Here is a 57671-nt window from a genome sequence, read left to right as displayed (position 1 = left end):
ATATTGTTTCGTATGCGTAACATTCTGCTCCAGATGTCACGCATTCAGAACATCGCTATCCACTCAATCAAAAAAAGGCACCTGCGATATTTTCGTCAGGTGCCTTTTGGTGTGGGGAGCAGAAACGTCTTCCTATGCGGGGTTCGTTATAACGCCGAAACCTGCATCTGCAACCTTCGCCCAACCACATCCAACAAATCGCAGCCATCGCGCAACGAAGTCACCAACACCCGCGCCAGCTCACTGTGAACGCCTTCGCTAACGGCGAAGCTCTCCAGCAATTGAGTCGCGGTGCGGATGCGGTAGGCCGCCGTTTCATGCAGCACGTCCAGCGGCGCTTCGGTGTCGATCAGCAGCGACGCGATGGTGCAGTCGATGCCGGTGACCGGCATGTATCGATCCATGACAAAACCTCCTTTCGATCAGCGAGTACGATCACTCAGTGGCAGACAGGCTCGAGCGCCGGCATGGGCGAATCGAGGTTATCGAGCGCTCGGTTGATCAACAGTTCGGCCAGCACGGCCAGTTGCTGCATCGCCAATGCCACATTGCGATGCGAGCCTTCGAGCTGGTCGGCCAGGTCGGTGGTCATGACGTTCATGGAGGCCAGGGTTTCGCTGGCGTGAGCGAGCAGGGTGGGTGTGTCGACATCGGGGAGGATGGTGAACACATGGCTCACGGGATCGGGCTGTTTCGGGTTGCGCAAGCGGGCGCTGACGGCGCGTTTGGTGGCTTTGGAGAGTTGGGTCAGGTCGAGGGTTTCGGGTTCTGAAGGGGTATCGGTTTCTGAAGGGGTATCGGTTTCTGGAGGGTTGGGGGTGATCTTCTTCATGTTGATGCTCCTACACTAGTTATGGAGGCGACCACCCCTCTGCTGTCAAACAGAATTGGGTGGCAACTGTGCGCGGGTTGACAGACCGGTAGTGTAGGAACCCGGTGCATCCGAAGATGCCCCACGCACAGCCGCCATAAACGAGACTGCATGCGCGTGAGCATGCTGCCTGATCAGGAGGAGTGAAAGGTTACACTTTTCGGCCTGTCAAAGCCCAATCGCTGATTTGCAGCGACACCTGAAGGCTATCCTTGATGTGCAGCGCCCGCTAGTTCATGGAAGGCGATACGTTTTGAGGGAAATTTCCTAGGACGGAGCGGGGTGCCAGCCAGAATTGTTTCTGGAAGAGGTTCTGGATTTGATTCTCATTAAGTCTGCGCGTACTGATGCGCACGCTGAATCCCATTCCCAGCAGCTTGTCATGCAAGAGTTCCGGGCATTTCGAGGGCGATTGTGGCGACGGTTGCATCTTTGGCCGCAGGTGATCTGTGCTGGTCTGGTTGGCCTCTTCGCGGGCAAGCCTCGCTCCTACAAGCGATGTTGGGTTAATGGAATCCAGGACTCGGTTGCCCATAAGCGTTATCGCATCAGTTGCTCCACCAATTCAGGAGTCACGTAGTGCGGCCCGTCAAACAGGTAGAGTGGATAACCGTCATAGGCCGCGAGTTGCGGTTTGAGCTCGGCAGCGGTCGCGGAGCGAAATCCGCCGCCGAAGTTGGGGCGGAAGGCTTCGACGATGATCCGCACACGGTCTTTGCCCAGGCGCTGGCTTAGGGCGTCGGCGTAGGTTCGGGCGACAGGTGCGGTGCGGGCGTAGACGCCGACGCCGTCCTGGAAGAACACGCCGATGTCATCTGGTAGCCATTGCTTGAGCCATTCGGCGGTGGCGACGGGGCCGATATTGGCACCGTCATAAACGCTGATCCACAACGGTCGCGGCAGTTTGGCCAGCAGCGCGGGCAGTTCTTTGGCACGGGTCCAGCTGGGGTCGACTTCAGCCGGGAAATACCAGCCGGTGACGTGTAACGGCGTAGGCAATTTGGCGATGCGTTCAGAGACAGCGGCCAGTTGTTCGATGTTGTCCCGTGAGCGGTTCTCGCTGAAATAACCCGCCAGCCCAAGGATCACATCCTGCGCCCAGGGGGCCTTGGCGATGCGCGCCCAATCGGGCAGCACCGGAACGGCGGGCAGGCCGGTACCGGGAACGAAGGCCTGATCGTCGACGACGGTCCACTGCACCAGTAACTCTCGCGCTCCCAATTTTTCCCAGTGTCCGCTGATACCGACGGTCTTGTTGTCCGGCTGCCAGACGATGCCGACAATCCCCGGGTCCAGAGCCTTGGTCTTCGCCACGTAGAGCATGCTGGTCCCTGCGCCGACGGTGACGGCAAACAACAGGGCCGCGACGGTCACGCGAGTGGCGGTGTAGCCGAAGATGTTCACGGAAGTGCCTTTTTGATGCGTTGATGCCATTGGCTCAGTGAGGTGACGCCTTTGGCGTTCCAGTTGGCTGTCGCATCAGGGCCAAGGTGGAACTGGCCCTCATTGAATTGCCAGACAATTACTTGCGGCTTGTGTTCGGCAAAATCCGCCGACTCCAGGTATTGCAACAGCGTAGCCCACGGACCGACGTCGCCGGGGTTCCAGGTCAGTGCGACGGGACGGTCCAGGGCATTTGAGAGCTTCTGCGTAAAGCCCAGGTAAGGCTGGACAAAGCTGTTGCCGATCACTTGGACCGGTGCCGGTGCATCGTCGATCAGCAAGTCGTTTTCGGCTTGATGGCGAACGGTGTAGATGTCGCGACCAATCGCCTTGCGCTTGATCGCTGGCAGGAAATTACTGGCCAGGTCGCCGAACGCGCGTCTGTCGAACCATTGGCCGAGCACCGCGCCAGCACCGGGATCTCCTCGCAGGCGGTAGCGCTCGGTAATCAGTTGCGCTGTGGCGTCCGCGGTGTTTTCGGCGCTCCAGGCTGTCCAGTGGTAGTCGGCGCGGTAAAACGCGGTCTGTTTGCCTTGCTCGGTCCGTTGCAGAATCGGCTTGATGTTCAGCGTGGTCAGACCTGCTTGGGCCAAGTCGTTTTGCAGGTGGTCATAACGCTGCATCACGGCCACACTCAAGGGGTGATCAGCGGGCAGGCGCTGAGCATAAAACGGCGCTTTCATCGGCACCACCAGCACGACCAGTCCAATGTGTTCGCGTTGAAGTTGCTGTTGGAGTTCCCTGACCAGTGCAATGTTGCGAGCAGTGCCCGTGTTGTCGACCTTGCTCAGACTTTCCCAGGCAGGGAATAACCAGCCGCCGTTGCCGGTGATCACCGCCGAGGCCGCTTGAACGCCGGTGCCTGACAGGCTCGACAGCAGGCCAGCGATCATGGCGGGCATCGACAATCGACGGATAAGACGTTCGGGTTTGGATTGAAGGTTCATGGGGCGGTCTGGTCGACAAGGCCAATCAGCCGTGGAGCCTGGCGGGAGCCGATCAGGAACAGGCTATAACGATCGCCGGCCTTGAAGGGCGCCAGCTTTAACGGCAGGCTCGCGTTCTCATTGCAGCTGGCAACCAACGTCGCCTGCACCGGGTTGATCGTGCGCTGGGCTTGTCCGTTGAACGGCAGCTGATTGAACACAGGAGCACCGTTGGCGAGTTTGACCTCGGCCTTTTCGCAACCGTTGGCCAGGTTGTAGACATTGAGTTCGGCGCGCAGGTCTTTACCGCGCAGCGGCGGGTCGATGACCAGGCGTGGCGCCCGTGCCGGGTCGCTGTCGAGAATCAGCGTGACCCACGCACTTTTTGGTGCGCTGAGGCCTTTTATCTCGCGACCATTGACGGTCACGTGCAACGCTTGTCGCGAGTCCACGACCTGAAAGGGGCTGGCCACTGCGGTCTGGGCAGCAAGGGCAAAACCCGGGCCTTGGCCCACCTGGACTTGCATGGCGGTATCACTGGGATTGACCACCCGCACCCAGGCGGAATCCTCCGGCAGTTCTGGCGCATACAGCTGGGCGATTTCAGGGGCGGCGTGCGCCCACGTCGGGACCAGGCCAAGACCCAGCCACAAACACATTCGAACGTTCATGCAAGTCCTCAATAGGAATAAGTCAGGCGAGCGAACACGCCTTCAGCGCGGTCATCGCCCAGCACCTTCACGCGATACTGCAGAGAAAAATCCACATACGAGCGGGGGGCGTTGTACACATCTTCGCGGAACCAGTACCGGACGTTGTTACCGATACCAACGCCGCCGGCCTTGCCTGATGATGAGTCCGTGCTGCCGTCGGTGTCCGTCTTGCTGTTCATCTTGGAGTCGTAGTCGAACGCGGCCACGACATGGGGGAAACTCACCCAGCGCGAGCCTGTGCCGCCGATGGCGTAGCTGCGACCCACCTGCCATTCGCTGTTGAAGTAGTCGCGCGAGTCGTTGACGTAATGACCGGCTTCAGCGAACAACTGCGAGGTCCACCAGCTGGAGGCATCCACCCGCAGATCGGTCCCGATGCTTGAGCCGTAGCCCAGACGCACCAGCCAGTCACCGTCGACGTCCGACGATCCCAAGGGGAATGTACGCTCGACGGCGGCCATCACGTTCAGCGATGTGAAGGGTTTGACCCGTACACCCACCGCGCCTTGCAGCGCATCGAAACCGGTATCCGAATCGCCGTTCTTGCTCCACAGCGTGTCGGTGACGCGTCCGTAGAGTTCGACAAAACGTGCGTTGCGATAGCCCAAGGGACGCCAGGAAAGCTCGGTGCTGTTTTGCAGGCTGTCATTGCTGTTGCTGCCGCTACTCGGCGCTGAGCTCAGACCGCTGCTCGAACTGTTGCCGCGATAACTGGTGGTGCTGATCAATCCCCAGGTGCGCGACACATCGGCCACCGCGCGACGGGTGTCGAACAACTGCTGCGGGGACATATCGAGTTCACCGGCATTTTTTGCGTCGATGACTCGCTTGAAGTAGGTGACGGCTTGCTCGTCGTCATTGACCCGCATGGCGTTGTACGCCGCGTCCTGCGTTGCTGTCGGTGTGAGCCGGGTGTCGGCATCGGCCTTGCGGAACGAAGTGTGAGCACCGTCATCGTCGCCGGCCTGGACCGACAAATAAGCGATCTGCAGGTCGCTCATCGATTCCAGCTCGCCCGTGGCCCGCGCTTGTTGCAGCCGTTCGCGCGCAGTTCGGCGCTGGCCGATGGCGGCATACAGACTGGCTTCTTCGTAAGCGGGAAGGCTGGCCAGCGCCAGAGCCTGGGTAAAATCCTTGCGCGCCCCGGCATCGTCTCCCGATTGTTGACGCAGACGGCCGCGCTGGGCGAGCAGACGAGCGTCATCGCCCGTGAGCTTGAGACCTTCGCTGGCTGCCGCGATGGCTTCGGGCACACGTTTCTGATCGCTCAGGGCGCTGACCAGCAGTCGGCGGTACGCCGGATTTTGCGGTGCTCGGCCAATGGCCTGGTTCGCCAGGACCGCCGCCGTCGCAGGGTCTTTGCGGGCCAGGGCCGCGTAGGCCTGGGCGGCCATGTCGGTTCCCCCGTCGCGCTGGTTGCCCGGCCAGATATCACAGACCAGACCGAAGGCCGTTTCCTGACAGTTCAAGGCCGGAGCAGGGAAGTGGGCAATGACGTTCGCGCCGTTGTTTTTCTGCCGCAACGCCATTCGGGCGGCGGTGCGGCGGCGGGTCACCTCTCCGCCTTCATCGTCGGCCAATGGCTGCAGATGATCGAGCGCTTGCTGAGGCTCGCCATGGGCCAGTGCGGCGTCCGCGGCAAAGAAATGGATGTCACGGGTTTCCGCTTCCAGCAGGCCATCGATGGCCAGGGCGTGCTTCAGGTCAGCCTGTGCTGCTTGGGTTTTGCCCTGACGATCAAGGGCGTAGCTGCGCAGAATCCACGGTGCGATTTCACCGTCGTCCTGAGCCAGTGCGCCTGACGCTGCCTGTTCTGCAGCAGGGTAATCCTTGGCCGCGAGGAGGGCGCTGATCAGCAGTTGCTGATTGGCGCCGATTTCCGGAGCCCAGGCGACGGCTTTTCTGGCCTGGTCCACGGCCAGCGGCACATGGCCTTGCTCCAGAGCGCGATAACCCTCAACCGCCAACGGCACCGCCAGTTGACGACGAATCGCTTCGCGACGCATCAGCAAGGTATCGTCGTCCGGGAACACGGCAAGCGCCTGGGTGGTGGCTTGATCCGCTTCCTGCAAGCGCTGTTGGCGCTGCAACGACTCGATCAGCAGCAATCGATAATCCATGCGTTTAGGTGCTTGGGCGATGGCTTTGCGTGACGCCTGGGCTGCCGTGCCGAAGTCATCGCGATCGTAGGCCTTGAATGCCTGGGCCGCGGCGCCGAAGCCTGGGGCCTGACGCGACTGGGGGTAGCGTTTGGGATGATCACGCAGGTCCTTGTCGCGCTGGGCCAGCACAATCAGCGTGTTCAAACGGGTGATGTCGGCGCGCTGACGCAACGCTTCGCGGGCCTTGGCGATGGCCTGGTCGTAGTCTTTGCGTTCGTAGGCGCTGTAGGCCTCGTTGGCAGTGACATAGGCCGGCCCGGTCAACGGCAGCGGCAGCGTCTCGGCGTGAGCAAGCCCGGGTAAGAGGCTTAGCCCCGTGGCCATGAGGGTCAGGAAGGGGCGGTTCATGCCGGAAGCTCCGCAGGGTAGTGGCTGTGCTGACGCGCCACGGCCTTTTCGATGGTGGAGCGGGGCAGCACGCCGCTGTCGACCAGATAGTCGCCGATGCGTCCGTGACGCTGCGGGCGGTACTGCAACATGGTGCGATTGAATACGTCGCGATCCAGCAGGCCCATTTCGATCAACAAGTCACCCAGCAGTGGCGCGCGGGCATCCGGCACGGACTGGCCTTCGCGCACGTTCAGTTGACGCAACTGCGCGACGATTTCGCTTTCCCGGGCAATCAGCTGCACCGGTTCGCTGCCCAGTACCTCGCTGACCTGTTGCAGACCTTCGGCCGGCAACGGGCTGGCCACGGCAAGTTGTGCTCGGCCGTCGGCATTCAAGCCAACCGGCACCACGCGCCAGCGCAGAGCGAATTCATCGTCCAGGGTAAGGGTCGACGCCTGCGCCTTGTTGGCCACATCGAACACCCGCGGCAGATCGTTCTGGAAGGCGATGGCTTCCGCCAGTGTCTCGTCGTCCAGCCAGCCGTTGCTGAGCAAAATCCGCCCCAAGGGCATGTGTCGGGTTTTCTGTTCGTCGAGGGCGCTTTGCAGGTCGGTTTCGTTGATCGCCTGCCAGGACAGCAATACGCTGCCCAACTTGCGCGGTGCGAAGGCAACCAGGTCGGTGGATGGGAAGTCGTGCATGGTCTTGTCCCACACCAGTTTGCGGTTCATTACCTTGCCGACGATGAACATGCGCCAGGCGCGTGATGCAGCCATGAAGTTGACAAAGTTGCCCACCACCATGCGCGGGATGGACAGCAATCCATGCTGCCAGCCGTACAACACGGTGGTGAAATAGCAGCGGTGCGCGATACGCCAAGCCAGCGCGATACCGTTGGCCAATAGCAGGTATTTGATGACGTCGTTGGTTTCAAACGGCGTCGGGAAGCTCACATCCCACAGGCCACTCTGGCGCAGGATGACCAGGCCCAGCAGTTGCACCAGAATCACGTAGGCGATGATGCTGACGAACGCCGTCACCACGCCCTTGCGGTCACGGAACAGCAGATAACGGTTGGCCAGCGAGCCGCTCCAGCCCATTTGCTCCCAGCCTTGCAGCCCGATGCCCAGCGTCCAGCGGGCTTTCTGGCGGAACGCGGTGCGAAAGGTATCGGGAAAGAATTCGCGCACGCACAACGGCATCTTCAGGGTCGATTCGTAAGGCTTGCGAAACCATGATTTGCGCAACACGCGAAACTGCACCGGGAAGCGCACGAAGATCGCGTTCATGCCGACCTTGGCCAGGCGTGCACCGACGTCGTAGTCCTCGGTGAGGCTGTCCGTGTTGAACGGCTGGTTTTGGGTTTCCCCGGCCAGCACTCGCAGGGCACGGTGGGAGAAACAGGTGCCGACCCCGGCAGACGGCACCGTGTCGGTCATGCTTTCACGCACCACCAAATCCTTGCCATGCCATTCGGCGAATTCGTCCATGTAGGTGCCGGCCACCCATTCGTACCAATTGCGCTCCAGGGAAACCACGGGCAACTGAATCATGTCCTTGCGCGGCAGCAAGTAGTTGAACAGCCGCAACTCCAGCGGGTGCAGAACATCTTCGCTGTCGTGCAATACGACGCCGGCGAAGGTCATGCCGTGGGTTTTCTCGTGCAGGAAAATCGCCTGGATCACCCAGTTCAGGCAGTCGGCCTTGCAGGTCGGCCCGGCATGCGGGACTTCCACGCGATGCAGCTGCTTGTAGCGCCGACGCATGCGTTCCACTTCATCGATGGTGCGCTGGTCATTGATGTAGGTGCCGACGAAGACGACATAGTTCTGGTAATCCAGGGTCGACACCATGTTCTCGATCATCGGTGCGATGACGTCATATTCCAGCCAGGCCGGGACCATGATCGCCAACGGCTGTTCATCCCGGGCCATCAGTTGCTCGGCGGTCAGCGGCCGGTATTTGCGATCCACGGTGAACTTGCGAAACAGGCGGCGAGACCAGTACCACAGGTCAATGAACAGATCGTCCAGGCTGGAGATCAGGATCAGCACCGCGATCACGATGGTCGAGATTTCCAGGAAGCTGTAGTAGTGGGCCAGCCAATAGGGCCAATAAAGCGACGTCATCGAAAGTTTCCGTTACTGGCGATTGCGACGGGCGTTACGGCCGGCCAGCAACAGGATGAGGACCAACAGGATGCCACCCGGAATCAGCCACAACAGCGACGGCTTGCGCCAGGCGTCCAGGCCCTTGGGTTCTTCGTTGTCGATCAATTGGCTGCCACTTGGGTCCTGGGTGTCGAAGGTGGTCAGTGCACCGTTGTCTCCGAGGATGGCCACGTCGCCGCGGGTCAGCAGAATCTGCCTGGCAAAACGTGGTGCGTCATTGCCCAAGGCGCGATAGACCAGACCGTGCTGGCCGCCGGCATCCACCACTTGCAACGAGGCCAGATGGTTGAGGGGATGCACGTCCAGTAACACCTGATCCTTGTGATTGATACGCAGGCGACCCTGCTCATCAACCTGCACCGACTCTTTGCTGTCCTTGATCGGCAGCTCGAAGGCGAGGAAGGCTTTGTCCGGTGTGACCGAGGCTTTCGGGTCGGCACTGACGTTCAATTGCGCCCGCAGCGGCGAAACACCGGCGGCGTCAGCCACCGAAATCACCTGCGGCAAACTGCTCGCCGGGTGCTCGAGGTAGGCCTGTGGCACGAGGATTTGCGCGTCCATGGCAAAACGCGCGGCCATGCCGGAGAAGTCATCCCCCAAGGCAGTTTTATCCAGCACGATATGGCTGGTCGGCAGCACCGAGACCGGGAAAGCCTGTGGCGTTTCCAGGCAACGATCGCTGACCGGCTGACGCTGGAACGACACGCGCAGAACGTTCTTCGAACCCAGGGCGTAACGCGGGATACGTGCTTCGATGCGTTGCTGTTCACCGTTGGCCACGAGCTGCTGCGCGCCAATCAGGTAATCGTTGAGAAACAGCGAGGCCACTGGCGCGGTGTCCGAGGCACCGGGTGCGGCAGACACATCGACTACCGCCTTCACCGGCAGACGACCGTCGTAGGCCACGCTGCCCAGAGGGAAGGAAGTGCTCCAGTCGGATTTGGCCAGCACGTCGATGGCGCCGGGGTTACCGCCCAGTCGCGACAAGGCCACACGGCCGTCGGCGCTCAATGGCATCTGTGCTTCGCTGATCGTCAATTGGCGGCTGCGTGCCAGTGTGTTCCAGGCGGTGCTGAACAGTGCCAGCGCCTTGCCGGTTGCTTGCGGCGCGATCATCAGCACCGGGCGTGTACCCAGCAATGCCAGGCGCACGTTGTCAGTGCCGGTGGCGGCCAGACCTGCATTGATATGCCGCTCACGCCATTGCATGAAGGCGTTGGCTGCCGTTGCGTCGAGGCCTTGAATCTGACTCTGCAGCGCGTCCAGAGACTCATTGACGGCCTTGAGCAGTTGCGGATCGTTGATGGCCAGATCCGACTGGACGTTCGGCGTCTGGCCCAACATCAGCAATGCGCCGATTTGCGCCGGGTTCTCCAGAACGTGTGGGCCTTTGCCGTTGAGGCTGGCGAACGCTGGAATAGTGTGCAGTTCGACCGGGATGCGCAGGCCAGTGAGGTCAACGCTGTCCTGTACGGCAGGGAAAGGCTGGATGCGGCTGTGCTTACCAATCCGCTCCAGTGCCACGCCCAGGCGCCAGGCTGCATCATAGCTTTCGGCGGATAAGGTGCCCGGCGCGACCATGATGCCCGGTTTGCCAGGCAATGCCGTCCAGGCAGCACCGACGTCCTGTAACAGGCTGGCGTCGTAGCTGTAGTTGAGGCGGGTGTCCGGTTCGATACGCAATACGTTGCCGATGGCGCGTTCGTCCTCGCACAACACGCGGGACACGATCGACGACCAGGCAATGCCCAGGCGAACCGAGCCGCTTTCACGCGGTTTCTTGTCCACACCCAGTGTGGCGCTGGCGTCGCCTTGGACTTCGCTGAGACTTTCGGCGCGCACCGGATAACCGTCCAGCGACAGCAGCAACGTGTTACGGCCGCCTTCGCCATTGAGGTAGCTGGCGTCGAAATTCAGTGTGGCATCTGTCAGTGGTACTCCCGCCGGCACTGGCAGATACAATTCGCGTCGGGCATCGGTGGAGCCAAGGATGATAGGGGTGTCGATCCCCAGATCGCTCAAGCGGATCTCACGCTCCTGCCGAGTGTCGGCGTTGAGCCGATTGATCGCTTGGGTGAGCGGGCTGTCCGCGGCCAAGGCAAAGGTCGGCATGAGCGCGAGCAGGCTCACGCCACAGGCAAGGGCGCTGAACGCACCCCTATGGATGGCAACGGAAGGCTTCATTCAGGTAGATCTCGAGCTGATTAGAGGAGCAGCGGTTTGATTTATAGAGAGGTGAAAGCGGAGTAATTATTCTCGGGCACGGGCACCGCCGACGGGTAGTGCAGGAACTTGGGCAATGGCTGCCGAGCCACGACGAAATCTTCGACCGGACGCCCCATCAGGGCATCGACGATGCGCGCACTGGCCTTGCCATCGCCGTAAGGATTGGCCGCCTGGGAGCATCGACGCCATAGCAATTCGTCATCGAACAACGCGTTGACGCCAGCGATGATCGAGTCCGGCGAGGTGCCGACCAGGCGCACAGTGCCCGCCGCGACAGCTTCGGGGCGCTCGGTAACGTCTCGCATGACCAGCACGGGTTTGCCCAGGGACGGCGCTTCTTCCTGCACACCACCGGAGTCGGTGAGGATCACGTGCGCACGTTGCATCAGACGCACGAAGGCCAGGTAGTCCAGCGGCTTGATCAAGTGCACGTTGGGCAGATTGCCCAGGTGCTCGGTGACGGGGCCCATGACGTTGGGGTTCAAATGCACCGGATAGACGATCTGCATATCAGCACGCCGGGCCAGATGGCTCAGGGCCTTGCAGATATCCAGGAAGCCTTCGCCGAAGTTTTCCCGACGATGCCCGGTGACCAGCAACACCTTGCGGCTGGCTTGCAGGAACGAGAATTGCTCATCCAGGCTCGCACGCAGATCAGCGTCCTGCTCAATGCGCCGCGCGGTCATTTGCAAAGCGTCGATCACCGTATTGCCGGTCACGAAAGAGCGACCCTGCAGGCGTTCGTCGAGCAGGTTTTTTTGCGATTCGTGGGTCGGCGCAAACAGCATGTCTGCACCCAGATCGATGCAGCGGCGGTTCATTTCTTCCGGCCAGGGGCTGTAGATATCACCGGTACGCAGGCCGGCTTCCACATGGCCGACCGGGATGCGTCGATGGAATGCAGCCATCGAAGCCACCATGGCCGAGGTGGTGTCACCATGTACCAGCACCCGGTCCGGACGGGTCATTTCCAGCACGGGGTCAATCGCCCCGTAAAGCGCCGCGGTCAACGAGTTGAGCGTCTGGTGCGGCGTCATTACATCGAGGGTGTAATCGGCCTTGAGGTTGAACAGATCCAGCACCTGTTTAAGCATGCTTTGATGTTGGCCAGTGATGCAGATCTGCGAATGAATGCCAGGTTCCGCAGCGAGGGCTTTGACCAAGGGCGCCATCTTGATGGCTTCTGGACGGGTACCAAAGATTGAAAGGATTTTAATCCTTGAATGAGGGCGAATGATGATGCCTTCCTCGCGCAGTTTTAGTGCGCAGCACAACAGCTGGCCAAAGTTTTATTGAACTTAAGCAAACTAGCGGTTTTTGAGTTTGGTGAAGGCCGGGATAATCAGCGTGAGACTGAATATTCACTCCATGTGAGATGGCGCATTGCCTGGATACCCGGAGCCGGGCAGATTATTAGCATCGATGGCGAAGACTTTAAAGCGTTATGTGTACTTATTTATTTGTGCGGTCAATGTTTGAAACTTTTATATTTTTGGTCGGTCTTTCCTAGTTTATTTGTTTTGCGGTGGAAGTTGATGAGTTGTCGTTATCGTTGTTTATTATTGTTTTATAAGCGGTTTTTTATCTTCGGTCCATTCGTCGGTACAGATGAATTATTCTTAAATATTAACTGTCGCGCTTTGATTGGCAAATCTTGTTTGTCTGGGTGAGGGGTATGTTGTCACAAAACTGGCGCCTGTATGTTGTCAGCTTTGATTGAATGCGAAACTGTAGGGCATCTTTCTGGGGATATTTTATTTTGGAAGCTGTTATGTTGATTGCAGCATTAGAGCTCACCCCCTTTCCTTCATCAGGTCAATGAAGCGTGCGCCCAGGACTCCCCGACGCGCGAAACAAGATCTCCCATGTCAGCCTCCTTTGCCATCATTGGATCCAGAACAACCATCGTCTCAATCCTCCAATCCACTCCTGGGAACCTTCACAAGGAAAATTGTGCCGCGTTCTGCATCCGAGATCACGTCGATTGAGCCTGCGTGTGAGGCAACGATTTCAGAGGCAATGAAGAGGCCCAAGCCCAGTCCGTCACTCGGCCCGTGATCGATAACCGACCGCTTGGAAAAGCGCCCCATAGGATTAAAAATGAAGGGCAATACATCCTCTGGGATCGGTTCACCACTGTTGTGGACAGTGAAGACAACACTGTCTTCTGTTGCCTCTAATGCCACCTTTATCGGGAACTGGAGATCACCATGCTGCACCGCATTGCTAATGATGTTGGAAAATACCTGTTCCATTCGAGGGCCATCAAACTCCCCGTGAGCCGGTGTATTCATTTCGAGCAAAACATTGGCGCCCGGATGAAAAGCTCGAATTTCTTCTACGATGCGTTCGCATAAGGGCGTTAGGTCTATGTTCTCCTTTTTGACAGGAATCCCTGGGCCCATTTGACAGCGCGTTAAATCCAGCAGGTCTCCAACAATCTGGCTCGCTCGCCTCACGCTGGTGTAAATCTGAGTAGCAATTCTGGTAGCGCGTGCCCCCATACCGTCCGCACGCCTCAGCATGTCGGCGCCAAGCAAAATGGCGCCAAGTGGGGTACGCAAGTCATGGCCAAGGATACCTAGAAAAACACTGCGCGATGCCTCGACGGCGCGTGAGTAGCTAGCGATAGATTCGGCGAGTGCTTGATCAATGGCTTCATGAAAGCGGGTCATATCGTCTACATCTAACGCCGTACCAGCCTTGATTTGCTTCAGCCATTGACTGAGAACACTCGTTCTCAGAGCGCGATACTCCGATACCATTTGATCTATGGTGAAACCTGCCATTAGCCGTGTCACCGCATGGGTTTCGGCGGGGGTTTCTTTCTCGTCCGGCGGCGCGTTGCCTTGGGCCTTGGCGTTTTGCTCTTGCACGGTCTGCGTTGTCCGCAGGTCAAGCACGATTGCTCGCAGCATTTGTTCGGCATGATCCCGGAGAGCCTCGCTATCCAGTGCCGTGCCAGGCGTCTCAATGGTTCTCGCAAAATCTTCCCAAGCCTGCAGAATCGGTTCGAGGTTCTTAAGGATAAAGTCTGACAGGCGCATGTCGGTAATCCTGGTGATGGGGCCGTAATCGAGGCAGGAACGGAAGCGAATCTGAACCGCTAGGAGTGGAATACGGATTCGTAGCATTGCATGTTCGTCAAGGTCGAACATTTTCTTCACCCAAAGCTTACGCTCAACTTTATCTGAAAAAGCTAGTGTGAGTTGCTGACCTGACGCGCAGCACTCGAGTCGTCGACTACAACGTGCAAACAGCGGTCGATACCACGCAACAATTGATTGTTGTGCATGAGGTCGCCAATGTGGGCTCTGACTGCAATCAACTCAGATTGACAGCCTGCTAGCCTCGCAAGGCCATGGGCTTGGAAACCCTGTCAGTAGTGGCGGGCAAGCCAGTTGGAAGCGTCTGCTCGATGGGAAGGTCAGGTCTGAGTTCCTATTTCGTCGGGATGAGTAACTGCGATTCTGAACGCGAAGCTAGTTGTGTCGACGCAGAAGTCTCTTTGCAAACCACAGATAAAAGTTGGGTGATGATTCTTTTTTCATCGTCTTGCTCTGAGAACGCAGTTGTTTTTTTTGCAAAGAAGAAGCAACGCACTAGAACAAAAAATGGCACTGCTGGGGAGTGTCTTCGTAATCTCCGGCGCATATTGATGGCCTATCGCCGAAAGAATGAATTTTTAGGCCCATGACCTTTCACAATTTTAGGTGATGGGGAGTTCCCACCAGTTCGCTCACGTAGGCAGGAGTTCACATGAGTCCAGTTTCAGCGGGGAGCGAAAGCACTCATTGCGCATTAATTCTTGTCGTAGAGGACGAGCCGGTAATTCTCGAATTCCTATGTGAGATATTGCAACAAGAAGGGTTCGCGACTGAAGCAAAGAATAGCGCAGACGAGGCGCTGGAATTTCTCGATCGCTATGCAGAGAAAGTGTGTCTTCTACTGACAGATATCACCATGCCGGGGAGCTTGAACGGTGCAGCCTTGGCCAACCTGTCAGGCAGCCGATGGCCGAGCATTCCTATATTGATAATGTCGGGTTTGGAAACGCCCGAAAGCTCTGGTGTGACGCACCCGGTCTCGTTCATACGTAAACCTTGGGCGATAGGACAAATGCTTGACTGTGTAAACAATGCTATGAAATTGCCATCCTGCGGAGTCGAATAGTCAACGCCACGCGACTTGGATGCAAAATGGACGACCCAGTATCATCGCGCAAAACCCACGACCTATAAACCTAAGGTCATGGTGAGGAGGGGAGTCACGGAGGCGTTATGTCCGAAACGGCTGGAACTCAAAAACATCTGCGGAGTCCAGCAGCGCTTAAACCCTTGAATTCACCGGATTTCAGGCACAAAAAAAGACGTCCGTGGACGTCTTTAGATGATGAAGTGGTGGAGCCGGGGGGATTTGAACCCCCGTCCGCCAGTACTCCGCTGTCGGTACTACATGCGTAGCCGTGTCTATTAAGTTAACCCTCAGCGACCCGACGGGCAGGGTGCTTTGGGCGAGTTGTGTAAGTTTTAGCCGCTTCGTCCACAACGTACTGCACGGCGATTCTGTTCTATATGACAATCACTTTGGGTTTACAGACATCCCCTGATGATTGCTGGACCCGAAGGTACCAGGAGGGAAGGGCTAAGGCTGCTTACGCAGCGAGAGCGTATTCCCCGTAGGTTTCGTCATTGGCAACTATAGAAAGTTGCAACAGTGGATTTACGAGTTCTGTTACCAACTCGGCATGCACCTAAAGTTTCGCAACCGGCGTCGAATCCTAAACGGCCCCGAGCCTGGTGCTCTGTGAATCAAAGTGAGCAACAAGCACGTGCAGTGTACGCCAACACGGCTCAGAAGGCCAACCCGAAGGTTGTCCATCGCAGGTTATGGGTTGGCCTGGTTAGCGAGTGACAATCCCTGTGTGGCCTCGGTGACGCATTTTTTGTCGTCCCCAGAGGCTTGTGAAGCTTCGGCGCTGGATAGCAGCCTTTTGATCTCCATTGCGGTGTTTGTGGAGGTCGCCGGCAGTGAAGTCACTTTGTTTTTGAGCTCTTGCAGCTTGCTCGTACACAGGTTGTTGTCCGCAGCAAATACGGGAGAGGCCAACATTGCAGCAGAAATGAACAGACCAGCGAGTGCGGTGCTTTTCATGGATATCTCCTTGAACTGATGATCTCGGTGCGGCTCGGCCGAGGTCGGAAAATAAGCCACGATTGATGGGGCCTACTTAAAAGACTACGGCGCGGCGCAGTAATTCGGTTTTGGCAGAAAGGCTATGAAAAAACTGTTTGATAGAAGCAAAGGAACACACTGCCTCTTTTCACTGGTGGCCTCTTGCAAGGCCTCGCTCCTATGGACTTCGCGCCTCCCACGGATTTGGGCAGGGTGTCGAGTTTTTTCACCGCGACGCGGGCGATGCACGCATGACCAAACTCCAGATGCAACAAAACCCGCATTTGGCGGGTTTTGGTTTGCTTCTTATCGGGTGGTACCGGGGGGCCACAAGGCCAACCCGAAGGTTGGCCTTGTGCTGAATTACTTCCCGCCTTTGTTCGCGTTCTTGAGTTGCTGGATAGTTTGTTCAGTCTCGGCTATGCAATCAGCAGTTCCTTCCTTGGTGCCTTTTGCCTGATCGGCTTTGGCTTTCGCGACGCTTTCCATTACCTGATCAGCCATCTCTGGAGGAGTCTGTGCCTTGGCATTTTCGATGGTTTTCAAGTTGACCGCACAGAGGTCTTCGGCGGCAAACGAGGGGGAGGCCAGCATTGAGGCAGTAACGAACAGACCTAGCAGTACAGAGCGTTTCATGGGTATCTCCTTGAACTGAGGGTCCAGGCATCGCTGGCCATCAGGACGGGCTGCCAATTTTGGGAAAAGTCCCGCGTTTGCGGGACTTGATCAGTGGACTGCGACGGTGCGACAGGGTTCTATTTTTCTTCAGGTCGCCCTGGCTTGCGTCACTCGATCCACCAGATAAACCAGCCCGTGGTAGTCAATTCCACCATGTTGTGACAGACCAATCTCACAGGTGCGGCTGGTGGAAATCCCCTCGCTGCATTGCTGTACCGCGTCCTTGAGCGTGCGTAACGAATGGGCGTTCAATTCCGGGGTGGTGAAGCCCTTGTCACCGGCAAAACCGCAGCAGTGAATGCCTTCCGGAATGACCACGTTTTTACTGCATTTGCGCGCAAGATCGATCAGCGCCTGGCTCTCACCGAGATGCTGAGTGCTGCACGTGACGTGTACCGCGATCGGCGCTTCCTGGGGGGTGAAATCGAGACGATCCATCAAGTGAGTGCGGATGAAACGCACCGGGTCGTACAGGTCCAGTCGCACATCGCCCAAGTCCTGAACCAGCCGCAAGGTGCAGGGGCTGGTGTCGCAATAGATCGGGTCGAGCCCGCCGCGGCTGGCGTGCAGCAGTGCGCCGATCAGTTCCTGGCGCTTGTGTTCGGCCTGTTCGGCGTAGCCTTTGGAGGCGAATGGCTGGCCGCAGCAGAGATTGTCCTGATTGTCCGGAAAAACTACTTGGTAGCCGGCCTTTTCCAACAGGCCACGGGTTTTGTCGTACAGCGACATTTGCTCTTTATCCCCGGCTGCCGGGCCCATCACCCGCGACACGCAGGCCGCCAGGTACACCACCCGAGGCCGCTCGTCCGACACCGTCGGGCTGAAGCGAATGGCTCTTTCCGGCTGCGGCATGGCGTTGGTCCATTGCGGAACCTGACCCTTGGACAAGCGCGTCAGCGATGCCGAAAGCTTCGCCAGACGCGGCGCTCCCAACAGCATCCGCGCACCGTTGGCCACATGCAGGGTGAAGCGCGCGCCTTGCAATGCGGTGGCGAAATTTCCTTCAATCCAGTTGGCGGTTTTCGTATGTGTTGCCTTATGGCCTCGGAGCTTTTTCACCAGCTCGCCGGTGTTGATTCCTACAGGGCAACGTTGTGCACACAGGCCTGTGGCGGCGCACGTTTCGATGCCTTGGTATTCGTAGGCCTGTTCCAGTTCGGCGGTGTCTATGCCAGCGCGTTTCTTCGCCTGGATATCACGCCAGATCACGATGCGCTGGCGTGGGCTCAACGTCAGGCCTTTCGATGGGCACACCGGTTCGCAGAAACCGCATTCGATGCACTTATCCACAATCTCGTCGGCGGCGGGCAGCGGCTTCAGATGTTTGAGGTGGATCTGTGGGTCGTCGCTGAGTACGACGTCCGGGTTGAGAATGCCGTTAGGGTCAAGCAGACGTTTGAGCTGCCACATCAACTGATAAGCATCGCTGCCCCATTCCAGTTCGACGAAGGGCGCCATGTTGCGACCGGTGCCGTGTTCAGCCTTCAGCGAGCCGCCGAATTCAACGGCCACCAACTGCGCCACGTCGTCCATGAACGCCTGGTAGCGTGCGACTTCTTCCGCGCTGTTGAAGCCTTGGGTGAAGACAAAGTGCAGATTGCCTTCCAGGGCGTGTCCGAAAAGGATCGCTTCGTCGTAGTGATGTTTGTCGAACAGCTCGATCAGGCGATTCACACCGATGGCCAGTTGTTCCACCGGGAAGGTCACGTCTTCGATGATCACCGTGGTGCCGGTTTTTCGAACCGCGCCGACGGCGGGGAAGGTGTCTTTGCGGATCGCCCAGAGCCGGGCGTTTTCCACCGGGTCTTCGGTGAAGTCGACTTGTTTCTCTACCGGGAACCCAGTCAGTGACGCCATGATTTGCGCCAGTTGTTCCTGCAGCAAAGTGATCGATGCGGCGCGGGATTCGATCAGCAGGGCGCAGGCATTGGCCGACAGTTGTTGTACGAAAGCCGGCATGCCGGGCTTGTCCTGCACCGAGCGCAGGCTGCGACGGTCCAGCAGTTCGACGGCCGACACCGGTTGGCTTTTCAGCACGGTGACGGCGTTGCAGCAGGTTTCCACATCCGGGAACACGATCAGCGCCGACGCCTTGTTCGGATGATCAATCACTGTGTCGTAGGTCACCGCGCTGATGAACCCGAGCGTGCCTTCGGAACCCACCAGCAAGTGGCTCAAGATATCCACAGGCTCGTCGAAATCCACCAGCGCATTGAGTGACAGCCCGGTGGTATTTTTCAGACGGTATTTGTGGCGAATTTTCGCAGCCAATTCGGCATTGGCGCGGGTCTCGCGGCCCAATGTCGCCAGACGTTCCAGCAGCTCGGCATGGCTCTCACGGAAGGCCGCGACACTGGTGGCGTCTTCGGTATCGAGACGGCTGCCATCGGCCAGTACCAGACGAATTCCGGCCAGTGTGTGATAGGTGTTCTGCGCCGTGCCGCAGCACATGCCGCTGGCATTGTTGGCGACGATGCCGCCGATTTTGCAGGCGTTGATTGATGCCGGATCCGGGCCGATCTTGCGGCCGAACGGTGTCAGCCAGGCGTTGGCCTGGGCGCCGATCACGCCTGGTTGCAGGCGGATTTGCATCCCCCGACCACGGATCTCGTGACCGTTCCAGTTATCTCCCAGCACGATCAGCACCGAATCGCTGATGGCCTGGCCAGACAGGCTGGTGCCGGCGGCGCGGAAGGTCACTGGGACTTTATCCCGTTGCGCCAGTTTGAGCAGCGCCACCACTTCATCTTCGGACTCGACGCGAATCACCAACTTCGGAATCAGCCGGTAGAAACTGGCATCGGTGCCGAACGCCAAGGTCGACAACGGATCGTCGAAGCGTCGCGCCTGAGGAATCAGTTGCTGCGCATCGCGCAGGAAAGCCGCCGGTAGATTCATTGGTCCTCCAGGATCAGAACGACCAAGTCTTTCGGGCCGTGAGCGCCGTAAGCCAGTACCTGCTCGATGTCGGCAGTCTTCGACGGACCGGACACCAGCAAGGCGTTGGTTGGCATGCCTTGGGCCCATTCGAACTCCTGCTGCACCTGATAAAAGTTGTCGCGGATTTCACTGGCCTTGAGCAGGGCGAAATGCACTGGCGGCACCAGACTCATCAACCGCGGTTCTTCCCGCGTCGGCCAGAGAATCAGGCTACCTGTCGCGGCGATCGCACCGAGGGTGTTGGTCAGGCTGGCCGGGGTGTCGTTGAACAATTCGGCTTTCCATTCCTCGACCGGACGGTCGTAGGCTTTGAGCGCTGGCAGGCCAGGATTTTTCGCCCAATGCTGAGTGATGCGTTGACCGTGGGGTGTCGTCGGCGCAATCAACAGGCTCGGCAACTGGCGATCTTGCAGCAGTTGCGCCAGCAATTCGGGCCATCCTTCGCCGGACGTCAGATGAATTTCGGTGTGCACCGCTTCCATCAGTTTGCGCAGTTGCGGGATGCGTTGCTCAGGCGTGTAGGTGTAGGGCTCAGTCACCAGTTCGACATCGAAGTTGTCAGCCACCGGCGTGGTGCCCGTCAGACTGTTGCGCAATTTGGCGAGGATATTTTGCTTGGCGCTCATCAGCGGTCTCCCTGTTTGGCCAAATGCTCGCGGGCCATGTCATGCAGTGAGCGGGCGGCGGGTTTCGGTGCGCTGTGGTTCTGGGTCCACGGGCCGACATTGTTCGGCGTCAGCGCGCGCAGGCGGGTGGCGAAGAAGCCGAACAGGCGATAGAGCGTTGGCGAGCTGTTGAGCTTCGCCCAGGCATTCCAGATAAACCGCTCTTTGCGCGAGTACTTGCTGCCTTGGCCGCGCATGACTTGATGCGGGCTGTCCGGGGCTTTGACGTTCTCTTCCCGTAGGCGACGCAGCAATGCGGGGATCGGAATTTTTACCGGGCAGACTTCACCGCAAGCGCCGCATAAAGAAGACGCACTTGGGTGGTCGGGGACTTTTGCCAGGCCGACCATGTGCGGGGTGATGATTTTTCCGATAGGCCCAGGGTAAACCTCCCCATAGGCATGGCCGCCGATTCGGGTGTAGACCGGGCAATGATTCATACAGGCGCCGCAGCGGATGCAGTTCAGGGTCTGGCGCAATTCGCTGTCGGCAAATGCCTGGCTGCGACCGTTGTCGAGCAATACCAGGTGCACTTCCTGCGGGCCGTCGAGTTCATGTTCCTTGCGCGGGCCGGAGATCATGTTGACGTAGGTGGTGATCGGTTGGCCGAGGGCCGAACGGGTCAGCAGCGACAACAGCGGTACAACGTCCCGCAGGTTTTCGACGACTTTCTCGATGCCCGTTACGGCAATGTGTACGGGCGGCACGGTGGTCGACATGCGCCCGTTGCCTTCGTTTTCCACCAACAGCAAGGTGCCGGTTTCGGCCACGGCGAAGTTGACGCCGGAGACGCCGATGTCTGCTTCAAAGAATTTCTGTCGCAAGACTTTGCGACCGATCTGAATGAGTTGGTCTACGTCCTTGGTGTACTCCACGCCAAGTTTGTCGTGGAACAAGGACGCGACCTGACCGGCATTCTTGTGGATCGCCGGCATAATGATGTGTGAAGGCTTCTCGTGATCGAGCTGGACGATGAATTCGCCCATGTCCGACTCCAGGCATTCAATGCCTTGAGCCGCGAGGACATGGTTCATCTCCATCTCTTCGCTGACCATCGATTTGCCCTTGATCACTTGCCGCGCCTCGTGAGCGCGGATGATCGACAAGACGATGCCATTGGCCTCGTCCACCGTTTCCGCCCAGTGCACTGTCACACCGTTGCGGGTCAGGTTCTGTTCAAGCTGCTCGAGCAGGTCGGGCAACTTGGATAAAGCGCGGGCGCGGACAGCATTGCCCAGCACCCGCAGATGTTCTCTTTCATGGGCATCGCTGAAGGACGCTGCCCGTTTGCTCATCAGTGAATCCATCGCACTGCGAAAGTTGTTTCGCAGTTGCGTGTCAGCCAAAGCCTCGTGAGCCCGGGCGCGAAAATCCTCTTCTACGGCAACCGTAGGAATAATCGTGGAAGTGCTCATCGGGCACCTCCGGTACGCTGCCACAGGAAACTGGCCAGATGCTGACCGCGCAACGCTTCCTGCTGTTTCTCCAGCGAGCCGTTGATGTTCATCAGGCAACCGCAGTCGGCACTGAGTACCTTGTGCGCGCCGGATTCCTTCAACGCACGGGTCTTGTCAGCCACCATCGCGCCGGAAATATCCGGCATACGGACGCTGAAAGTCCCACCAAAGCCACAGCATTCACTTTCGTGGCTGTGGTCGACTCGCTCCACGTTGCTCAGCTGCGCCAACAACTCACGGCCGTGCAGGTGGGTGTTCATTTCTCGGCGTGCCGAGCATGACGTGTGCAACGCCACTTTCACCGGTTCGCCGCTGTCCTTGAGCTGCACCTTGCAGACAAACAGCAGGAACTCGGCGAGTTCGTAAGTCCGTGCCGCGAGGGCCTGGACCTGTTGCAGCGTTTGCGGCTCGTCCTTGAACAGGTCGGCATAGTGTTCGCGCAACATGCCCGCGCAGGACCCCGACGGCACCACCACCGGATAATCCCCGGCAAACAGCGCCAGTTGCGAGCGCGCCACGGTCCGGGCCTGTTCGGTGTAACCCGAGGTGTAGGCCGGTTGCCCGCAGCAACTTTGCCCTTGCGGGTATTCGACACGAATGCCTTCGCGTTCCAGCAGATGAATCGCGTCCATCCCGGCTTCGGGGTAGAACAAATCCACCACGCAGGTCCCGAACAGATAGACCCGTGACGGTTTCTCGCTGGGGTATTGCCGAGGCTCGGGCAGTGGCGGGGCGACACGGGTCGCGTTCGGCACTGCGTTGTAAAAAAGCTCGCTCATCAGGCGTGTCTCCGGGTGGTCCCGGTTATCCGTCCGCTGAGGCTGCTGAATATAGAGAGGGAAGCTTTCAGCAGCCTTGCAGACCCGGTTATGAATAGCTGACGCCGAGGGCGTCACCCGGCGTCGGTTTTTTCCGTGTGGCGTGTAGTTCTTAGTGCACCAGCATGCCGGTGAACCAGTAGGCTTGAGCCAAAGTGATCAGGCCGACGATTGTTGCAAAGAATAGGCTGTGCTTGAGGGTGAAGCGGAACAGATCCGATTCCTTGCCCACCAACCCGGTCGCGGCACAGGCCACGGCGATCGATTGCGGCGAAATCATCTTGCCGGTCACGCCGCCGCTGGTGTTCGCCGCCACCAGCAAGGTGTCGTTGACGCCGATCTGGTGTGCGGTGGTTGCTTGCAGCGAACTGAACAGTGCGTTGGACGAAGTATCGGAACCGGTCAGGAACACACCGAGCCAGCCGAGGAACGGCGAGAAGAACGGGAATGCCGCACCCGTACCTGCCAGTACCAGAGCCATGGTCGACGACATGCCCGAGTAGTTGGTGACGAAGGCGAAGGCCAGCACCATGCCGATGGACAGAATCGGCCAGCGCAGTTCGTAGACGGTCTCTTTAAAAGTGGTAAGACCAGTTTTAAGATTGATCTTCAGCACCAGCATCGAGATCAGCGCGGAGAAGAAAATCGCCGTGCCGGTCGCGGAAACCGGATCGAGTTTGAACACCGCCGGAATCGCCGTCGGGGCAGTCACGATCGGCGCGACCTTGATCACCATTTGATCCAGATGCGGAATCGCGAAGTTGAACACCCAGCCATACATCGAGCCGCCAGCGGCAAACATCGCCTTGAACGGCTTCAGCGTCCAAATGGTGACCAATACGGTGAGGATCAGGAACGGCGACCAGGCTTTGAAAATTTCCCCCAGGCTGTAGGGCGAAGCCACGGTGGTGCGCGGTTGGCCGAAACCACCGGCGCTGGCCACCACGGAAGCCGAGACCGCGCCGACGATGTGTGCACCAGCGGCGCGTTTCGGCTGCCAGATTTTCAGGAATAGCGTCAGGGAAACCAGGCTGGCCAGCGCCGAGGTGATGTCCGGCAGTTCCGGGCCGATGAAGTTCGAGGTGAAGTATTGGGTGACGGCAAAGCTCAAACCGGCCACCAGTGCTGCCGGCCAGGTTTCCCGAACACCGCGCAGGCCGTCCATCATGAACACCAGCCAGAACGGCACGAACAGCGACAGCAATGGCAGTTGGCGACCGGTCATGGCGCCGATCTTGAACGCGTCGATGCCGGTGACTTGCCCGGCGACGATGATCGGAATCCCCAAGGCACCGAAGGCTACCGGCGCGGTGTTGGCGATCAGGCACAGGCCGGCGGCGTACAACGGGTTGAAGCCCAGTCCCACCAGCAGTGCAGCGGTAATCGCTACCGGTGCGCCGAAACCGGCTGCACCTTCCAGGAACGCGCCGAAGCAGAAGCCAATCAGCAGCACTTGCAGGCGTTGATCATCGGTGATCGACAGCACTGAGCTGCGGATCACTTCGAACTGGCCACTTTTAACCGTCAGTTTGTAGAGGAACACCGCTGCCACGATGATCCAGGCAATCGGCCACAAGCCGTAGGCGAAGCCATATCCGGCTGCCGCGAAGGCCATATCTACCGGCATCTGGAACGCGAAGATTGCGACGGCAATCGACAGCGCGAGGGTAATGCTGCCGGCCACGTGGCCTTTGAGGCGGAATACGGCCAAAGCCAGGAAGAAAAATACGATGGGGATGACGGCCGCGAGTGCGGACACGCCGAGACTGCTGAGCGGGCTGTAGAGCTGTTGCCAGGTTTGCATATGGGGTGGCCCCTAATTGTTGTTGGTCAGGCACTGGTCAGCGTTCTTGGATAATTGGTAATACCAATTTACAATCGCTGTTGGCTAGGGTAAAAGCCTTGTATGCGGTGTGTCAATTTGCCGCCCTAAAACTTTTGTCGAATGAGCGGTGCAGAACGCATCTGATCTGTTCGATCAAACGTCGCCTGGTAGGTGCTGGCGCAGCGCCGATAGGCCAGAATAGAGAGCCCGGCGAGCCGCCGGGATCGTGGAGAATTGAGTGATGGGGTTTGATCAGATTCGGCAGCGCCGTTTGTCTGACGATATTGTCGAGCAACTCGAAGGGATGATTCTCGAGGGCACATTGAAGGCCGGCGAGCGCCTGCCGGCGGAGCGTGCGCTGGCCGAGCAGTTCGGCGTGTCACGCCCTTCGTTGCGCGAAGCGATCCAAAAACTGGCGGCCAAAGGTCTGCTGGTCAGCCGTCAGGGCGGTGGTAACTATGTAGTGGAATCTCTGGGTTCGACATTCAGTGATCCACTGTTGCATCTACTGGAAAGCAACCCCGAAGCCCAGCGCGATTTGCTGGAGTTTCGCCATACGCTGGAAGCATCTTGTGCTTACTACGCGGCAGTGCGCGCCACCGACGTGGACCGCGAGCGGCTGACTGCAGCTTTCGATGAATTGCAGGACTGCTACTCGCGCCATGATGAAGTGAGTCGGGCAGAAGAAGGCGCGGCGGATGCGAAATTTCATTTGGCGATCGCCGAGGCCAGTCATAACGCAGTGTTGCTGCACACCATTCGCGGTTTGTTCGACCTGCTCAAACGCAACGTTGTGACCAACATCGGCGGCATGTACAAACAGCGCTCCGAAACCCGCGACATGCTGATCGCGCAGCACAGAGAATTGTATCTGGCGATTATCGAAGGCAGGGCAGAGCAGGCACGGGAAGTTTCCAGTCGGCACATTTTGTATGTGCAGGAAGTGCTGGAAGAGGTGCGTCAGGAAGTGCAGCGCGTGGCTCGGGCGGAGCGGCGCAAGGGGATGTAGTTCTGTAAACGATCGTTCCCACGCTCTGCGTGGGAATGCATCCCGTGACGCTCCGCGTCACAACGCGGACGCAGAGCGTCCGCATTCCCACGCAGAGCGTGGGAATGATCAGGGTGGAAAATTAATCTTCCTTACCCTTGTTTCGCACCGCACGTTGCAATTCACGACCGGCGTCGCGCTCGCGTTCGGTATCGCGCTTGTCGTATTCCTTCTTGCCCTTGCCCAGAGCGATCTCGCACTTGACCATGTGCTTGCTCCAGTACCAGGACAGGCACACGCAGGCGTAACCTTTTTGCTGCACCGCGGCGGCCAGCTTTTCCAGCTCGCGCCGGTTGAGCAGCAATTTCCGGGTGCGGGTCGGATCAGCGATGACGTGGGTGCTGGCGGTCATCAGCGGCGTAATGTGGCTGCCGAGCAGCCAGGCTTCGCCATCTTTGAGCAGTACGTAACTGTCAACCAGTTGTAGCTTGCTTGCCCGCAAACTTTTTACTTCCCAGCCGGCCAGGACCAGACCAGCCTCGAACTTATGCTCGATGAAGTAATCGTGTCGCGCCTTTTTGTTCTGCGCGATGGTCCCTGTTGGGTGTTTCTTCTGTTTAGCCATAGGGGCGGCATTATAGGGAGTTGCAAGCGAGTCGGCTACGGTATCGCTACGTGCTTGAGCAGGTTGATTGAATCCCGGACAATGCGGCCTCTTTTTGAACGCTTGGGCGTGATAACGATGTCGACAGACAAGGTTTCTGTCCACGGCAGTTGGGCTAGCCGCTGGGTCTTCATACTCGCCGCGACCGGTTCGGCCGTGGGGCTGGGTAGTATCTGGAAATTCCCTTACATGGTCGGCGTCTACGGTGGCGGAGCCTTCGTGCTGATGTTCCTGGCCTGTATCGCGCTGATCGGTATGCCCGTCATGCTGGCCGAAACACTGATCGGCCGCCGCGCACGGCAGAGCCCGGCCAATGCCTTGAAGGTCCTGGCGCTGGAAGCGGGGCATTCGGCGAAATGGTCCTGGGGCGCATTTGCCGGGATGATCACGGCGTTGCTGATTCTGTCTTTCTATAGTGTGGTCGGCGGCTGGTCGCTGGATTACATCATCGACATGGGCCGTGGCGACTTCCAGGGTGTGACGCCTGATCAGGTCGGGGCTTATTTCGGCAATGTGATCGCCGACCCGTGGCGCCTGACACTTTGGCATACGATTTTCATGCTGCTGTCTGCAGTGGTGATCGCCAAGGGCGTGGTCGCCGGGCTGGAGCGCAGCCTGCGGATCATGATGCCACTGCTGTTCGTGATGGTGATTGTCCTGTTGGGCTACAGCATGACCACCGGCCACTTCATGGAAGGCGTGCATTTCATGTTCGACTTCCACCCGGAAAAAGCCCTCGACGGATTGCTGCCCGCCATGGGCCACGCGTTCTTCTCGCTGAGCGTGGGTGTCGGTTCGATCATGATCTACGGTGCCTACATGCCGAAAAACTCATCGATTTCTGGCACCGTCGTGGGCGTGGCACTGCTCGATACGTTCGTTTCGCTGGTGGCCGGTCTGGCATTGTTTCCGATTGTGTTCGCTGCCGGCCTGAACCCGAGCGAAGGCCCTGGCCTGATGTTCGTCAGCCTGCCATTTGCCTTTGGCAACGTAGTGTTCGGTCAGTTGATGGGCGTAGTGTTCTTCGTGCTGGTCGCAATTGCAGCCTGGAGTTCGGCGATTTCCCTGCTCGAGCCGATGGTGGCTTACCTGGTTGAGCGCACGAAGATCAGCCGCGCCTGGGTCACCTTCTGGTTGGCATTCATTTGCTGGTTCGTCGGTTTGGGCACCGTGTTTTCCTTCAATATCTGGAAGCAAGCCAAGTTTTTCGTGAACGAAGGCGGGATGTTCCACCTCTATCAATGGGGAGCCGCCGGTGGTCTGGACTTCTTTGGTGTGATCGATTTCTTCACCTCGCGGATCATGTTGCCACTCGGTGGTTTGTGTTTCGTGGTGTTTGCGGGCTGGGTGATGGGGCGTGAAGCGGTGCGCGACGAATTGTCGATCCGCCGTCCGGTGCTGTTCGCCCTGTCCCTGTTCTTGATGCGCTATGTGGCGCCCATCGGCATTCTTGTAGTGTTTGCCGCCCAGCTGTGGAAGTAACGCTGACATGACGACACACATTCAACGTTCAGCCCTGCTGCCGTATCCGGCACAAGCGCTTTATGACCTGGTCAACGACGTGGCCCGCTATCCGGAATTTCTGCCGTGGTGCTCGTCGGCAGAAGTCCTGGAAAGCACTCCTGAGCTTATGCGTGCCAGCGTCGGTGTGGCCAAGGGGGGGCTGAGTCAGCATTTCGTGACGCGTAACACCTTGGTGCCCGGGCATTCGATCGAAATGAACCTCGAGGAAGGTCCGTTCAGCCAGTTGCACGGCATCTGGGTGTTCAAGCCATTGGGCGAGAAGGCCTGCAAGATCAGTCTGGACTTGTCGTTCGACTACTCGGGACCGCTGGTGCGTGCGACGTTGGGGCCATTGTTCAATCAGGCGGCGAATACGCTGATGGACGCGTTTTGCCAGCGCGCGAAACAGAAGCATGGTTGAGGCTGTGATCGAGGTCGAGGTGGTGTATGCCGCCGTTGATCGTCAGGTGTTGTTGACCGTAATCGTGCCGATGGGTGCAACGGTACGGGATGCGTTGTTCAAATCCGGCTTGAGCAGCGAATTCCCTGAGCTGGATCTGGCCAGTTGTCCGGTTGGAGTTTTTGGCAAAGTGGTTGCTGAGCCGGCCATTCGTTTGGTTCAGGCGGGGGATCGCATCGAGGTTTACCGGCCGTTGCTTGCCGATCCGAAAGAGGTTCGCCGGTTGCGTGCAGCCAAAGCGGCCGAAGCCAAAGCCCGGAATCAGTGATCCGGTTAAACGCCAGACGATAAAAAACCCGGACATGCCGGGTTTTTTATTGCGTCGCAAATTACTGCGGCGAGGTTTCCAGCGGTTCTGGCGTCGGGACTGGAATGGTTTCCACGTTGTCCACGTCCTTCTGGATCTGGTCCAGCAGCGACCCTGGCTTGACCGGTTTTTCCGGCTTCGGCTTCTCGGCGTTTTCGGCAGGCGTGGTCACGGTAGTGTCACTGTCCTTGCCGAGAATGGCTTCGTCGCGACTCACGCCTGGCATGAAATCGCCAGAGAGGCTGACAAGTTGATCATTTGGGTTGAAGATAACGCTAATGCGTTCCTGTTGGCGTTCACCGCCACCCGGTTGCAGGCTGTACAGATAATCCCAGCGATCGGCATGGAACGTGTCGGTCAGCAGAGGGTTACCCATGATAAACCGTACTTGCCGGCGGGTCATTCCCGGGCGTAACTGGTCTATCATGTCCTGCGTGACGACATTGCCCTGCTGGATGTCGATTTTGTAAACCCCGGGGAATGAACAACCGGCGAGTGCGAGCAGTCCCACAAAGGTGAAACTGGTTAGCAAGAGCTTGGTGTTTTGCATCGGTGGGCGACTTCCACTATCTTGGCTGGGACAACGTAAACGCCGATCATACCCGCATTAAGAGAAGCTGCGAAGCAGCATCGCGAGAAAGCTGACCATGGTTGAAAATAGCGAACTACGCAAAGCCGGCCTCAAAGTGACCCTTCCACGGGTCAAAATTCTGCAAATGCTCGATTCCGCCGAGCAACGCCACATGAGTGCCGAGGATGTCTACAAGGCGCTGATGGAGGCTGGTGAGGATGTCGGTCTGGCCACGGTTTACCGTGTTCTGACCCAGTTCGAGGCAGCTGGCCTTGTGGTGCGGCACAACTTCGACGGAGGCCATGCGGTCTTCGAGCTGGACGACGGCAAGCATCACGACCATATGGTCAACGTCGAGACCAGCGAAGTGATCGAATTCTTCGACGAAGAAATCGAGCGGTTGCAGAAAGCAATCGTCGACAAGTATGGCTTCGAGATGGTTGATCACAATCTTGTACTGTACGTGCGCAAGAAAAAGTAAGCATGTCGCGCGAACCTTAGGTTCGCGAAACGAGCGAAGGCGACCCCAGGGTCGCCTTCGTGCTTTCTGCCGTTCTTAAATTTTCGCGGTAACGACCATCTTTTTCGCGTGAGCCAATGATTCTTTGGTGAGATCGATGCCGCCGAGCATCCGTGCCACTTCTTCGACACGATCGGTCTTGCTTAGTTTGGAGACGGCTGTATGCGTGGCGTCTTCACGGCGGACCTTGTGTACAAATAGATGTTGATGCCCCTGCGCCGCCACTTGCGGCAAGTGAGTCACGGTCAGAACCTGCCCACGCTCCCCTAGGCGTCGCAGCAACTGGCCGACAATCTCGGCGGTCGGGCCGCCGATACCCACGTCCACTTCGTCGAACACCAGGGTCGGTACGCGCGAGGTCTGTGCGGTGATCACCTGAATCGCCAGGCTGATACGCGACAGTTCGCCACCCGAAGCCACTTTTGCCAGGGCTTTCAAGGGTTGCCCTGGGTTGGCACTCACCAGTAGTTCTACCTGTTCGAGCCCATTAGGCAACAGTTCGCCGCTGCTGTTGGGGCGCAGTTCGATGGTAAAGCGGCCACCGGGCATACCCAGGCGCTGGATTTCCTGTTCCACGGCACTGGCCAGGCTGCTAGAGGCTTGATGCCGCAGATCGCTCAGCTCCCGAGCCTTCTCCTGATAATGGCGGGCATAGGAGGCCAGCTCATCGCTCAGTCGTTCGATGGATTCGTCATTGGCATTCAGGGTTTCGATTTCATCAAGTAGCTTCTGCTGCATCTCGGCGACTTCGGTTGGCTGGATGCGGTGTTTGCGTGCCAGGGTGTAAATGGCATCGAGGCGCTCCTCCAGGTATTGAAGGCGGGCCGGATCGGCATCGAAGTTGTCGAGAAAGCGGTTCAGCTCGCCTACGGCTTCTTCAACCTGAATCTGCGCGCTGGTCAGCAGGCTGCTGGCTTCGCCCAGGGCTCCGATTGAATTGTTCACGCTCGATAGGCGGTTAAGGCTGGCGGTCAGCGCGTTCAGTACGTTGCCGGAATCACTTTCGCTGCATTGTTCGACCACTTGCCGACAAATGCCCAGCAAGGTTTCGGCGTTGGTCAGGTTCTTGTGTTCCTGTTCCAGCTGCTCCAGCTCGTTTTCGCCGAGGCCGAGGTTTTCCAGTTCTTCGAGTTGGTAACTGAGCAGCTGATGACGGGCGCGTTGTTCGTCGCCGGAGTTGGAAAGGCGTTCCAGTTCCTGGCGGGTCTGGCGCCAGCGTTGGGCGGCCAGTTGCACCTGGCGGGCCAGGTCCGTGGCGCCGGCGTATTCGTCGAGTAGACGGCGGTGAGTATCGGTTTTGAGCAGGGATTGGTGTTCGTGCTGGCTATGGATATCGATCAGCAACTCGCCCAGGGCCTTCAGGTCGCCGAGGGGGCAGGGGGTGCCGTTGATATAGCCGCGGGAGCGCCCTTCGGCGGTGATTACTCGACGCAGAATGCATGGGCCGTCGTTCTCGAGGTCGCGCTCGGCCAGCCAGGCACTGGCTTCCGGAATGTCGATCAGGTCGAAGGTGGCCAGGATATCGGCCTTGTCGGCGCCCGGGCGGACCACGCCGCTGTCGGCGCGATCGCCCAGGGTCAGGCCCAGGGCGTCGAGCATGATCGACTTGCCGGCGCCGGTTTCCCCTGTGATGACGCTCATCCCGCGATCGAGTTCGAGATCGAGATGTTCAACGATGGCGTAGTTGTGTACAGACAGGTGCACCAGCATAAAGGCCGCTCCCAGGCTTTAGGTCTGGTTATTTATACAGTGTTTTGTTTCCGGCTGACAATGCCCCCTCTTAGGTCGATTTGCTTGCATTAAAGAAATCCTTAGTGCACCTGGGAATGACAATGCAGCTGTTTTTTGTAGGGTTAATCATCGGATAGCCCTTGAAGCTGAATTTTGCGGCCCCATATACCGGGGCAGAAGCGTGAGTTGAGCTCGCGGACGATATTGGAAGGAGAAAACTATGGCTGACGAACAGACAGTGGATACGCAAAATCTAGACGCCAACCAGGGGCCCGAGGCTTCGGGTGAAGACCTGGCGGCTCGTGTGCAAGTGCTCGAAGAGCAATTGGCTGGTGCGCAAGATCAGGCTTTGCGTGTAGCCGCCGATCTGCAGAACGTCCGCCGTCGTGCCGATCAGGACGTTGAAAAGGCGCACAAGTTCGCCCTGGAAAAATTCGCAGGCGACCTGCTGCCGATCATCGACAGCCTGGAGCGTGGCCTGGAGCTGTCCAGCCCTGATGACGAAAACATTCGTTCGATGCGCGAAGGGATCGAGCTGACCCTGAAAATGTTCCAGGACACCCTGAAACGCTATCACCTGGAAGCGATCGATCCTGAAGGCGAGCCCTTCAATGCCTTGCATCATCAGGCAATGGCCATGCAGGAAAGCGCCGACGTCGAGCCAAACAGCGTGCTCAAAGTGTTTCAGAAGGGCTACCAGCTCCACGGTCGTCTGTTGCGCCCGGCCATGGTCGTGGTCAGCAAGGCGCCTGCGCCGGTTTCGCCTTCGATTGACGAGCAGGCTTGAAATTAGCCGCAAGGCCCCCATTTAGAAGTCAAGCGTTTAAGTGCTACCGCAGTCAGCCACCACTGTTGCGGCATCCAAATCCAAAGTTTCGGGAGAGTGAACATGGGCAAAATTATCGGTATCGACCTGGGGACTACCAACTCCTGCGTCTCCGTGCTGGAAAACGGCAAGGCCAAGGTTATTGAAAACGCTGAAGGCGCGCGTACCACGCCGTCGATCATCGCTTATGCCAACGATGGCGAAATCCTGGTTGGCCAGTCGGCCAAGCGTCAGGCAGTGACCAATCCGCATAACACCCTGTACGCGGTGAAGCGTCTGATCGGTCGTCGTTTCGACGAAGAAGTCGTACAGAAAGACATCCAGATGGTCCCTTACAAGATCGTCAAGGCTGACAACAATGACGCCTGGGTTGAAGTCAACGGCCAGAAAATGGCACCGCCACAGATCTCGGCCGAAATTCTGAAGAAAATGAAGAAGACCGCCGAAGACTACCTCGGCGAGCCTGTGACCGAAGCGGTGATCACTGTTCCGGCCTACTTCAACGACAGCCAGCGTCAAGCCACCAAGGACGCCGGCCGCATCGCGGGCCTGGACGTTAAACGCATCATCAACGAACCGACCGCAGCCGCACTGGCCTACGGCATGGACAAGGCCAAGGGCGATCACACCGTGATCGTTTACGACCTGGGTGGCGGTACTTTCGACGTTTCCGTGATCGAAATCGCTGAAGTCGATGGCGAGCACCAGTTCGAAGTGTTGGCCACCAATGGCGACACCTTCCTGGGTGGTGAAGACTTTGACATTCGTCTGATCGACTACCTCGTCGACGAATTCAAGAAAGAAAGCGGCATGAACCTCAAGGGTGACCCGCTGGCGATGCAGCGCCTGAAAGAAGCCGCTGAAAAAGCCAAGATCGAACTGTCCTCGAGCCAGTCGACCGACGTGAACCTGCCTTACATCACCGCAGACGCTACCGGTCCTAAGCACTTGAACGTGAAAATCTCCCGCGCCAAGCTTGAAGCGCTGGTGGAAGACCTGGTTCAGCGCACCATCGAACCTTGCCGCATTGCGATGAAAGACGCCGGCATCGACGTGGCCAAGATCGACGACGTGATTCTGGTCGGCGGTCAGACCCGTATGCCAATGGTGCAGAAAGCCGTTTCCGACTTCTTCGGTAAAGAAGCTCGTAAAGACGTTAACCCGGACGAAGCCGTTGCCATGGGTGCTGCTATTCAGGGCGCGGTATTGGCTGGTGATGTGAAAGACGTTCTGCTGCTCGACGTCAGCCCGCTGACCCTGGGTATCGAAACCATGGGCGGCGTGATGACCGCGCTGATCGAGAAAAACACCACGATTCCTACCAAGAAATCGCAAGTGTTCTCGACTGCCGACGACAACCAGGGTGCAGTGACTATTCACGTGCTGCAAGGTGAGCGTAAGCAGGCTGCACAGAACAAGTCCCTGGGCAAGTTCGACCTGGCCGAGATTCCACCAGCACCACGTGGCGTGCCACAAATCGAAGTGACCTTCGACATCGACGCCAACGGCATCCTGCACGTCGGCGCGAAAGACAAGGCTACCGGCAAGACTCAGTCGATCGTGATCAAGGCCAACTCCGGTCTGTCCGAGGAAGAAATTCAGCAGATGGTTCGCGATGCTGAAGTGAACGCTGAAGAAGACCGCAAGTTCGAAGAGCTGGCCAGTGCCCGTAACCAGGGCGATGCCCTGGTTCACTCGACGCGCAAAATGATCGCTGACGCTGGCGATAAAGTGAGCGCTGAAGAGAAGACTGCAATCGAAGCAGCTGTGGTTGCCCTGGAAACCGCCATCAAAGGCGACGACAAGGCCGCTATCGAAGCCAAGGTTGAAGAGCTGTCCAAGGTTTCCGCGCCAGTGGCTCAGAAAATGTATGCCGACCAGGCTCAGCCAGCTGAAGGCGCGGCGCCGAAAGACGAATCGGCTGAAAAGGCTGACGACGTTGTCGATGCCGAGTTCGAAGAAGTCAAAGACCACAAGTAAGTTGTTGGTCGCCCGGTTGACTGCCTTCAGGCGGTGACTGGTAGGATGTCGCCGCGCGGGAGCTTGCTCCCGCGTTGGCGTGTCTGGAGTAAGCGAATTTTTACAGCATGCGACAACGCTCGGATGTTGGCGGTATGACCGGAAATGCTCCTGCTTTTCGAGTCGAAAGTACTGCATCGAATCAAAGACCAGGATCGTTGAATTGACGTGAGTTGGGTCCGGGCCTGTATTGGGGCTCAACGAGTTTGGCGAGGCTCAGGAGAGCTTTGCCGAACGTCCTTAAGAGTGCAAAGACTTATGGCAAAGCGTGACTATTACGAAGTATTGGGTGTTGAACGTGGTTCAAGCGAAGCGGATCTGAAAAAGGCCTACCGTCGCCTGGCGATGAAGCACCACCCGGACCGTAATCCCGATGACAAAGCGTCGGAAGATATGTTCAAAGAGGCCAACGAGGCCTATGAAGTACTGTCCGATTCCAGCAAGCGCGCGGCCTATGACCAATACGGTCATGCCGGTGTCGACCCGAGCATGGGTGGCGGCGGTGCCGGGTTTGGCGGTCAGAACTTTTCCGACATCTTCGGCGATGTCTTCAGTGACTTCTTCGGTGGCGGTCGCGGCGGTGCTCGTGGCGGCGCTCAGCGCGGCAGCGACCTGCGTTACACCCTGGAGCTGAACCTGGAAGAAGCGGTGCGCGGCACGACCGTGAATATCCGCGTTCCGACACTGGTCAACTGCAAACCGTGCGATGGCTCGGGTGCCAAGAAAGGCTCCTCGCCGATCACTTGCCCGACGTGCGGCGGTATCGGTCAGGTGCGCATGCAGCAGGGCTTCTTCTCGGTGCAGCAGACCTGCCCACGCTGCCATGGCCAGGGCAAGATTATTTCCGACCCGTGCGATTCCTGTCACGGCGAAGGTCGTGTCGAAGAGTACAAGACCCTGTCGGTGAAAGTGCCGGCCGGTGTCGATACCGGTGACCGTATTCGCCTGTCTGGCGAAGGCGAGGCGGGTGCGCAGGGCGGCCCGACCGGCGACCTGTACGTGGTGATCAATGTGCGCGAGCACGCGATCTTCCAGCGTGACGGCAAGCACCTGTTCTGCGAAGTGCCAATCAGCTTCGTCGACGCAGCGCTGGGTGGCGAGCTGGAGATTCCGACCCTCGATGGTCGGGTCAAGCTGAAGATCCCTGAAGGGACTCAGACCGGTAAGCAGTTCCGTGTTCGCGGCAAAGGCGTCGCGCCGGTTCGTGGTGGCGGTGCTGGTGACCTGATGTGCCGTGTGGCGGTCGAAACCCCGGTCAACCTGGGTCGTCGTCAGCGCGAATTGCTGGAGGAGTTGCGCAGCTCCCTGGCGGGTGACAACAGTCATTCGCCGAAAACCACCGGTTGGTTCGAAGGCGTGAAGCGCTTCTTCGGCGATTTGTAAGGAGTCGGCATGCGACGTATAGCTGTGATGGGCGCTGCCGGGCGCATGGGCAAGATTCTGGTCGAGGCGGTGCAGCAGCGCGCACCGCTGACCGGCCTGACGGCCGCCATTGTGCGCCCTGGCAGCACGCTGATTGGCGTGGATGCCGGTGAGTTGGCATCGCTTGGGCGAATCGGTGTGCCGCTGTCCGGCAGGCTGGATGCGGTGGCCGATGAGTTTGATGTGTTGATCGACTTCACTCTGCCTGAAGTCATGCTGAAAAACCTGGAGTTCTGCCGCAAGGCGGGCAAGGCCATGGTGATCGGCACGACTGGATTGGATGCCGCGCAGAAGCAGTTGCTGGTCGAGGCGAGCGAAGATATTGCGATTGTATTCGCGGCCAATTTCAGTGTCGGTGTAAACCTGTCGCTGAAGCTGCTCGACATGGCGGCTCGTGTGCTGGGCGATGACGCTGATATCGAAATCATCGAAGCCCATCATAGGCACAAGATCGATGCGCCTTCAGGTACGGCTCTGCGCATGGGCGAGGTGATTGCCAGTGCGCTGGATCGTGATCTGCAGAAGGTTGCGGTCTATGGTCGTGAAGGTCACACCGGTGTGCGTGAGCGTGAAACGATCGGCTTCGCGACTGTGCGCGGTGGTGATGTGGTCGGTGATCATACGGTGCTGTTTGCCTGTGAGGGCGAGCGACTGGAAATCACGCATAAAGCCTCGAGCCGCATGACCTTTGCCAAGGGCGCGGTACGTGCAGCTTTGTGGCTGGACGGTCGTGAGCCAGGCCTTTACGACATGCAAGACGTGCTCGACCTGCGGTAAGATGTGCCTGAAATCGGGTTCAAACATAGCGTTTGGGCCCGGTTTTAAACCGCCAAGCGACGTCCTGTCGCATTCTCCGGCCTTTAGGGCTCATTGGCGGTAGACCAAAAAAGCCTTTTTCTGTAAGCTACAGCTTTAGTGTGTCCACTAAAAGCGCGCAGAATAATTCGATGAAGAAGCGGGGTGACGTGTCCATACGTCACTCCGCTTTTTTACAACCTGCGATCGCCCTTTCAGGCTTTATTTACGGGAGGTCTTCTTGACTAAGCCAGCCATACTCGCCCTTGCTGATGGCAGCATTTTTCGCGGCGAAGCCATTGGAGCCGACGGTCAAACCGTTGGTGAGGTGGTGTTCAACACCGCAATGACCGGCTATCAGGAAATCCTTACCGATCCTTCCTACGCCCAACAGATCGTTACCCTGACTTACCCACACATCGGCAACACCGGCACCACGCCGGAAGACGCCGAGTCCGACCGTGTCTGGGCCGCTGGCCTGGTCATCCGTGACCTGCCACTGGTTGCGAGCAACTGGCGCAACACGATGTCTTTGTCCGACTACCTGAAAGCCAACAATGTCGTGGCAATCGCCGGTATCGACACTCGCCGTCTGACACGCATCCTGCGTGAGAAAGGCGCGCAGAACGGCTGCATCATGGCCGGTGACAACATCTCTGAAGCCGCCGCCATCGCCGCCGCCCAGGGCTTCCCAGGCCTCAAAGGCATGGACCTGGCAAAAGTCGTCAGCACCAAAGAGAAGTACGAATGGCGCTCGACTGTCTGGGATCTGAAAACCGACAGCCATGCGACCATTGAAGCCTCCGAGCTGCCATACCACGTGGTGGCCTACGACTACGGCGTCAAGCTGAACATCCTGCGCATGCTGGTCGAGCGCGGTTGCCGCGTGACCGTGGTGCCTGCACAGACTCCGGCCGCCGAAGCGCTGGCTCTGAAGCCGGACGGCGTGTTCCTGTCCAACGGCCCGGGTGACCCTGAGCCATGCGACTACGCGATCCAGGCGATTAAAGACGTGCTGGAAACCGAGATTCCGGTATTCGGCATCTGCCTCGGCCACCAACTGCTGGCTCTGGCCTCCGGCGCCAAGACCCTGAAAATGGGCCATGGTCACCACGGTGCCAACCACCCGGTCCAGGATCTGGACAGCGGTGTGGTGATGATCACCAGCCAGAACCACGGTTTTGCGGTAGACGAAGCGACCCTGCCAGGCAACGTTCGGGCGATCCACAAATCGCTGTTCGACGGCACCCTGCAAGGCATCGAGCGTACCGACAAGAGCGCCTTCAGCTTCCAGGGTCACCCTGAAGCCAGCCCTGGCCCGAACGACGTAGCGCCATTGTTTGATCGCTTCATCAACGAGATGGCCAAGCGACGCTAATCGCTCGCCCTGATGTAGCGAAGCCTGGGGGCGGTCCCGAAACCGGCGGCCCCCTCAAGGCTTCAGAGATTGAACAAGACGGCTTGCCGACTGACCTGCGGATTTGAGTGACAACCCATGCCAAAACGTACAGACATTAAAAGCATCCTGATTCTCGGCGCTGGCCCGATCGTGATCGGCCAGGCCTGCGAATTCGACTACTCCGGCGCCCAGGCCTGTAAAGCCCTGCGCGAGGAGGGTTACCGCGTCATCCTGGTGAACTCCAACCCGGCGACCATCATGACCGACCCGGCCATGGCCGACGCCACCTACATCGAGCCGATCAAGTGGCAGACCGTTGCCAAGATCATCGAGAAAGAGCGTCCGGACGCACTGCTGCCGACCATGGGTGGCCAGACTGCCCTGAACTGCGCCCTGGACCTGGAGCGCGAAGGCGTTCTGGAGAAGTTCGGCGTAGAAATGATCGGTGCCAACGCTGACACCATCGACAAGGCCGAAGACCGTTCGCGCTTCGACAAGGCGATGAAATCCATCGGTCTGGACTGCCCGCGTTCGGGTATCGCCCACAGCATGGAAGAGGCCAACGCGGTTCTCGATCGCCTGGGCTTTCCGTGCATCATTCGTCCGTCCTTCACCATGGGCGGCACCGGTGGCGGTATCGCTTACAACCGTGAAGAGTTCGAAGAAATCTGCGCCCGCGGTCTGGACCTGTCGCCGACCAAAGAGCTGCTGATCGACGAATCGCTGATTGGCTGGAAAGAGTACGAGATGGAGGTTGTCCGCGATAAGAAGGACAACTGCATCATCGTCTGCTCCATCGAAAACTTCGACCCGATGGGCGTGCATACCGGTGACTCGATCACTGTTGCGCCAGCACAGACCCTGACCGACAAGGAATACCAGATCCTGCGTAACGCCTCCTTGGCGGTATTGCGCGAGATCGGCGTCGAGACCGGCGGTTCCAACGTCCAGTTCGGCATTTGCCCGAACACCGGTCGCATGGTCGTGATCGAGATGAACCCGCGGGTATCCCGTTCCTCGGCCCTGGCCTCGAAAGCCACCGGTTTCCCGATCGCCAAGGTCGCGGCGAAACTGGCCGTCGGTTACACCCTCGACGAGTTGTCGAACGACATCACCGGTGGCAAGACCCCGGCGTCCTTCGAGCCGTCCATCGACTACGTCGTCACCAAGCTGCCACGCTTCGCCTTCGAGAAATTCCCGAAAGCCGACGCGCGCCTGACCACTCAAATGAAGTCGGTCGGTGAAGTCATGGCCATCGGCCGGACCTTCCAGGAATCCTTGCAGAAAGCCCTGCGCGGTCTGGAAGTGGGCGTTTGCGGCCTGGACGAGAAGCTCGACCTGAGCAACCCGGAAAGCATGAGCATCCTCAAGCGCGAACTGACCGTGCCAGGCGCCGAGCGTATCTGGTACGTCGCTGATGCGTTCCGCGCCGGCCTGTCGGTCGAAGACATTTTCGGCATGAACATGATCGACCCGTGGTTCCTGGTGCAGATCGAAGATCTGATCAAGGAAGAAGAGAAGGTCAAGACCCTGGGTCTGGCCAGCATCGACCACGACTTGATGTTCCGCCTCAAGCGCAAAGGCTTCTCCGACATGCGTCTGGCCAAGCTGCTGGGCGTGACCGAGAAGGCTCTGCGTCGCCACCGTCACAAGCTGGAAATCTTCCCGGTCTACAAGCGCGTTGACACCTGCGCGGCCGAGTTCGCCACCGACACCGCTTACCTCTACTCGACGTACGAGGAAGAGTGCGAAGCCGCGCCGTCGGGCCGCGACAAGATCATGATCCTCGGCGGCGGTCCTAACCGTATCGGCCAGGGCATCGAGTTCGACTACTGCTGCGTACACGCGGCACTGGCCCTGCGTGAAGACGGTTACGAGACCATCATGGTCAACTGTAACCCGGAAACCGTTTCCACCGACTACGACACTTCCGATCGTCTTTATTTCGAGCCAGTGACCCTGGAAGATGTACTGGAAATCGTCCGCGTCGAGAAGCCTAAAGGCGTGATCGTCCAGTACGGCGGCCAAACCCCGTTGAAATTGGCGCGTGCCCTGGAAGAGGCCGGCGTGCCAATCATCGGCACCAGCCCTGACGCCATCGACCGTGCCGAAGACCGTGAGCGCTTCCAGCAAATGGTTGAGCGTCTGAACCTGCGTCAGCCGCCAAACGCCACCGTGCGCAGCGAAGACGAAGCGATTCGTGCTGCGGCCAAGATCGGTTACCCGCTGGTGGTTCGTCCGTCCTACGTACTGGGCGGCCGCGCGATGGAAATCGTCTACGAAGAAGAAGAACTCAAGCGCTACCTGCGTGATGCGGTGAAAGTATCCAACGACAGCCCGGTGCTGCTCGATCACTTCCTCAATTGCGCGATTGAAATGGACGTGGATGCGGTCTGTGACGGCACCGACGTGGTGATCGGCGCGATCATGCAGCACATCGAGCAGGCCGGCGTTCACTCCGGTGACTCGGCATGCTCCCTGCCGCCGTACTCGCTGCCTGCTCACATCCAGGACGAGATGCGCGAACAGGTCAAGAAAATGGCTCTGGAACTGGGCGTTGTCGGCCTGATGAACGTTCAGTTGGCGCTGCAAGGCGAAGACATCTACGTCATCGAAGTCAATCCGCGCGCTTCCCGTACCGTACCGTTCGTCTCCAAGTGCATCGGTGTTTCCCTGGCAATGATCGCGGCTCGCGTGATGGCTGGTAAAACCCTGAAAGAAATCGGCTTCACCAAAGAAATCATTCCGAACTTCTACAGCGTGAAGGAGGCGGTGTTCCCATTCGCCAAATTCCCTGGCGTGGACCCGATCCTGGGCCCTGAGATGAAGTCCACCGGTGAAGTGATGGGTGTGGGCGATACTTTCGGCGAAGCCTTTGCCAAAGCCCAGATGGGTGCCAGCGAAGTGCTGCCGACTGGCGGTACTGCGTTCATCAGCGTGCGTGACGATGACAAACCACTGGTTGCAGGCGTGGCCCGTGATCTGATCAACTTGGGCTTCGAAGTGGTCGCCACTGCCGGTACTGCCAAGCTGATCGAAGCCGCAGGCCTGAAAGTGCGTCGTGTGAACAAGGTGACCGAGGGTCGTCCGCACGTGGTCGACATGATCAAGAATGACGAAGTCACCCTGATCATCAACACCACCGAAGGTCGCCAGTCGATCGCCGATTCCTACTCCATTCGTCGTAATGCCTTGCAGCACAAGATCTACTGCACCACTACCATTGCTGCTGGCGAAGCTATCTGCGAAGCGCTGAAGTTCGGTCCCGAGAAGACCGTGCGCCGCTTGCAGGATCTACACGCAGGATTGAAGGCATGATCAAATACCCAATGACCGTCAAGGGCGCCAAGGCCCTGGAAGAAGAACACGCTCATCTGACCAAGGTCGTTCGTCCGAAGCTCAGCCAGGACATCGGTACGGCCCGTGAGTTGGGTGACTTGAAGGAAAACGCCGAATACCACGCCGCTCGCGAGCAGCAGGGTATGGTCGAGGCGCGAATTCGTGACATCGAAGGCCGGATTCAGAATCAGGTCATCATCGATGTCACGACCATTCCTCACACCGGCAAAGTGATTTTCGGCACCACCGTTGAAATCGCCAACGTCGAGACTGATGAGCGCGTCACTTACCACATCGTCGGTGAGGATGAGGCGGACTTCAAACTCGGCAAGATTTCGGTGGGTTCGCCACTGGCTCGCGCCTTGATTGCCAAGGAAGAGGGTGATGTGGTCGCCGTGAAAACGCCGGGTGGCGTTATCGAGTATGAGATTGTCGAAGTTCGCCACCTCTGAAAGAAGGCGCCCGCTACGTGCGGGCGCCATGCTTTGGCAGTTGACCCAAATGTTGTGGGTTGGCGGCGTGTGGTTGTTGCACATCGGCCTGCTGCCGGTGCTGGGGCGAATAGGCCTGGCACCGCTGCTGATCGACGAAATTGCAGGCGTGCTGAATACGCTGATGGTGGGATTTGCCGCAGCGTGTGTGGTTTTTCAGGCTTTGGTGCTGGTTCAGGCCGAGGGCCTTGCCAGTCTATGGCGCGATATTCGTGGGCAACTGCTGATGATGGCGCTGTGCGGGGTTGCGATGCATTTCGCGGTCCGCATCGGCTGGCCGCAGGCGGCGCATTGGCAGCTGTTCAGCTATCTTGTTCTGGGGTTTTCCGGGCTGGTGCTGGTGATGCAACCGGTGCCGGGATGGAGTGTGAGGGTGCGCGAAGCACACCCTTGACCCTTGTCATCACTTGAAGCGATGGACGTTCGACAGCTGCTTGTTGACGCTGAAGTTCTTGCGGTAAATCAGTGCCATCTTGCCGATGACCTGAACCAGATCGGCTTTGCCGGCCTTGCAGAGTTCTGCAATGGCTGCCAAGCGCGATTCGCGATCGAGGATGTTGAGCTTGATTTTGATCAGCTCGTGATCCGCCAGCGCGCGTTCAAGTTCGGCTAACACACCTTCAGTCAAACCGTTGTCAGCCACAATCAAAACTGGTTTCAGATGGTGGCCAATGGATTTGTACTGTTTCTTCTGCTCTTGAGTGAGCGGCATAATCTGACCCCTGCGTCTGATCTTGTAAAAAGCGGCGGCCAGTTTACCCGAGCGAGTCCGGGACCGCCCAGTTAATCACGACCCGTTTTATTTTCGAGGTGGCCCGTGGCCCGTTCCAAGACAAGTCTTAAATGGCTGCAAGAGCATTTCAACGACCCATTCGTGAAAATGGCGCAAAAAGACGGGTATCGCTCCCGTGCCAGCTACAAGCTGCTGGAGATTCAGGAAAGGGATCGTTTGATCCGTCCGGGCATGAGCGTGATCGACCTGGGCGCCGCCCCGGGTGGCTGGTCCCAGGTGACCAGTCGTCTGATTGGTGGGCAAGGCACACTGATCGCTTCCGACATCCTGGAAATGGACAGCATCCCGGATGTGACCTTCATTCAGGGTGACTTCACCGAGGACGCCGTACTGGCGCAGATCCTTGAAGCTGTCGGAAAAAACGAGGTGGACCTTGTGATTTCCGATATGGCCCCCAATATGAGTGGATTGGCGTCTGTTGATATGCCGCGATCGATGTTCCTGTGCGAGTTGGCACTGGATCTTGCGACTCGGGTGTTGAAGCCAGGTGGTGATTTTTTGATCAAGGTCTTCCAGGGTGAAGGCTTCGACGAATACCACAAAAGCGTTCGCAAGCAGTTCGAGAAGGTCACGACGCGCAAGCCGAAATCGTCGCGTGATCGCTCCCGTGAGCAGTACCTGCTGGGCCGTGGTTTCCGTGGTCGCAGTGAGGAATAAAAGGTTTTTCGACCGGGGCGATAGGTTTTTCGTATTTCGTCCCGTGAGCATTAGCGAATATTGTGTAGAAAGTGTTTCACAAAGGGTTACAGACGGCGCCTGCCAGAGCCGTAGGTAATGTAGTAAGTTAGGCCGGTGAATATCATGCGAAGCACGCGCCATTAGCGGAGCTTGCTTCAGAGGGTAGTTAATTGAACGATATGGCAAAGAATCTGATCCTGTGGTTGATCATCGCGGCTGTCCTGGTGACGGTGATGAACAACTTCTCCAGCCCTAACGAGCCGCAGACCCTCAACTATTCCGACTTCATCCAGCAGGTCAAGGATGGCAAGGTCGAGCGCGTAGCGGTTGATGGCTACGTGATTACCGGCAAGCGCAACGATGGCGACAGCTTCAAGACCATCCGTCCGGCAATCCAGGACAATGGCCTGATCGGCGACCTCGTGGATAACCACGTGGTAGTCGAAGGCAAGCAGCCTGAGCAGCAAAGCATCTGGACTCAACTCCTGGTCGCAAGCTTTCCGATTCTGGTGATCATCGCTGTCTTCATGTTCTTCATGCGGCAGATGCAGGGCGGTGCCGGGGGCAAGGGCGGGCCGATGAGCTTCGGCAAGAGCAAGGCGCGCCTGCTCTCCGAAGATCAGGTGAAAACCACGTTGGCTGACGTTGCCGGTTGCGACGAAGCCAAGGAAGAAGTTGGCGAACTGGTCGAATTCCTGCGTGATCCGGGCAAGTTCCAGCGCTTGGGCGGTCGCATTCCTCGTGGCGTTCTGATGGTCGGTCCTCCTGGTACGGGTAAAACCTTGATCGCCAAGGCGATCGCCGGCGAAGCCAAAGTGCCGTTCTTTACCATTTCCGGTTCCGATTTCGTCGAAATGTTCGTCGGTGTCGGTGCCAGTCGTGTTCGCGACATGTTCGAGCAGGCGAAGAAACACGCGCCCTGCATCATCTTCATCGATGAAATCGACGCCGTCGGTCGCCACCGTGGTGCCGGCATGGGCGGTGGTCACGACGAGCGCGAACAGACACTCAACCAGTTGCTGGTAGAGATGGACGGCTTCGAAATGAATGACGGCATCATCGTCATCGCAGCGACCAACCGTCCCGACGTACTGGACCCTGCATTGCTGCGTCCGGGCCGTTTCGACCGTCAGGTCGTGGTCGGTCTGCCGGATATCCGTGGTCGCGAGCAGATTCTCAAAGTCCACATGCGCAAAGTGCCAATGGGTGACGACGTCGCTCCGGCCGTGATCGCGCGTGGTACTCCTGGTTTCTCCGGTGCCGACCTGGCCAACCTGGTGAACGAGGCGTCGTTGTTCGCAGCCCGTGCCGGCAAACGCATCGTCGAGATGAAAGAGTTCGAGCTGGCCAAAGACAAGATCATGATGGGTGCCGAGCGCAAGTCCATGGTCATGTCCGAGAAAGAGAAGCAGAACACTGCTTATCACGAGGCTGGCCACGCTATCGTCGGTCGCGTCGTGCCTGAGCATGATCCGGTCTACAAAGTGTCGATCATCCCGCGCGGTCGCGCGCTCGGTGTGACCATGTTCCTGCCGGAAGAAGATCGCTACAGTCTGTCCAAGCGTGCGCTGATCAGTCAGATCTGCTCGCTGTATGGCGGTCGTATCGCTGAAGAGATGACCCTGGGCTTCGATGGTGTCACCACCGGTGCATCCAACGACATCATGCGTGCCAGCCAGATCGCACGGAACATGGTGACCAAGTGGGGGTTGTCGGAAAAACTCGGTCCGTTGATGTACGCCGAAGAAGAGGGCGAAGTGTTCCTCGGTCGTGGCGGTGGTGGTCAACATGCCAGCTTCTCCGGCGAGACAGCCAAGCTGATCGACTCCGAAGTACGCAGCATCATTGACCAGTGCTACGGCACGGCCAAGCAGATCCTTACGGATAACCGTGACAAGCTCGACGCCATGGCGGATGCCTTGATGAAGTACGAAACGATCGATGCCGATCAGATCGATGACATCATGGCGGGTCGTACGCCTCGCGAACCTCGCGACTGGTCTGGCGGCAGCGATACTTCCGGCACGCCTCCAGCAGTGCAGGATGGGCGTCCGGAAACACCAATCGGTGGCCCGGCTGCTGACGTATAAGGTTTGAAATGACTTCTGTTCAGTCCTCGACCCGGTTGCCTTGCGGCAACCGGGTTCTTGATTTGGCCCAGACGCATGTCATGGGCATTCTCAATGTCACTCCCGACTCCTTTTCCGATGGTGGTCAATACAGTCAGCTCGATGCGGCCCTGCGCCACGCCGAGGCGATGGTGGCGGCTGGCGCGACACTGATCGACATTGGCGGTGAATCGACTCGGCCCGGTGCCAGGGCGGTTTCACCCCTTGAAGAGATGGAGCGCGTAGCGCCTGTCGTCGAGCGTATTCACCGTGAACTCGATGTGATTATCTCTGTCGATACCTCTACACCGGCGATCATGCGCGAAACCGCAAGGTTGGGGGCCGGTTTGATCAATGATGTGCGTTCGTTGCGTCGAGACGGAGCCCTGGATGCAGCGGCGGCCACTGGTTTGCCGGTGTGTCTGATGCATATGCTCGGCGAGCCGGGCGACATGCAGGACAATCCGCAGTACCAGGATGTGACGAAAGAGGTCGGCGAGTTTCTCGTCGAGCGCATGATTCAGTGCGCGTCGGTAGGTATCCCCGCCGAGCGGATCATTCTCGATCCGGGCTTCGGCTTCGCAAAAACTTTGCAGCACAACCTGAGCTTGTTTAAGCATATGGAGGCCTTGCATGCCTTGGGGCGGCCCCTGTTGGTCGGGGTTTCGCGAAAAAGCATGATCGGGCAGGCCTTGAATCGGCCGGTGGGAGAGCGCCTGCATGGCGGTTTGGCGCTCGCGGCACTGGCTTCGATCAAGGGCGCGCGTATATTGCGCGTCCATGATGTGGCCGAAACCGTCGATGTGGTGCGGATGATCGCCGCCGTAGAATCAGCCAAATAAGAATGATGGAGTACTTATGAGCAAAAAATACTTTGGCACCGACGGCATTCGTGGTCGGGTCGGTGAATACCCGATTACTCCTGATTTCATGCTCAAGCTTGGCTGGGCGGCAGGCATGGCATTTCGTAGCATGGGTGCTTGCAAGGTGCTCGTGGGCAAGGACACCCGGATTTCCGGTTACATGTTCGAGTCGGCGCTTGAGGCCGGGCTGACCTCGGCAGGTGCAGATGTAATGCTCCTAGGGCCGATGCCGACGCCGGCCATCGCCTATCTGACGCGGACCTTTCATGCCGAAGCAGGCATCGTGATCAGCGCTTCGCACAATCCTCATGACGATAACGGCATCAAGTTTTTCTCCGGGAAGGGCACCAAGCTTCCGGATGAAGTCGAGCTGATGATTGAAGAGCTGCTCGACACCCCGATGACCGTGGTTGAGTCGAGCAAGATCGGCAAGGTGTCGCGAATCAACGATGCCTCGGGCCGTTATATCGAATTCTGCAAGAGCAGTGTTCCGACCGGTACCAGTTTTGCCGGGCTGAAGATCGTGATCGACTGCGCTCACGGTGCGACCTATAAAGTGGCGCCTAGTGTGTTCCGTGAACTGGGGGCCGATGTTGTTGTGCTTTCTGCTCATCCCAATGGCCTGAACATCAATGAGAATTGCGGTTCGACCCATATGGAGCCACTGCAAGCTGCCGTATTGGCCGAGCATGCTGATTTGGGTATTGCCTTTGACGGTGATGGCGACCGGGTCCAGATGGTCGATCACACTGGCACTGTCGTCGACGGCGACGAGTTGTTGTTCATCATTGCTCGCGATCTGCAAGAGCGCGGCAAGTTGCAGGGCGGTGTGGTCGGTACGCTGATGAGTAACCTGGGGCTGGAATTGGCCCTGGCTGATCTGGCTATTCCTTTTGTGCGCGCCAATGTTGGCGACCGTTACGTGATCTCCGAGTTGCTGGAGCGCGATTGGCAGGTGGGTGGAGAAAACTCAGGGCACATTGTCTGCTTCAGTCATACCACCACCGGTGATGCAATCATTGCCGCGTTGCAGGTATTGATGGCCCTCAAGAGACGCGTAGAAAGCCTGGCTCAGTCCCGTCAGGCGCTGCGCAAGTGTCCTCAGGTGCTGATCAATGTCCGGTTTGGCGGTGGTGCGAATCCGATCGAACATCCGACAGTCAAGGAAGCCAGTGATCGTGTCACCCAGGCGATGGCCGGTCGTGGGCGCGTATTGTTACGCAAGTCCGGGACAGAACCGCTGGTGCGGGTCATGGTCGAAGGCGAGGACGAAACGCAGGTTCGCGGTTACGCCGAAGAGCTGGCAAAACTGGTAACTGAAGTTTCTGTCTGATTTCGGCTTGCCAGCCATGATTGTGTTGGGTAACATCTGCGCCCACTTTGACCGACGAGGTACAGCATGCGTCGCCCTATGGTAGCTGGTAACTGGAAGATGCACGGTACCCGCGCCAGCGTCGCTGAGCTGATCAATGGCCTTCGTCATCAGGCCTTGCCGAGCGGTGTTGATGTTGCGGTATTCCCGTCTTTCTTACATATCAATCAAGTGATTGATGGTCTGGAAGGCAAGTCGATCAAGGTCGGCGCGCAGAACGCTGCGGTGGAATCCAGGCAAGGTGCATTGACCGGTGAAGTTGCGCCGAGTCAATTGGCTGATGAAGGTTGCTCGCTGGTGCTCGTTGGGCATTCCGAGCGGCGCCAGATCGTTGGCGAGAATGATGAAACACTCATTCGCAAATTCGCAGCGGCACAGGCATGTGGCTTGATTCCAGTGTTATGCATAGGGGAAACCCTTGAAGAACGCGAAGCTGGAAAAACTCTTGAGGTTGTCGGGCGTCAGCTTGGCAGTATCATTGAGGAGCTGGGTGTCGGTGTCTTTGCAGGGGCAGTAATCGCTTACGAGCCGGTCTGGGCCATTGGCACTGGGCTGACTGCTTCGCCGCAACAGGCGCAGGATGTGCACGCAGCCATTCGCGCTCAGTTGGCGGCAGAGAATTCTGAAGTCGCGCAAAGTGTGCGGCTTCTATACGGCGGCAGCGTGAAGGCGGCCAATGCGGTCGAACTGTTCGGCATGCCGGATATCGATGGGGGGCTCATTGGTGGAGCTTCCCTGAATGCAGATGAGTTCGGTGCGATTTGTCGCGCCGCGGGAAACTGAAAAAATGCTGGAAACAGTCGTAGTCGTTTTTCATCTGCTGGGTGCATTGGGCGTAGTTGCTCTGGTTTTACTGCAGCAGGGTAAAGGTGCGGATGCTGGCGCGTCTTTCGGAGCAGGTGCTTCAAATACTGTGTTCGGAAGCCAAGGTTCCTCTACCTTTCTTAGTAAGTTTACTGCTATACTTGCCGCCGGTTTCTTCATAACCAGCTTAGGGTTAGGTTACTTTGCTAAAGAGAAGGCTCACCAGCTGACTCAGGTAGGTTTGCCAAACCCGGCAGTGTTGGAAGTTCCAAAGCAGCAACCGGCTTCTGATGATGTTCCGGTGCTTCAAGAGCAAAAGTCGGCTACTCCAGCGACTGACGTACCTCCAGCTCAAGAGCAGAAGTAAGAAGGGTTTCAAACGTAGTATTGCCGAGGTGGTGGAATTGGTAGACACGCAACCTTGAGGTGGTTGTGCCCATAGGGTGTAGGGGTTCGAGTCCCCTTCTCGGTACCAATTATCAGGAGAGCCCGCTGTTGCGGGCTTTCTTGTAGGTGGAAGGTTACATTGACCCTGTCAGGGATCGGTCGTATACTTCCGCCCCAGCTTTGTCGCGGGGTGGAGCAGTCTGGTAGCTCGTCGGGCTCATAACCCGAAGGTCGTCGGTTCAAATCCGGCCCCCGCAACCAGTTTAAGGAGCCCCTTTTAAGGGGCTTTTTGTTAGCTGGACACTTTCAACGCCGCTGTTCAACGGCGTTTCAAGGATGGGCGTTTCGCCCATTTTTTTATTTTGCACAGCATGCACATACATGCACGAGGGGGTTCAGGTGTCGAGCAAGCTAGAAGAGTTGCAGGCCTTGCTGGCCCCGGTGGTCGTGGCCCTAGGCTATGAATGCTGGGGTATTGAGTTTTCGGCTCAAGGTCGCCACTCAATGTTGCGCGTTTATATTGATAAAGAGGGCGGCGTGCTGGTGGACGATTGTGCCATCGTCAGCCGTCAGATCAGCGGTGTACTGGATGTTGAAGATCCGATCGCCGTTGAATACACCCTTGAAGTTTCCTCGCCTGGCATGGAACGCCCACTGTTCACTATTGAGCAGTTTGCAAAATTTGCCGGTGAACAAGTGAAGATCAAGCTGCGCTCGCCTTTTGAAGGTCGGCGCAACTTTCAGGGCCTTCTGCGCGGTGTAGAAGAGCAGGACGTCGTGGTGCAGGTTGAAGACCATGAGTTCCTGTTGCCGATCGATATGATCGACAAGGCCAACATTATTCCCAGTTTTGACTGAGACGCGGATCCCGCGGATCCAATGGCTTGCGAAAGGCGAGGCGTACGATGAGCAAAGAAGTACTGCTGGTTGTTGAGTCGGTATCCAATGAAAAGGGCGTACCGGCAAACGTAATTTTTGAAGCGCTGGAGCTGGCTCTGGCCACTGCTACCAAAAAGCGTTTCGAGGACGAAGTCGATCTGCGTGTGGAAATCAATCGCCACACCGGTGCTTACGAGACATTCCGTCGCTGGACGGTCGTCGAAGAAGCAGACCTGGACGATCCGGCCATCGAAACCTGGCCGAGCAAGGTTGCAGAAACGCATCCTGGTGCCAAGGTCGGCGATGTTGTCGAAGAAAAGATCGAATCCATCGAGTTCGGCCGCATTGCTGCACAGACCGCCAAGCAGGTCATCGTGCAGAAAGTTCGCGAAGCCGAGCGTGCTCAAGTCGTTGACGCTTATCGCGAGCGCCTGGGGGAAATCATCTCCGGCACCGTGAAGAAAGTCACCCGCGACAACGTGATCGTCGATCTGGGCAATAACGCTGAAGCGTTGCTGGCCCGTGAAGACATCATTTCTCGCGAAACCTTCCGGGTTGGCGTGCGTCTGCGTGCGCTGCTCAAGGAAATCCGCACCGAGAACCGCGGCCCTCAGCTGATCCTGTCGCGTACCGCGCCGGAAATGCTGATCGAGTTGTTCCGCATCGAAGTGCCGGAAATCGCTGAAGGCCTGATCGAAGTAATGGCTGCGTCCCGCGACCCGGGTTCGCGCGCCAAGATCGCGGTCCGCTCCAAGGACAAACGCATTGATCCGCAAGGCGCTTGCATCGGTATGCGCGGTTCGCGCGTCCAGGCAGTGTCCGGCGAATTGGGCGGTGAGCGTGTGGATATCGTCCTGTGGGACGATAACCCGGCGCAGTTCGTGATCAATGCGATGTCGCCGGCTGAAGTGGCGGCAATTATCGTTGACGAAGATGCCCATGCAATGGACATCGCCGTTGGCGCAGACAATCTTGCTCAGGCCATCGGTCGCGGTGGTCAGAACGTGCGTCTGGCTAGCCAGTTGACTGGCTGGACCCTGAACGTGATGACCGAATCGGACATCCAGGCTAAGCAGCAAGCAGAAACCGGCGACATCCTGCGCAACTTCATCGACGAGCTGGAAGTCGACGAAGACCTGGCACAGGTGCTGGTAGATGAAGGCTTCACCAGCCTGGAAGAGATTGCCTACGTACCGTTGGAAGAAATGCTCAACATCGACGGCTTTGACGAAGAAACCGTCAACGAGCTTCGCGCTCGCGCCAAGGATCGTTTGTTGACTAAAGCCATCGCTACTGAGGAAAAGCTGGCAGACGCCCATCCGGCCGAAGACCTGCTCTCGCTTGAGGGTATGGACAAGGATTTGGCGATGGAACTGGCGGTGCGCGGCGTAATTACCCGCGAAGACCTGGCCGAGCAGTCTATTGACGACCTGCTCGACATCGACGGCATTGACGATGATCGTGCCGGCAAGTTGATCATGGCCGCCCGAGCCCATTGGTTCGAGTAATTAGGCGCGGCCTGAGGAGAGAAGTGCATGACGCAAGTCACGGTGAAACAACTGGCCGATGAGGTCAAAACACCGGTAGAGCGCCTGTTGCAGCAGATGCGTGAGGCAGGTCTGCCGCACACCGCCGCCGATGAAGGTGTGAGCGATAGTGAGAAGCAGTCTTTGCTGACTCACTTGAAGAGCAGCCACAAGGCGAAAGTGGAAGAACCGCGCAAGATTACATTGCAGCGCAAAACCACCAGCACCCTGCGTGTTGCTGGTAGCAAGAGCATCAGCGTTGAAGTACGCAAGAAGAAAGTCTTCGTACAACGCAGCCCGGAAGAAATCGAAGCCGAGCGCAAACGCGAACTGGAAGAACGCCGCGCAGTAGAAAATGCTGCACGTCAGAAGGCTGAAGAAGAAGCCAAGCGTCGCGCCGAAGAAGAAGCGCGTCGCCAGCCTGCTGCTGCGCAAACCGCTACTAACGACGCCGTTGCAGCGCCTGCTGCAGTTGCCGAACCAGTGCGTGAAAGCGCGCCGGTTGTTGCAGCTGCACCAGCACCTGCGGCCGACACTCGCAAACGCGATGAGCAGCGTCGTCCGGACAAACCACGTGCCGACGATAGCAATCGTCGTGGCAGTGGCGATGGCGAGCGCAAAAACGCTCCGCATCGTGCTTCGGTCAAGGAAAAAGCGCCTGCTCCACGTGTTGCGCCACGTACTACCGACGAAGAAAGCGATGGCTTCCGTCGTGGTGGTCGCGGCAAGGCCAAGCTGAAGAAACGCAACGCCCACGGTTTCCAGAGCCCAACCGGCCCTGTTGTGCGCGAAGTGAAGATCGGCGAGACCATCACTGTTGGCGATCTCGCCCAGCAGATGTCGGTCAAGGCTGCTGAAATCATCAAGTTCATGTTCAAACTGGGTACTCCAGCGACCATCAACCAGGTACTGGATCAGGAAACTGCCCAACTGGTTGCCGAAGAGCTGGGCCACAAAGTGACCCTGGTCAGCGACACCGCCTTGGAAGATTCCCTGGCCGAGTCCCTGAAGTTTGAAGGTGAAGCGTTCTCCCGTGCACCGGTTGTGACCGTAATGGGCCACGTTGACCACGGTAAGACCTCGCTGCTCGACTACATCCGTCGTGCCAAGGTAGCTGCTGGCGAAGCCGGCGGTATCACCCAGCACATCGGTGCGTACCACGTTGAAACTGAACGCGGCATGGTCACCTTCCTCGACACCCCTGGTCACGCCGCGTTTACCGCCATGCGTGCTCGTGGTGCCAAGGCGACCGACATCGTGATCCTGGTGGTTGCAGCGGACGACGGCGTAATGCCGCAAACCGTTGAAGCCGTTCAGCATGCCAAGGCTGCTGGTGTTCCGCTGGTTGTTGCAGTGAACAAAATCGACAAGCCGGGCGCCGATCTCGATCGCATCCGTAGCGAACTGTCGGTTCACGGCGTGACTTCGGAAGAGTGGGGCGGCGACACCCCGTTCGTATCGGTTTCGGCGAAAGTCGGTACCGGCGTGGACGAGTTGCTCGAAGCTGTTCTGCTGCAAGCTGAAGTTCTTGAACTGAAAGCGACCCCTTCGGCTCCTGGCCGTGGCGTCGTGGTTGAATCGCGTCTCGACAAAGGTCGTGGCCCGGTTGCTACCGTTCTGGTTCAAGACGGTACCCTGCGCCAAGGCGACATGGTGCTGGTCGGTTCGAACTATGGCCGCGTTCGCGCCATGCTCGACGAGAACGGCAAGCCAATCAAGGAAGCCGGTCCTTCCATCCCTGTCGAGATTCTCGGCCTGGACGGTACCCCGGACGCTGGCGACGAGATGAGCGTTGTTGCCGACGAGAAGAAAGCCCGTGAAGTGGCTCTGTTCCGTCAAGGCAAGTTCCGCGAAGTCAAACTGGCCCGTGCTCACGCCGGCAAGCTTGAAAATATCTTCGAGAACATGGGTCAGGAAGAGAAGAAGACGCTCAACATCGTCCTCAAATCCGACGTCCGTGGTTCGCTGGAAGCGTTGAACGGTGCCTTGAATGGCCTGGGTAACGACGAAGTGCAAGTGCGTGTGGTCGGTGGCGGTGTCGGTGGTATCACCGAATCCGATGCCAACCTGGCACTGGCCTCCAACGCTGTACTGTTCGGCTTCAACGTGCGTGCCGATGCTGGCGCTCGCAAGATCGTCGAGCAGGAAGGTCTGGATATGCGTTACTACAACGTGATCTACGACATCATCGAAGACGTCAAGAAAGCCCTCACCGGTATGCTGGGCAGCGATGTTCGCGAGAACATCCTGGGTACCGCTGAAGTGCGTGACGTGTTCCGTTCGCCGAAGTTTGGCGCGATCGCCGGTTGCATGGTTATCGAAGGTGTTGTTCACCGTAACCGTCCAATCCGTGTACTGCGTGAAGACATCGTTATCTTCGAAGGCGAGCTGGAATCCCTGCGCCGCTTCAAGGATGACGCTTCCGAAGTACGTGCCGGCATGGAATGCGGTATCGGCGTGAAGAGCTACAACGACGTCAAAGTCGGTGACAAGATCGAAGTCTTCGAGAAGGTTCAGGTTGCTCGCAGCCTCTGACTCGCGCACTTCAAGGGCCACGATGAGCCGCCGCATGCAGATGCGCGGCGCAACGTCCGGACTCTAAACGCAACGCCCGGTCTGGCTTTTGTCAGGCCGGGCGTTTGCCGCTTTCAGACCCCTCGGGTTTCACCGTGGGGCAGTAACAGGTAACAAGACATGGCAAAAGAATACAGCCGTACCCAACGTATCGGCGATCAGATGCAGCGTGAGCTGGCACAGCTGATCCGTCGTGAAGTCAAAGACCCGCGCGTTGGCCTGGTCACCATTACCGCTGTTGAAGTCAGCCGTGACGTCGGTCACGCCAAGATCTTCATCACCGTGATGGGCCAGGACAGCCGCGACGACATCGCGCAAAGCATCAAGGTGCTCAACTCAGCCGCCGGTTTCCTGCGTATGCAGTTGGCTCGCGAAATGAAGTTGCGCAGCGTTCCGCAGTTGCACTTCCATTACGACGAAAGTGTCGTGCGTGGCGCGCACCTGTCGGCCCTGATCGAGCGTGCGGTGGCTGAAGACAATCAGCACCCGGTAGCGGCTGAACCCGAAGACGCCAAGGAGTAATCGGTGGCTCAGGTCAAACGTATCCGTCGTAACGTCAGCGGCATCATCCTGCTCGACAAGCCGCTGGGATTCACTTCCAACGCGGCACTGCAGAAGGTCCGCTGGTTGCTCAATGCCGAGAAGGCCGGGCACACCGGCAGTCTTGACCCGCTGGCCACCGGCGTGCTGCCGTTGTGCTTCGGCGAGGCCACCAAGTTCTCGCAATACCTGCTCGATTCCGACAAGGGTTATGAAACCCTGGCGCAGCTGGGCAAGACCACCACCACGGCCGATGCCGAAGGTGAGGTTTTGCTGGAGCGTCCAGTGACCGTTGGTCGCGCCGATATCGAAGCTGTGCTGCCAAAATTTCGTGGGCAAATCAGTCAGATACCGCCGATGTACTCGGCGCTCAAGCGTGATGGCCAGCCGCTGTACAAGCTGGCCCGTGCAGGCGAAGTAGTGGAGCGCGAACCGCGTTCTGTTACTATTGCGCGCTTGGAATTACTGGCCTTTGAGGGTGATACTGCGCGGCTTGCGGTGGATTGCAGCAAAGGCACCTATATCCGTACCCTGGTGGAGGATATCGGTGAGCAACTCGGTTGTGGCGCTTACGTAGCTGAATTGCGACGTACCCAGGCCGGGCCTTTCACGCTTGCACAGACCGTCACTCTGGAAGAGCTTGAAGCGGTACATGCCGAAGGCGGCAACGAAGCGGTCGACCGCTTCCTGATGCCATCGGACAGCGGCCTGCTGGACTGGCCACTGTTGCATTTCTCGGAGCACAGCGCGTTCTACTGGCTTAACGGCCAACCGGTACGCGCCCCGGATGCACCGAAGTTCGGCATGGTACGGGTACAGGATCACAACGGTCGCTTCATCGGTATCGGTGAAGTGAGCGAAGACGGGCGCATCGCGCCACGTCGACTGATTCGGTCAGAATGACCGGAACCGGCCTGTGTAACAGCAGGCCGGCGAGTGTGGCTGTTAACAGGCACGGTCACTACTCATTTATAGATACAGGGATTTGTCCCTGGCCTGTTGAAGCTGTTTCTTTGAAACAGTTTCCTGATAAAAGGATTGCCTCATGGCTCTCGACGTTCAAGAAAAAGCTCAAATCGTAGCTGACTACCAGCAAGCCGTTGGTGACACTGGTTCGCCAGAAGTGCAAGTTGCACTGCTGACCGCCAACATCAACAAACTGCAAGGTCACTTCAAGGCCAACGGTAAAGATCACCACTCCCGTCGTGGTCTGATCCGTATGGTAAACCAGCGTCGTAAGCTGCTGGACTACCTGAAAGGCAAGGACGTGAGCCGTTACAGCGCTCTGATCGCTCGCCTGGGTCTGCGTCGCTAATAAGCGATTGCGCTAGAGGTTGGTTGTCTGTCGTGCGTCAGTGGGTTTCCCGCTGGCGCATGGCAGGCTCCCAGCCTCAAGTTTTATCTGGATATACGTTTTACCCTGGACAGGCGTTGGGCCGATTCCCGACATTGCCCAAGAATTTCGCAAGAAGACAAGTTCCCCAAGAGCCACAAAAGAAGGTAGGACACCGTGAACCCGGTAATCAAAAAATTCCAGTTCGGTCAGTCGACCGTTACCCTCGAGACTGGCCGTATCGCCCGTCAGGCCTCCGGCGCAGTATTGGTCACTGTTGACGACGACGTCAGCGTATTGGTGACCGTCGTCGGTGCCAAACAAGCCGATCCAGGCAAGGGCTTCTTCCCTCTGTCCGTTCACTACCAGGAAAAGACTTACGCTGCCGGTAAGATCCCTGGCGGTTTCTTCAAGCGTGAAGGCCGTCCTTCCGAGAAAGAAACCCTGACTTCCCGACTGATCGACCGTCCGATCCGTCCACTGTTCCCTGAAGGCTTCATGAACGAAGTGCAGGTTGTCTGCACCGTCGTTTCCACCAGCAAAAAGACCGATCCGGACATCGCTGCGATGATCGGTACCTCGGCTGCCCTGGCCATCTCCGGCATTCCTTTCGATGGCCCGATCGGCGCTGCCCGCGTTGCGTTCCATGAAAGCACCGGCTACCTGCTGAACCCGACTTACGAACAACTGAAAGCTTCGAGCCTGGACATGGTCGTTGCCGGTACTTCGGAAGCTGTGTTGATGGTTGAATCGGAAGCCAAAGAGCTGACCGAAGACCAGATGCTGGGCGCTGTACTGTTTGCTCACGACGAGTTCCAGGTGGTGATCAACGCCGTCAAGGAACTGGCCGCCGAAGCTGCCAAGCCGACCTGGACCTGGGCTCCTCAGCCAGAAGCCACCGCACTGCTGGGCGCTATCCGTGCCGAGTTCGGCGAAGCGATCTCCCAGGCTTACACCATCACCGTCAAAGCCGACCGTTATGCACGTCTGGGCGAGCTGAAAGACCAGGTGGTTGCCAAGCTGTCCGGTGAAGAAGGCCAACCGACTTCCGCTGAAGTCAAAGCGGCGTTCGGCGAAATCGAATACCGCACCGTTCGCGAAAACATCGTAAACGGCAAGCCACGTATCGATGGCCGCGACACCAAGACCGTCCGTCCGTTGAACATCGAAGTCGGTGTTCTGCCCAAGACCCACGGTTCGGCACTGTTCACCCGTGGCGAAACCCAGGCCCTGGTCGTCGCGACTCTGGGTACTGCCCGTGACGCACAGCTGCTGGACACCCTGGAAGGCGAGAAAAAAGACCCGTTCATGCTGCACTACAACTTCCCTCCGTTCTCGGTAGGTGAGTGTGGTCGCATGGGTGGCGCTGGTCGTCGCGAAATCGGTCACGGCCGTCTGGCCCGTCGTTCGGTTCAGGCCATGCTGCCTGCTGCCGACGTGTTCCCGTACACCATTCGTGTGGTTTCGGAAATCACCGAATCCAACGGTTCGAGCTCCATGGCTTCGGTCTGCGGCGCTTCCCTGGCTCTGATGGATGCCGGCGTTCCGATGAAGGCACCGGTTGCCGGTATCGCCATGGGTCTGGTTAAAGAAGGCGAGAAATTCGCCGTCCTGACCGACATCCTGGGCGACGAAGATCACCTCGGCGACATGGACTTCAAAGTAGCCGGTACCGCCAAAGGTGTTACCGCGCTGCAGATGGACATCAAGATCAAGGGCATCACCGAAGAAATCATGGAAATCGCTCTGGGCCAAGCCCTGGAAGCGCGCCTGAACATCCTCGGTCAGATGAACCAGATCATTGGCCAGTCGCGTACCGAGCTGTCGGAAAACGCTCCGACCATGATCGCGATGAAAATCGACACCGACAAAATCCGTGATGTCATCGGTAAAGGCGGCGCGACCATTCGTGCGATCTGTGAAGAAACCAAGGCTTCGATCGACATCGAAGACGACGGTTCGATCAAGATCTTCGGCGAAACCAAGGAAGCGGCTGAAGCGGCACGTCAGCGCGTTCTGGGCATCACCGCAGAAGCCGAGATCGGCAAGATCTACGTTGGTAAGGTTGAGCGCATCGTCGACTTCGGCGCATTCGTCAACATCCTGCCGGGCAAGGACGGTCTGGTTCACATCTCGATGCTGAGCGATGCTCGCGTTGAGAAAGTGACCGACATCCTGAAAGAAGGCCAGGAAGTGGAAGTACTGGTACTGGACGTGGACAACCGCGGCCGTATCAAGCTGTCCATCAAAGACGTAGCAGCAGCCAAGGCTTCGGGCGTTTAATCACCCCGCGCCTGACCGCTTCAACGTTATAAAAAATGCCCCGCCGTGAAAACGGCGGGGCATTAATGAGATGGTCACCCCCACACCCTGCGAGGG

Annotated in this window: 48 protein-coding genes, 2 tRNA genes and 1 other RNA gene; 29 read left to right on the top strand and 22 right to left on the bottom strand. The window is 58.2% G+C overall.

The window, feature by feature from the left end:
• Window positions 1-146 precede the first annotated feature (146 nt).
• The 10 genes from MMG91_RS24335 to MMG91_RS24290 form a co-directional block, all read right to left on the bottom strand.
• Window positions 147-404, bottom strand: coding sequence for a hypothetical protein (locus tag MMG91_RS24335; protein ID WP_305423664.1), 258 nt, complete (start codon window positions 402-404; stop codon window positions 147-149).
• Window positions 405-439: 35 nt separating this feature from the next.
• Window positions 440-832, bottom strand: a complete 393-nt coding sequence (locus MMG91_RS24330; RefSeq protein WP_310660948.1) for a DUF6124 family protein — start codon at window positions 830-832, stop codon at window positions 440-442.
• A gap of 579 nt (window positions 833-1411) precedes the next feature.
• Window positions 1412-2305: a hypothetical protein gene (locus MMG91_RS24325; RefSeq protein WP_310660947.1), complete on the bottom strand. Its 894-nt coding sequence runs from the start codon at window positions 2303-2305 to the stop codon at window positions 1412-1414.
• On the bottom strand, window positions 2272-3261 hold the full coding sequence (locus MMG91_RS24320) for an alginate O-acetyltransferase AlgX-related protein (RefSeq protein ID WP_310660946.1): 990 nt from the start codon (window positions 3259-3261) through the stop codon (window positions 2272-2274). Before MMG91_RS24320 ends, MMG91_RS24325 begins: the two co-directional genes overlap by 34 nt.
• On the bottom strand, window positions 3258-3911 hold the full coding sequence (locus tag MMG91_RS24315) for an alginate O-acetyltransferase AlgF (RefSeq protein WP_310660945.1): 654 nt from the start codon (window positions 3909-3911) through the stop codon (window positions 3258-3260). Before MMG91_RS24315 ends, MMG91_RS24320 begins: the two co-directional genes overlap by 4 nt.
• 8 nt (window positions 3912-3919) lie before the next feature.
• Window positions 3920-6463 (bottom strand): NfrA family protein, encoded by a 2544-nt coding sequence (locus MMG91_RS24310; protein WP_310660944.1) that lies wholly within the window; start codon window positions 6461-6463, stop codon window positions 3920-3922.
• A complete protein-coding gene (locus tag MMG91_RS24305) occupies window positions 6460-8574 on the bottom strand; it encodes a glycosyl transferase family protein (RefSeq protein WP_310660943.1) in 2115 nt (704 codons plus the stop codon). Before MMG91_RS24305 ends, MMG91_RS24310 begins: the two co-directional genes overlap by 4 nt.
• A gap of 12 nt (window positions 8575-8586) precedes the next feature.
• Entirely contained in the window at window positions 8587-10800 is a 2214-nt protein-coding gene (locus MMG91_RS24300) for a hypothetical protein (protein ID WP_310660942.1), read from the bottom strand.
• Between the two features lie 41 nt (window positions 10801-10841).
• A complete protein-coding gene (wecB, locus tag MMG91_RS24295) occupies window positions 10842-12014 on the bottom strand; it encodes a non-hydrolyzing UDP-N-acetylglucosamine 2-epimerase (RefSeq protein WP_310660941.1) in 1173 nt (390 codons plus the stop codon).
• 738 nt (window positions 12015-12752) lie between these two features.
• Window positions 12753-13889, bottom strand: coding sequence for a sensor histidine kinase (locus tag MMG91_RS24290; protein WP_310660968.1), 1137 nt, complete (start codon window positions 13887-13889; stop codon window positions 12753-12755).
• A gap of 712 nt (window positions 13890-14601) precedes the next feature.
• Between MMG91_RS24290 and MMG91_RS24285 the strand changes: the two genes are divergently transcribed.
• Window positions 14602-15015, top strand: coding sequence for a response regulator (locus MMG91_RS24285; RefSeq protein ID WP_305448131.1), 414 nt, complete (start codon window positions 14602-14604; stop codon window positions 15013-15015).
• A gap of 225 nt (window positions 15016-15240) precedes the next feature.
• Here MMG91_RS24285 and ssrA read toward each other — a convergent pair.
• The 8 genes from ssrA to MMG91_RS24245 form a co-directional block, all read right to left on the bottom strand.
• Window positions 15241-15634, bottom strand: a transfer-messenger RNA (tmRNA) gene (ssrA, locus tag MMG91_RS24280).
• Window positions 15635-15729: 95 nt separating this feature from the next.
• Window positions 15730-15996 carry a hypothetical protein gene (locus MMG91_RS24275; protein ID WP_095055586.1) on the bottom strand — a complete coding sequence of 89 codons (267 nt, stop codon included), beginning with the start codon at window positions 15994-15996 and terminating at the stop codon, window positions 15730-15732.
• A gap of 384 nt (window positions 15997-16380) precedes the next feature.
• The gene (locus tag MMG91_RS24270; protein ID WP_305448132.1) at window positions 16381-16653 is read right to left on the bottom strand and encodes a hypothetical protein; all 273 of its coding nucleotides are present in this window, start codon (window positions 16651-16653) and stop codon (window positions 16381-16383) included.
• Between the two features lie 129 nt (window positions 16654-16782).
• Window positions 16783-19593, bottom strand: a complete 2811-nt coding sequence (locus MMG91_RS24265) for an FAD-binding and (Fe-S)-binding domain-containing protein (protein ID WP_310660940.1) — start codon at window positions 19591-19593, stop codon at window positions 16783-16785.
• Window positions 19590-20261 (bottom strand): lactate utilization protein, encoded by a 672-nt coding sequence (locus MMG91_RS24260; protein ID WP_310660939.1) that lies wholly within the window; start codon window positions 20259-20261, stop codon window positions 19590-19592. The genes MMG91_RS24265 and MMG91_RS24260 overlap by 4 nt, the downstream gene beginning before the upstream one ends.
• Window positions 20261-21715, bottom strand: a complete 1455-nt coding sequence (locus MMG91_RS24255) for a LutB/LldF family L-lactate oxidation iron-sulfur protein (protein ID WP_305448135.1) — start codon at window positions 21713-21715, stop codon at window positions 20261-20263. The genes MMG91_RS24260 and MMG91_RS24255 overlap by 1 nt, the downstream gene beginning before the upstream one ends.
• Entirely contained in the window at window positions 21712-22536 is an 825-nt protein-coding gene (locus MMG91_RS24250; RefSeq protein WP_105339991.1) for a (Fe-S)-binding protein, read from the bottom strand. The genes MMG91_RS24255 and MMG91_RS24250 overlap by 4 nt, the downstream gene beginning before the upstream one ends.
• A 151-nt stretch (window positions 22537-22687) precedes the next feature.
• The gene (locus MMG91_RS24245) at window positions 22688-24379 is read right to left on the bottom strand and encodes a lactate permease LctP family transporter (protein ID WP_310660938.1); all 1692 of its coding nucleotides are present in this window, start codon (window positions 24377-24379) and stop codon (window positions 22688-22690) included.
• Between the two features lie 262 nt (window positions 24380-24641).
• On the opposite strand from MMG91_RS24245, the gene MMG91_RS24240 reads away from it, so the two are divergent.
• The gene (locus tag MMG91_RS24240) at window positions 24642-25409 is read left to right on the top strand and encodes a GntR family transcriptional regulator (protein WP_305448137.1); all 768 of its coding nucleotides are present in this window, start codon (window positions 24642-24644) and stop codon (window positions 25407-25409) included.
• Between the two features lie 121 nt (window positions 25410-25530).
• Here MMG91_RS24240 and smpB read toward each other — a convergent pair whose 3' ends face one another.
• Window positions 25531-26013 (bottom strand): SsrA-binding protein SmpB, encoded by a 483-nt coding sequence (gene smpB / locus MMG91_RS24235; RefSeq protein ID WP_007900551.1) that lies wholly within the window; start codon window positions 26011-26013, stop codon window positions 25531-25533.
• Window positions 26014-26130: 117 nt separating this feature from the next.
• Here smpB and MMG91_RS24230 point away from each other — a divergent pair, with 117 nt between their 5' ends.
• The 3 genes from MMG91_RS24230 to MMG91_RS24220 are packed head-to-tail and all read left to right on the top strand — an operon-like array spanning window position 26131 to window position 28283.
• Window positions 26131-27534: a sodium-dependent transporter gene (locus MMG91_RS24230; protein WP_310660937.1), complete on the top strand. Its 1404-nt coding sequence runs from the start codon at window positions 26131-26133 to the stop codon at window positions 27532-27534.
• 7 nt (window positions 27535-27541) lie between these two features.
• A complete protein-coding gene (locus MMG91_RS24225) occupies window positions 27542-27976 on the top strand; it encodes a type II toxin-antitoxin system RatA family toxin (RefSeq protein WP_007900547.1) in 435 nt (144 codons plus the stop codon).
• Entirely contained in the window at window positions 27969-28283 is a 315-nt protein-coding gene (locus MMG91_RS24220; RefSeq protein ID WP_305448140.1) for an RnfH family protein, read from the top strand. Before MMG91_RS24225 ends, MMG91_RS24220 begins: the two co-directional genes overlap by 8 nt.
• A gap of 61 nt (window positions 28284-28344) precedes the next feature.
• Here MMG91_RS24220 and MMG91_RS24215 read toward each other — a convergent pair whose 3' ends face one another.
• Window positions 28345-28872, bottom strand: coding sequence for an outer membrane protein assembly factor BamE (locus MMG91_RS24215; protein ID WP_310660936.1), 528 nt, complete (start codon window positions 28870-28872; stop codon window positions 28345-28347).
• A gap of 97 nt (window positions 28873-28969) precedes the next feature.
• On the opposite strand from MMG91_RS24215, the gene fur reads away from it, so the two are divergent.
• Entirely contained in the window at window positions 28970-29374 is a 405-nt protein-coding gene (gene fur / locus MMG91_RS24210; RefSeq protein ID WP_003197684.1) for a ferric iron uptake transcriptional regulator, read from the top strand.
• Between the two features lie 75 nt (window positions 29375-29449).
• On the opposite strand, the gene recN is transcribed toward fur, so the two are convergent.
• The gene (gene recN, locus MMG91_RS24205) at window positions 29450-31123 is read right to left on the bottom strand and encodes a DNA repair protein RecN (protein ID WP_310660935.1); all 1674 of its coding nucleotides are present in this window, start codon (window positions 31121-31123) and stop codon (window positions 29450-29452) included.
• Between the two features lie 241 nt (window positions 31124-31364).
• Between recN and grpE the strand changes: the two genes are divergently transcribed.
• The 8 genes from grpE (at window position 31365) to MMG91_RS24165 (ending at window position 41829) form a co-directional block, all read left to right on the top strand.
• A complete protein-coding gene (gene grpE / locus MMG91_RS24200) occupies window positions 31365-31931 on the top strand; it encodes a nucleotide exchange factor GrpE (protein WP_105339999.1) in 567 nt (188 codons plus the stop codon).
• Between the two features lie 102 nt (window positions 31932-32033).
• Entirely contained in the window at window positions 32034-33950 is a 1917-nt protein-coding gene (gene dnaK, locus MMG91_RS24195; protein WP_305504464.1) for a molecular chaperone DnaK, read from the top strand.
• Window positions 33951-34247: 297 nt separating this feature from the next.
• Complete coding sequence (dnaJ, locus tag MMG91_RS24190; RefSeq protein ID WP_007900528.1) at window positions 34248-35372, top strand: molecular chaperone DnaJ; 1125 nt, start codon at window positions 34248-34250, stop codon at window positions 35370-35372.
• Between the two features lie 9 nt (window positions 35373-35381).
• A complete protein-coding gene (gene dapB, locus MMG91_RS24185) occupies window positions 35382-36188 on the top strand; it encodes a 4-hydroxy-tetrahydrodipicolinate reductase (RefSeq protein WP_305504466.1) in 807 nt (268 codons plus the stop codon).
• A gap of 259 nt (window positions 36189-36447) precedes the next feature.
• On the top strand, window positions 36448-37584 hold the full coding sequence (carA, locus tag MMG91_RS24180) for a glutamine-hydrolyzing carbamoyl-phosphate synthase small subunit (protein ID WP_305504468.1): 1137 nt from the start codon (window positions 36448-36450) through the stop codon (window positions 37582-37584).
• Window positions 37585-37701: 117 nt separating this feature from the next.
• Entirely contained in the window at window positions 37702-40923 is a 3222-nt protein-coding gene (gene carB, locus MMG91_RS24175) for a carbamoyl-phosphate synthase large subunit (RefSeq protein WP_305448146.1), read from the top strand.
• Window positions 40920-41396, top strand: coding sequence for a transcription elongation factor GreA (gene greA / locus MMG91_RS24170; RefSeq protein WP_305504470.1), 477 nt, complete (start codon window positions 40920-40922; stop codon window positions 41394-41396). Before carB ends, greA begins: the two co-directional genes overlap by 4 nt.
• Window positions 41397-41424: 28 nt before the next feature.
• The gene (locus tag MMG91_RS24165; protein WP_310660934.1) at window positions 41425-41829 is read left to right on the top strand and encodes an MFS transporter; all 405 of its coding nucleotides are present in this window, start codon (window positions 41425-41427) and stop codon (window positions 41827-41829) included.
• Window positions 41830-41838: 9 nt separating this feature from the next.
• On the opposite strand, the gene MMG91_RS24160 is transcribed toward MMG91_RS24165, so the two are convergent.
• Entirely contained in the window at window positions 41839-42147 is a 309-nt protein-coding gene (locus tag MMG91_RS24160) for a YhbY family RNA-binding protein (protein WP_007900503.1), read from the bottom strand.
• A gap of 105 nt (window positions 42148-42252) precedes the next feature.
• Between MMG91_RS24160 and rlmE the strand changes: the two genes are divergently transcribed.
• The 15 genes from rlmE (at window position 42253) to pnp (ending at window position 57575) form a co-directional block, all read left to right on the top strand.
• On the top strand, window positions 42253-42885 hold the full coding sequence (gene rlmE, locus MMG91_RS24155; protein WP_003177853.1) for a 23S rRNA (uridine(2552)-2'-O)-methyltransferase RlmE: 633 nt from the start codon (window positions 42253-42255) through the stop codon (window positions 42883-42885).
• A gap of 200 nt (window positions 42886-43085) precedes the next feature.
• On the top strand, window positions 43086-44996 hold the full coding sequence (ftsH, locus tag MMG91_RS24150) for an ATP-dependent zinc metalloprotease FtsH (protein ID WP_052965666.1): 1911 nt from the start codon (window positions 43086-43088) through the stop codon (window positions 44994-44996).
• An 8-nt stretch (window positions 44997-45004) separates the two neighbouring features.
• Window positions 45005-45856 (top strand): dihydropteroate synthase, encoded by an 852-nt coding sequence (gene folP / locus MMG91_RS24145; RefSeq protein ID WP_305448148.1) that lies wholly within the window; start codon window positions 45005-45007, stop codon window positions 45854-45856.
• 16 nt (window positions 45857-45872) lie between these two features.
• Window positions 45873-47210, top strand: a complete 1338-nt coding sequence (glmM, locus tag MMG91_RS24140) for a phosphoglucosamine mutase (RefSeq protein ID WP_305504476.1) — start codon at window positions 45873-45875, stop codon at window positions 47208-47210.
• Window positions 47211-47276: 66 nt separating this feature from the next.
• On the top strand, window positions 47277-48032 hold the full coding sequence (gene tpiA / locus MMG91_RS24135; RefSeq protein WP_310660933.1) for a triose-phosphate isomerase: 756 nt from the start codon (window positions 47277-47279) through the stop codon (window positions 48030-48032).
• 4 nt (window positions 48033-48036) lie between these two features.
• Complete coding sequence (secG, locus tag MMG91_RS24130; protein WP_017336473.1) at window positions 48037-48420, top strand: preprotein translocase subunit SecG; 384 nt, start codon at window positions 48037-48039, stop codon at window positions 48418-48420.
• Window positions 48421-48442: 22 nt separating this feature from the next.
• Window positions 48443-48528 (top strand) — tRNA-Leu (locus MMG91_RS24125).
• Window positions 48529-48624: 96 nt separating this feature from the next.
• Window positions 48625-48701: transfer RNA gene (locus MMG91_RS24120), tRNA-Met, on the top strand.
• A 138-nt stretch (window positions 48702-48839) separates the two neighbouring features.
• Entirely contained in the window at window positions 48840-49298 is a 459-nt protein-coding gene (gene rimP, locus MMG91_RS24115; RefSeq protein WP_010463487.1) for a ribosome maturation factor RimP, read from the top strand.
• Window positions 49299-49345: 47 nt separating this feature from the next.
• Complete coding sequence (nusA, locus tag MMG91_RS24110; RefSeq protein WP_007900474.1) at window positions 49346-50827, top strand: transcription termination factor NusA; 1482 nt, start codon at window positions 49346-49348, stop codon at window positions 50825-50827.
• A 27-nt stretch (window positions 50828-50854) separates the two neighbouring features.
• Window positions 50855-53380, top strand: coding sequence for a translation initiation factor IF-2 (gene infB / locus MMG91_RS24105; RefSeq protein WP_007900470.1), 2526 nt, complete (start codon window positions 50855-50857; stop codon window positions 53378-53380).
• A gap of 159 nt (window positions 53381-53539) precedes the next feature.
• A complete protein-coding gene (gene rbfA / locus MMG91_RS24100; protein WP_007900467.1) occupies window positions 53540-53941 on the top strand; it encodes a 30S ribosome-binding factor RbfA in 402 nt (133 codons plus the stop codon).
• Window positions 53942-53944: 3 nt separating this feature from the next.
• A complete protein-coding gene (gene truB / locus MMG91_RS24095) occupies window positions 53945-54862 on the top strand; it encodes a tRNA pseudouridine(55) synthase TruB (protein WP_007900465.1) in 918 nt (305 codons plus the stop codon).
• A 142-nt stretch (window positions 54863-55004) separates the two neighbouring features.
• Window positions 55005-55274, top strand: coding sequence for a 30S ribosomal protein S15 (rpsO, locus tag MMG91_RS24090; RefSeq protein ID WP_011332409.1), 270 nt, complete (start codon window positions 55005-55007; stop codon window positions 55272-55274).
• Window positions 55275-55469: 195 nt separating this feature from the next.
• Window positions 55470-57575: a polyribonucleotide nucleotidyltransferase gene (gene pnp / locus MMG91_RS24085; protein WP_007900459.1), complete on the top strand. Its 2106-nt coding sequence runs from the start codon at window positions 55470-55472 to the stop codon at window positions 57573-57575.
• Window positions 57576-57671: the final 96 nt, after the last annotated feature.

It is taken from the genome of Pseudomonas sp. JL3 (assembly GCF_031570575.1).
GTDB classification, from domain to species: Bacteria; Pseudomonadota; Gammaproteobacteria; order Pseudomonadales; family Pseudomonadaceae; genus Aquipseudomonas; species Aquipseudomonas cucumis.
This window is presented reverse-complemented; position numbering and strand designations above follow the sequence as displayed.

What these genes read in the sequence shown, in the direction of transcription:
- glmM (WP_305504476.1), top strand. Translation starts at nt 45,873, where the DNA reads ATGAGCAAAAAATACTTTGGCACCGACGGCATTCGTGGTCGGGTCGGT.
- MMG91_RS24315 (WP_310660945.1), bottom strand. Translation starts at nt 3,911, where the DNA reads ATGAACGTTCGAATGTGTTTGTGGCTGGGTCTTGGCCTGGTCCCGACG.
- dnaJ (WP_007900528.1), top strand. Translation starts at nt 34,248, where the DNA reads ATGGCAAAGCGTGACTATTACGAAGTATTGGGTGTTGAACGTGGTTCA.
- MMG91_RS24305 (WP_310660943.1), bottom strand. Translation starts at nt 8,574, where the DNA reads ATGACGTCGCTTTATTGGCCCTATTGGCTGGCCCACTACTACAGCTTC.
- MMG91_RS24245 (WP_310660938.1), bottom strand. Translation starts at nt 24,379, where the DNA reads ATGCAAACCTGGCAACAGCTCTACAGCCCGCTCAGCAGTCTCGGCGTG.
- recN (WP_310660935.1), bottom strand. Translation starts at nt 31,123, where the DNA reads ATGCTGGTGCACCTGTCTGTACACAACTACGCCATCGTTGAACATCTC.
- MMG91_RS24310 (WP_310660944.1), bottom strand. Translation starts at nt 6,463, where the DNA reads ATGAACCGCCCCTTCCTGACCCTCATGGCCACGGGGCTAAGCCTCTTA.
- MMG91_RS24265 (WP_310660940.1), bottom strand. Translation starts at nt 19,593, where the DNA reads ATGAATCTACCGGCGGCTTTCCTGCGCGATGCGCAGCAACTGATTCCT.
- MMG91_RS24255 (WP_305448135.1), bottom strand. Translation starts at nt 21,715, where the DNA reads ATGAGCACTTCCACGATTATTCCTACGGTTGCCGTAGAAGAGGATTTT.
- ftsH (WP_052965666.1), top strand. Translation starts at nt 43,086, where the DNA reads ATGGCAAAGAATCTGATCCTGTGGTTGATCATCGCGGCTGTCCTGGTG.
- MMG91_RS24290 (WP_310660968.1), bottom strand. Translation starts at nt 13,889, where the DNA reads ATGCGCCTGTCAGACTTTATCCTTAAGAACCTCGAACCGATTCTGCAG.
- MMG91_RS24300 (WP_310660942.1), bottom strand. Translation starts at nt 10,800, where the DNA reads ATGAAGCCTTCCGTTGCCATCCATAGGGGTGCGTTCAGCGCCCTTGCC.
- MMG91_RS24165 (WP_310660934.1), top strand. Translation starts at nt 41,425, where the DNA reads ATGCTTTGGCAGTTGACCCAAATGTTGTGGGTTGGCGGCGTGTGGTTG.
- MMG91_RS24275 (WP_095055586.1), bottom strand. Translation starts at nt 15,996, where the DNA reads ATGAAAAGCACCGCACTCGCTGGTCTGTTCATTTCTGCTGCAATGTTG.
- tpiA (WP_310660933.1), top strand. Translation starts at nt 47,277, where the DNA reads ATGCGTCGCCCTATGGTAGCTGGTAACTGGAAGATGCACGGTACCCGC.
- MMG91_RS24260 (WP_310660939.1), bottom strand. Translation starts at nt 20,261, where the DNA reads ATGAGCGCCAAGCAAAATATCCTCGCCAAATTGCGCAACAGTCTGACG.
- MMG91_RS24230 (WP_310660937.1), top strand. Translation starts at nt 26,131, where the DNA reads ATGTCGACAGACAAGGTTTCTGTCCACGGCAGTTGGGCTAGCCGCTGG.
- dapB (WP_305504466.1), top strand. Translation starts at nt 35,382, where the DNA reads ATGCGACGTATAGCTGTGATGGGCGCTGCCGGGCGCATGGGCAAGATT.
- dnaK (WP_305504464.1), top strand. Translation starts at nt 32,034, where the DNA reads ATGGGCAAAATTATCGGTATCGACCTGGGGACTACCAACTCCTGCGTC.
- MMG91_RS24250 (WP_105339991.1), bottom strand. Translation starts at nt 22,536, where the DNA reads ATGAGCGAGCTTTTTTACAACGCAGTGCCGAACGCGACCCGTGTCGCC.
- MMG91_RS24215 (WP_310660936.1), bottom strand. Translation starts at nt 28,872, where the DNA reads ATGCAAAACACCAAGCTCTTGCTAACCAGTTTCACCTTTGTGGGACTG.
- greA (WP_305504470.1), top strand. Translation starts at nt 40,920, where the DNA reads ATGATCAAATACCCAATGACCGTCAAGGGCGCCAAGGCCCTGGAAGAA.
- carB (WP_305448146.1), top strand. Translation starts at nt 37,702, where the DNA reads ATGCCAAAACGTACAGACATTAAAAGCATCCTGATTCTCGGCGCTGGC.
- wecB (WP_310660941.1), bottom strand. Translation starts at nt 12,014, where the DNA reads ATGGCGCCCTTGGTCAAAGCCCTCGCTGCGGAACCTGGCATTCATTCG.
- infB (WP_007900470.1), top strand. Translation starts at nt 50,855, where the DNA reads ATGACGCAAGTCACGGTGAAACAACTGGCCGATGAGGTCAAAACACCG.
- fur (WP_003197684.1), top strand. Translation starts at nt 28,970, where the DNA reads ATGGTTGAAAATAGCGAACTACGCAAAGCCGGCCTCAAAGTGACCCTT.
- MMG91_RS24320 (WP_310660946.1), bottom strand. Translation starts at nt 3,261, where the DNA reads ATGAACCTTCAATCCAAACCCGAACGTCTTATCCGTCGATTGTCGATG.
- MMG91_RS24240 (WP_305448137.1), top strand. Translation starts at nt 24,642, where the DNA reads ATGGGGTTTGATCAGATTCGGCAGCGCCGTTTGTCTGACGATATTGTC.
- MMG91_RS24285 (WP_305448131.1), top strand. Translation starts at nt 14,602, where the DNA reads ATGAGTCCAGTTTCAGCGGGGAGCGAAAGCACTCATTGCGCATTAATT.
- rbfA (WP_007900467.1), top strand. Translation starts at nt 53,540, where the DNA reads ATGGCAAAAGAATACAGCCGTACCCAACGTATCGGCGATCAGATGCAG.
- rpsO (WP_011332409.1), top strand. Translation starts at nt 55,005, where the DNA reads ATGGCTCTCGACGTTCAAGAAAAAGCTCAAATCGTAGCTGACTACCAG.
- MMG91_RS24335 (WP_305423664.1), bottom strand. Translation starts at nt 404, where the DNA reads ATGGATCGATACATGCCGGTCACCGGCATCGACTGCACCATCGCGTCG.
- MMG91_RS24160 (WP_007900503.1), bottom strand. Translation starts at nt 42,147, where the DNA reads ATGCCGCTCACTCAAGAGCAGAAGAAACAGTACAAATCCATTGGCCAC.
- MMG91_RS24270 (WP_305448132.1), bottom strand. Translation starts at nt 16,653, where the DNA reads ATGAAACGCTCTGTACTGCTAGGTCTGTTCGTTACTGCCTCAATGCTG.
- MMG91_RS24220 (WP_305448140.1), top strand. Translation starts at nt 27,969, where the DNA reads ATGGTTGAGGCTGTGATCGAGGTCGAGGTGGTGTATGCCGCCGTTGAT.
- MMG91_RS24325 (WP_310660947.1), bottom strand. Translation starts at nt 2,305, where the DNA reads ATGGCATCAACGCATCAAAAAGGCACTTCCGTGAACATCTTCGGCTAC.
- grpE (WP_105339999.1), top strand. Translation starts at nt 31,365, where the DNA reads ATGGCTGACGAACAGACAGTGGATACGCAAAATCTAGACGCCAACCAG.
- secG (WP_017336473.1), top strand. Translation starts at nt 48,037, where the DNA reads ATGCTGGAAACAGTCGTAGTCGTTTTTCATCTGCTGGGTGCATTGGGC.
- MMG91_RS24225 (WP_007900547.1), top strand. Translation starts at nt 27,542, where the DNA reads ATGACGACACACATTCAACGTTCAGCCCTGCTGCCGTATCCGGCACAA.
- nusA (WP_007900474.1), top strand. Translation starts at nt 49,346, where the DNA reads ATGAGCAAAGAAGTACTGCTGGTTGTTGAGTCGGTATCCAATGAAAAG.
- smpB (WP_007900551.1), bottom strand. Translation starts at nt 26,013, where the DNA reads ATGGCTAAACAGAAGAAACACCCAACAGGGACCATCGCGCAGAACAAA.
- MMG91_RS24330 (WP_310660948.1), bottom strand. Translation starts at nt 832, where the DNA reads ATGAAGAAGATCACCCCCAACCCTCCAGAAACCGATACCCCTTCAGAA.
- folP (WP_305448148.1), top strand. Translation starts at nt 45,005, where the DNA reads ATGACTTCTGTTCAGTCCTCGACCCGGTTGCCTTGCGGCAACCGGGTT.